Origin of the sequence: Ciceribacter azotifigens (genome assembly GCF_048159625.1) — a bacterium.
GTDB lineage: Bacteria > Pseudomonadota > Alphaproteobacteria > Rhizobiales > Rhizobiaceae > Allorhizobium > Allorhizobium azotifigens.
In genome coordinates, this window is the sequence record NZ_JBLQTA010000018.1 from 1 (window position 1) to 55,574 (window position 55,574).

56 protein-coding genes (1 of these 56 running past the window's edge) are annotated in these 55,574 nt (G+C 62.6%); 13 read left to right on the plus strand and 43 right to left on the minus strand.

Annotated features, from left to right (window positions below; genetic code table 11):
• Positions 1–6: 6 nt before the first annotated feature.
• The 12 genes from ACM6UT_RS19795 to ACM6UT_RS19850 all read right to left on the minus strand — a co-directional run bounded on the left by ACM6UT_RS19795 (position 7) and on the right by ACM6UT_RS19850 (position 11,763).
• Complete coding sequence (locus ACM6UT_RS19795) at positions 7–342, minus strand: hypothetical protein (RefSeq protein WP_416799069.1); 336 nt, start codon at positions 340–342, stop codon at positions 7–9.
• Between the two features lie 503 nt (positions 343–845).
• Complete coding sequence (locus tag ACM6UT_RS19800; protein ID WP_416799070.1) at positions 846–2,264, minus strand: 4Fe-4S binding protein; 1,419 nt, start codon at positions 2,262–2,264, stop codon at positions 846–848.
• A complete protein-coding gene (locus tag ACM6UT_RS19805; RefSeq protein WP_416799071.1) occupies positions 2,261–3,097 on the minus strand; it encodes an FTR1 family iron permease in 837 nt (278 codons plus the stop codon). The genes ACM6UT_RS19800 and ACM6UT_RS19805 overlap by 4 nt, the downstream gene beginning before the upstream one ends.
• Positions 3,098–3,167: 70 nt before the next feature.
• A complete protein-coding gene (locus tag ACM6UT_RS19810) occupies positions 3,168–3,512 on the minus strand; it encodes a cupredoxin domain-containing protein (protein ID WP_416799072.1) in 345 nt (114 codons plus the stop codon).
• 57 nt (positions 3,513–3,569) lie between these two features.
• Positions 3,570–4,127 (minus strand): iron transporter, encoded by a 558-nt coding sequence (locus ACM6UT_RS19815; protein ID WP_416799073.1) that lies wholly within the window; start codon positions 4,125–4,127, stop codon positions 3,570–3,572.
• A 167-nt stretch (positions 4,128–4,294) separates the two neighbouring features.
• Complete coding sequence (locus tag ACM6UT_RS19820; RefSeq protein ID WP_416799074.1) at positions 4,295–4,570, minus strand: hypothetical protein; 276 nt, start codon at positions 4,568–4,570, stop codon at positions 4,295–4,297.
• 290 nt (positions 4,571–4,860) lie between these two features.
• Positions 4,861–5,949, minus strand: a complete 1,089-nt coding sequence (locus tag ACM6UT_RS19825) for a glycoside hydrolase family 88/105 protein (RefSeq protein ID WP_416799075.1) — start codon at positions 5,947–5,949, stop codon at positions 4,861–4,863.
• Entirely contained in the window at positions 5,946–7,511 is a 1,566-nt protein-coding gene (gene pglA / locus ACM6UT_RS19830; RefSeq protein WP_416799076.1) for a polygalacturonase PglA, read from the minus strand. Before pglA ends, ACM6UT_RS19825 begins: the two co-directional genes overlap by 4 nt.
• A 58-nt stretch (positions 7,512–7,569) precedes the next feature.
• Positions 7,570–8,835, minus strand: coding sequence for an ABC transporter substrate-binding protein (locus ACM6UT_RS19835; protein WP_416799077.1), 1,266 nt, complete (start codon positions 8,833–8,835; stop codon positions 7,570–7,572).
• The gene (locus ACM6UT_RS19840; RefSeq protein ID WP_416799078.1) at positions 8,832–9,971 is read right to left on the minus strand and encodes an ABC transporter ATP-binding protein; all 1,140 of its coding nucleotides are present in this window, start codon (positions 9,969–9,971) and stop codon (positions 8,832–8,834) included. The genes ACM6UT_RS19835 and ACM6UT_RS19840 overlap by 4 nt, the downstream gene beginning before the upstream one ends.
• 1 nt (position 9,972) lies before the next feature.
• On the minus strand, positions 9,973–10,881 hold the full coding sequence (locus tag ACM6UT_RS19845; protein WP_465245565.1) for a carbohydrate ABC transporter permease: 909 nt from the start codon (positions 10,879–10,881) through the stop codon (positions 9,973–9,975).
• Entirely contained in the window at positions 10,882–11,763 is an 882-nt protein-coding gene (locus tag ACM6UT_RS19850; protein WP_416799079.1) for a carbohydrate ABC transporter permease, read from the minus strand. It abuts the gene before it with no gap.
• Positions 11,764–11,991: 228 nt separating this feature from the next.
• Between ACM6UT_RS19850 and ACM6UT_RS19855 the strand changes: the two genes are divergently transcribed.
• Entirely contained in the window at positions 11,992–12,936 is a 945-nt protein-coding gene (locus ACM6UT_RS19855) for a helix-turn-helix domain-containing protein (protein WP_416799080.1), read from the plus strand.
• A 285-nt stretch (positions 12,937–13,221) separates the two neighbouring features.
• On the opposite strand, the gene ACM6UT_RS19860 is transcribed toward ACM6UT_RS19855, so the two are convergent.
• The 10 genes from ACM6UT_RS19860 to ACM6UT_RS19905 form a co-directional block, all read right to left on the minus strand.
• On the minus strand, positions 13,222–13,800 hold the full coding sequence (locus ACM6UT_RS19860) for a cysteine hydrolase family protein (protein WP_416799081.1): 579 nt from the start codon (positions 13,798–13,800) through the stop codon (positions 13,222–13,224).
• Positions 13,801–13,884: 84 nt separating this feature from the next.
• Positions 13,885–15,174, minus strand: a complete 1,290-nt coding sequence (locus ACM6UT_RS19865) for an amidohydrolase family protein (protein WP_416799082.1) — start codon at positions 15,172–15,174, stop codon at positions 13,885–13,887.
• Between the two features lie 145 nt (positions 15,175–15,319).
• The gene (locus tag ACM6UT_RS19870; protein WP_416799083.1) at positions 15,320–16,147 is read right to left on the minus strand and encodes a carbohydrate ABC transporter permease; all 828 of its coding nucleotides are present in this window, start codon (positions 16,145–16,147) and stop codon (positions 15,320–15,322) included.
• Positions 16,144–17,028 (minus strand): carbohydrate ABC transporter permease, encoded by an 885-nt coding sequence (locus tag ACM6UT_RS19875; protein ID WP_416799084.1) that lies wholly within the window; start codon positions 17,026–17,028, stop codon positions 16,144–16,146. The genes ACM6UT_RS19870 and ACM6UT_RS19875 overlap by 4 nt, the downstream gene beginning before the upstream one ends.
• Before the next feature lie 70 nt (positions 17,029–17,098).
• Positions 17,099–18,373 (minus strand): type 2 periplasmic-binding domain-containing protein, encoded by a 1,275-nt coding sequence (locus ACM6UT_RS19880; RefSeq protein ID WP_416799085.1) that lies wholly within the window; start codon positions 18,371–18,373, stop codon positions 17,099–17,101.
• Between the two features lie 79 nt (positions 18,374–18,452).
• Complete coding sequence (locus tag ACM6UT_RS19885; protein WP_416799086.1) at positions 18,453–19,523, minus strand: ABC transporter ATP-binding protein; 1,071 nt, start codon at positions 19,521–19,523, stop codon at positions 18,453–18,455.
• Positions 19,524–19,530: 7 nt separating this feature from the next.
• Entirely contained in the window at positions 19,531–21,042 is a 1,512-nt protein-coding gene (arfA, locus tag ACM6UT_RS19890; RefSeq protein WP_416799087.1) for an arabinosylfuranosidase ArfA, read from the minus strand.
• A gap of 127 nt (positions 21,043–21,169) precedes the next feature.
• A complete protein-coding gene (locus tag ACM6UT_RS19895) occupies positions 21,170–22,099 on the minus strand; it encodes an ArsR/SmtB family transcription factor (RefSeq protein ID WP_416799088.1) in 930 nt (309 codons plus the stop codon).
• A gap of 153 nt (positions 22,100–22,252) precedes the next feature.
• Positions 22,253–23,077, minus strand: a complete 825-nt coding sequence (locus ACM6UT_RS19900) for a transporter substrate-binding domain-containing protein (protein ID WP_416799089.1) — start codon at positions 23,075–23,077, stop codon at positions 22,253–22,255.
• A 160-nt stretch (positions 23,078–23,237) separates the two neighbouring features.
• Positions 23,238–24,164 (minus strand): LysR family transcriptional regulator, encoded by a 927-nt coding sequence (locus ACM6UT_RS19905; protein WP_416799090.1) that lies wholly within the window; start codon positions 24,162–24,164, stop codon positions 23,238–23,240.
• Between the two features lie 157 nt (positions 24,165–24,321).
• On the opposite strand from ACM6UT_RS19905, the gene ACM6UT_RS19910 reads away from it, so the two are divergent.
• From ACM6UT_RS19910 to ACM6UT_RS19950, 9 genes are all read left to right on the plus strand, one after another.
• Positions 24,322–25,494, plus strand: coding sequence for an NAD(P)/FAD-dependent oxidoreductase (locus ACM6UT_RS19910; protein ID WP_416799091.1), 1,173 nt, complete (start codon positions 24,322–24,324; stop codon positions 25,492–25,494).
• Positions 25,491–25,745, plus strand: coding sequence for a 2Fe-2S iron-sulfur cluster-binding protein (locus ACM6UT_RS19915; protein ID WP_416799092.1), 255 nt, complete (start codon positions 25,491–25,493; stop codon positions 25,743–25,745). The genes ACM6UT_RS19910 and ACM6UT_RS19915 overlap by 4 nt, the downstream gene beginning before the upstream one ends.
• Entirely contained in the window at positions 25,738–27,084 is a 1,347-nt protein-coding gene (locus tag ACM6UT_RS19920) for an FAD-dependent oxidoreductase (protein WP_416799093.1), read from the plus strand. Before ACM6UT_RS19915 ends, ACM6UT_RS19920 begins: the two co-directional genes overlap by 8 nt.
• A gap of 13 nt (positions 27,085–27,097) precedes the next feature.
• Positions 27,098–28,492 carry an aldehyde dehydrogenase family protein gene (locus tag ACM6UT_RS19925; protein ID WP_416799094.1) on the plus strand — a complete coding sequence of 465 codons (1,395 nt, stop codon included), beginning with the start codon at positions 27,098–27,100 and terminating at the stop codon, positions 28,490–28,492.
• An 11-nt stretch (positions 28,493–28,503) separates the two neighbouring features.
• Positions 28,504–29,247 (plus strand): 4-hydroxy-tetrahydrodipicolinate reductase, encoded by a 744-nt coding sequence (locus ACM6UT_RS19930; protein ID WP_416799095.1) that lies wholly within the window; start codon positions 28,504–28,506, stop codon positions 29,245–29,247.
• 26 nt (positions 29,248–29,273) lie between these two features.
• Positions 29,274–30,191: a 4-hydroxy-tetrahydrodipicolinate synthase gene (gene dapA, locus ACM6UT_RS19935; RefSeq protein WP_416799096.1), complete on the plus strand. Its 918-nt coding sequence runs from the start codon at positions 29,274–29,276 to the stop codon at positions 30,189–30,191.
• A 172-nt stretch (positions 30,192–30,363) separates the two neighbouring features.
• The gene (locus tag ACM6UT_RS19940) at positions 30,364–31,029 is read left to right on the plus strand and encodes an amino acid ABC transporter permease (protein WP_416799097.1); all 666 of its coding nucleotides are present in this window, start codon (positions 30,364–30,366) and stop codon (positions 31,027–31,029) included.
• A gap of 15 nt (positions 31,030–31,044) precedes the next feature.
• Positions 31,045–31,818: an amino acid ABC transporter ATP-binding protein gene (locus ACM6UT_RS19945; protein WP_416799098.1), complete on the plus strand. Its 774-nt coding sequence runs from the start codon at positions 31,045–31,047 to the stop codon at positions 31,816–31,818.
• 4 nt (positions 31,819–31,822) lie between these two features.
• On the plus strand, positions 31,823–32,899 hold the full coding sequence (locus ACM6UT_RS19950) for a saccharopine dehydrogenase family protein (protein ID WP_416799099.1): 1,077 nt from the start codon (positions 31,823–31,825) through the stop codon (positions 32,897–32,899).
• Between the two features lie 414 nt (positions 32,900–33,313).
• Here the strand turns inward: ACM6UT_RS19950 and ACM6UT_RS19955 are convergent, their stop codons facing one another.
• The 5 genes from ACM6UT_RS19955 to ACM6UT_RS19975 all read right to left on the minus strand — a co-directional run bounded on the left by ACM6UT_RS19955 (position 33,314) and on the right by ACM6UT_RS19975 (position 35,954).
• A complete protein-coding gene (locus tag ACM6UT_RS19955) occupies positions 33,314–33,601 on the minus strand; it encodes a hypothetical protein (RefSeq protein ID WP_416799100.1) in 288 nt (95 codons plus the stop codon).
• Between the two features lie 60 nt (positions 33,602–33,661).
• On the minus strand, positions 33,662–34,696 hold the full coding sequence (locus ACM6UT_RS19960) for a fatty acid desaturase (RefSeq protein WP_416799101.1): 1,035 nt from the start codon (positions 34,694–34,696) through the stop codon (positions 33,662–33,664).
• A gap of 88 nt (positions 34,697–34,784) precedes the next feature.
• Positions 34,785–35,132, minus strand: coding sequence for a DUF6481 family protein (locus ACM6UT_RS19965; protein WP_416799102.1), 348 nt, complete (start codon positions 35,130–35,132; stop codon positions 34,785–34,787).
• A gap of 176 nt (positions 35,133–35,308) precedes the next feature.
• Complete coding sequence (locus tag ACM6UT_RS19970) at positions 35,309–35,518, minus strand: cold-shock protein (RefSeq protein WP_416799103.1); 210 nt, start codon at positions 35,516–35,518, stop codon at positions 35,309–35,311.
• Between the two features lie 265 nt (positions 35,519–35,783).
• Positions 35,784–35,954: a hypothetical protein gene (locus tag ACM6UT_RS19975; protein WP_416799104.1), complete on the minus strand. Its 171-nt coding sequence runs from the start codon at positions 35,952–35,954 to the stop codon at positions 35,784–35,786.
• A 1,159-nt stretch (positions 35,955–37,113) separates the two neighbouring features.
• On the opposite strand from ACM6UT_RS19975, the gene ACM6UT_RS19980 reads away from it, so the two are divergent.
• Together ACM6UT_RS19980 and ACM6UT_RS19985 are read left to right on the plus strand one after the other, a co-directional pair.
• Entirely contained in the window at positions 37,114–37,323 is a 210-nt protein-coding gene (locus tag ACM6UT_RS19980) for a cold-shock protein (RefSeq protein ID WP_416799150.1), read from the plus strand.
• Between the two features lie 111 nt (positions 37,324–37,434).
• On the plus strand, positions 37,435–37,605 hold the full coding sequence (locus ACM6UT_RS19985) for a hypothetical protein (RefSeq protein ID WP_416799105.1): 171 nt from the start codon (positions 37,435–37,437) through the stop codon (positions 37,603–37,605).
• A gap of 570 nt (positions 37,606–38,175) precedes the next feature.
• Here ACM6UT_RS19985 and ACM6UT_RS19990 read toward each other — a convergent pair.
• From ACM6UT_RS19990 to ACM6UT_RS20050, 13 genes are all read right to left on the minus strand, one after another.
• Positions 38,176–38,838 carry a TetR/AcrR family transcriptional regulator gene (locus ACM6UT_RS19990; RefSeq protein ID WP_416799106.1) on the minus strand — a complete coding sequence of 221 codons (663 nt, stop codon included), beginning with the start codon at positions 38,836–38,838 and terminating at the stop codon, positions 38,176–38,178.
• Entirely contained in the window at positions 38,831–40,378 is a 1,548-nt protein-coding gene (locus ACM6UT_RS19995) for an AMP-binding protein (RefSeq protein WP_416799107.1), read from the minus strand. The genes ACM6UT_RS19990 and ACM6UT_RS19995 overlap by 8 nt, the downstream gene beginning before the upstream one ends.
• Positions 40,379–40,396: 18 nt before the next feature.
• The gene (locus tag ACM6UT_RS20000) at positions 40,397–41,569 is read right to left on the minus strand and encodes an acyl-CoA dehydrogenase family protein (RefSeq protein WP_416799108.1); all 1,173 of its coding nucleotides are present in this window, start codon (positions 41,567–41,569) and stop codon (positions 40,397–40,399) included.
• 16 nt (positions 41,570–41,585) lie between these two features.
• Complete coding sequence (locus ACM6UT_RS20005) at positions 41,586–42,821, minus strand: dihydrolipoamide acetyltransferase family protein (RefSeq protein ID WP_416799109.1); 1,236 nt, start codon at positions 42,819–42,821, stop codon at positions 41,586–41,588.
• 1 nt (position 42,822) lies between these two features.
• Positions 42,823–43,617: an enoyl-CoA hydratase/isomerase family protein gene (locus ACM6UT_RS20010; protein ID WP_064334655.1), complete on the minus strand. Its 795-nt coding sequence runs from the start codon at positions 43,615–43,617 to the stop codon at positions 42,823–42,825.
• A gap of 12 nt (positions 43,618–43,629) precedes the next feature.
• Positions 43,630–44,604 carry an alpha-ketoacid dehydrogenase subunit beta gene (locus ACM6UT_RS20015; protein WP_064334654.1) on the minus strand — a complete coding sequence of 325 codons (975 nt, stop codon included), beginning with the start codon at positions 44,602–44,604 and terminating at the stop codon, positions 43,630–43,632.
• On the minus strand, positions 44,597–45,589 hold the full coding sequence (locus tag ACM6UT_RS20020; RefSeq protein ID WP_064334653.1) for a thiamine pyrophosphate-dependent dehydrogenase E1 component subunit alpha: 993 nt from the start codon (positions 45,587–45,589) through the stop codon (positions 44,597–44,599). The genes ACM6UT_RS20015 and ACM6UT_RS20020 overlap by 8 nt, the downstream gene beginning before the upstream one ends.
• A gap of 42 nt (positions 45,590–45,631) precedes the next feature.
• The gene (locus tag ACM6UT_RS20025; protein WP_064334652.1) at positions 45,632–46,345 is read right to left on the minus strand and encodes an ABC transporter ATP-binding protein; all 714 of its coding nucleotides are present in this window, start codon (positions 46,343–46,345) and stop codon (positions 45,632–45,634) included.
• A complete protein-coding gene (locus ACM6UT_RS20030; protein WP_416799110.1) occupies positions 46,342–47,097 on the minus strand; it encodes an ABC transporter ATP-binding protein in 756 nt (251 codons plus the stop codon). The genes ACM6UT_RS20025 and ACM6UT_RS20030 overlap by 4 nt, the downstream gene beginning before the upstream one ends.
• Positions 47,084–48,097, minus strand: coding sequence for a branched-chain amino acid ABC transporter permease (locus tag ACM6UT_RS20035; RefSeq protein WP_416799111.1), 1,014 nt, complete (start codon positions 48,095–48,097; stop codon positions 47,084–47,086). The genes ACM6UT_RS20030 and ACM6UT_RS20035 overlap by 14 nt, the downstream gene beginning before the upstream one ends.
• Positions 48,094–49,002, minus strand: coding sequence for a branched-chain amino acid ABC transporter permease (locus ACM6UT_RS20040; protein WP_416799112.1), 909 nt, complete (start codon positions 49,000–49,002; stop codon positions 48,094–48,096). Before ACM6UT_RS20040 ends, ACM6UT_RS20035 begins: the two co-directional genes overlap by 4 nt.
• A 61-nt stretch (positions 49,003–49,063) precedes the next feature.
• Positions 49,064–50,323, minus strand: coding sequence for an ABC transporter substrate-binding protein (locus ACM6UT_RS20045; protein WP_416799113.1), 1,260 nt, complete (start codon positions 50,321–50,323; stop codon positions 49,064–49,066).
• A 63-nt stretch (positions 50,324–50,386) separates the two neighbouring features.
• Positions 50,387–51,271: an SDR family NAD(P)-dependent oxidoreductase gene (locus ACM6UT_RS20050; RefSeq protein ID WP_416799114.1), complete on the minus strand. Its 885-nt coding sequence runs from the start codon at positions 51,269–51,271 to the stop codon at positions 50,387–50,389.
• 23 nt (positions 51,272–51,294) lie between these two features.
• On the opposite strand from ACM6UT_RS20050, the gene ACM6UT_RS20055 reads away from it, so the two are divergent.
• Positions 51,295–52,647: an MmgE/PrpD family protein gene (locus ACM6UT_RS20055; protein ID WP_416799115.1), complete on the plus strand. Its 1,353-nt coding sequence runs from the start codon at positions 51,295–51,297 to the stop codon at positions 52,645–52,647.
• Between the two features lie 79 nt (positions 52,648–52,726).
• Here ACM6UT_RS20055 and ACM6UT_RS20060 read toward each other — a convergent pair whose 3' ends face one another.
• The 3 genes in view from ACM6UT_RS20060 to ACM6UT_RS20070 are tightly spaced (each overlapping or abutting the next) and all read right to left on the minus strand, a layout consistent with a single transcriptional unit that may run on beyond the window.
• Positions 52,727–54,220 (minus strand): sugar ABC transporter ATP-binding protein, encoded by a 1,494-nt coding sequence (locus ACM6UT_RS20060; protein WP_416799116.1) that lies wholly within the window; start codon positions 54,218–54,220, stop codon positions 52,727–52,729.
• Positions 54,217–55,308 carry a hypothetical protein gene (locus tag ACM6UT_RS20065; protein WP_416799117.1) on the minus strand — a complete coding sequence of 364 codons (1,092 nt, stop codon included), beginning with the start codon at positions 55,306–55,308 and terminating at the stop codon, positions 54,217–54,219. Before ACM6UT_RS20065 ends, ACM6UT_RS20060 begins: the two co-directional genes overlap by 4 nt.
• Positions 55,301–55,574, minus strand: the end of a protein-coding gene (locus ACM6UT_RS20070) for an ABC transporter permease (protein ID WP_416799118.1). It continues 1,832 nt past the right edge of the window; 274 of the gene's 2,106 nt are visible here — the last part of the coding sequence; its start codon lies beyond the right edge, outside the window; the stop codon is at positions 55,301–55,303. The genes ACM6UT_RS20065 and ACM6UT_RS20070 overlap by 8 nt, the downstream gene beginning before the upstream one ends.

Consider the following 55,574-nt stretch of genomic DNA (forward strand, 5'->3'; position numbering starts at 1 on the left):
CTCATCCTAATTGACGCTGCGTCTCACCTTGTTTGCCGCGCTGCAGTTCGCATCGGCGCCATATAGGTGAAGCAGGTCGACCAGCCCGAAGGCCATCGGTTTCCCGCATCCGGTGTTGTCGATCGCGAGAAACATCGCCTTGCCGTCGTAGAGCCAATCGGAGACGGCGGCGTCCGGCTTGTCGCGTCCGTGAAGCCTTCTCAGCGCTCCGACGACATTGCCTGTACACACGGCCTCCGGCAGATTGCCCGCATACTCCCACGGCTTGGTGAAATAGCCGAAAGCGGCAATCGTCAGGGCCGCCGCGAGCAAAAACCCTCGTGACAGGACCCACCACATCATCGATGCACCCACATCAGGACGTCAAGTCAGGCGGGTCTCGCCTGACCCCGATGACAATGCGTTCGGGCTCATTGGTGTCGTCGGTCCGAATACTCACCCTCGTCTCGCCGCCTGGAACCGGAGCCTCCAGAAGAACCGTGCCGAGCACAGTCCTGACAACCAGTCTGAGGCTGCCCGTCTGCAACATACCGTCGAATACAAGTCCCATACTCGGGGCCGCACGGTCACAATCGTCGATGACGATCTCGGTCTCGCCATCGTCTTCCGCCCTGCAGCCGATCGCGATGCAGGACCCCGTCGACGCGACGAGGGAACCGTTCAGGGAGAAGGGAATATCACCAGCGCCCAAGTCTTCGACGAGACGACCGAATTCGGCGGAGCAGTCCGCACCGATATCACTGTTCCCCACACGCCACCGCGATGACCGACGCACACGCCATGGTAGCAGCACCGAGACTGACCTGTATAGCCCCAACCGGCTTGTGCAGTTATGAAGTCAGCTTCTACCATACCCAGAACAGCAGTACCCACGGCAGCAAGCCGGCCGCGACGGCAACGCTGCTCACTGCGGTGGCGACCGCGCGGCGAGGACCCGCTCTGTAGCGCCCCGTAATCCTCCAGACCAGAAGCAGGCTCCAGGCACCGGCGAATGCAAGGGCCACCATTCTGACGTCGTTTGCCCAGGCAAGCCGGAAGCCGTCGGTCCTCAGCAGCGTGACCGTCTGCGCCGAGAGGCCGAGGATCACGCCGCAGGCGGCGAGCGGCAGGAGGCCATGCACCAGATGATGGAAGCGCTGCGCGCTCCAGGGGCCGACAAGCCGGGCAGCAAGCGCAAGCGGCAGCAGGATCGCAAGGCTCGCGACGACGGCGGTCGCGGCGATATAGAGAAGCAGCATGGCGCCGTCGAGCACGCTCAGCACGTCGTTATGGGCCGGATAGTTGGTGAGCAGCCACCACGGCAGGCTCTGTTCGAGCGGCCAGGTTTCTCCGTTTCCGACCAGCCAGACGGCCGCCTTTTGCTTCAACGCCACAAACCACGGCGAGGACGCCCAGTGGAAGGCGCCGACCGCGACACCCATGAGGCCCGGCACGATCAGCAGCGTGTCCCAGAGGTTCGCGGTCTTGCCGCTCACCTCGACGATCTCGGAGCCCGGAGGACGTGCGGCAAGCTCGATCGCGTTGCGAAAACCGGCGCAGCGCCCGCACATATGACAGGACGAGGCGCTCTCCATCGTTCTGAGCGGCACCATGGGGGCGCAGGAGACACTGAGCGTGCGGCCGAGCTGCGGCGGGCACTGATCCCACTCGCTGTGGTCAACGCGATAATGGACAGGTGCGAGCTTCGCGAGCAGGCCGAAGACGCCGCTCACCGGGCAGAGATAGCGGCACCAGACGCGATGGCCGCGCCCGTAGAGATAACCGACCGCGATCGCGGCGGCCGTCGATCCGCCGAGGATCAGCAGTGCGGGTAGCGGGTACTGGTAGACGCTGACCAGCTGGCCGTAGACCGTCGTCAGCACGAAGGCGGCGAAGGGCCACCCCTGCCAGCGGATCCACCGCGGGATCGCCCGGCCGCGGCCGCGCTTGCTCGCCATTTCCGTCAGTGCCCCTTCCGGACAGAAGATGCCGCACCAGAGCCGCCCGAAGAGCAGCATGCTGATGAGCACGCCTGGCCACCAGATGCCCCAGAAGACAAAGCGGGCGAAGAGCGAGACGTCGTTCCAGATATGCGCGGCATTATCCGGCAGCGGCATCACCGCCGGCACGATCAGCAATACGGCGTAGACGAGGACGACGCCCCATTGCAACCGAAGCACCGGCTTCTGGTGCAGGCGAAGCCAGTCTCCGACGGCCGCCAGCCTCGCGCTTGCCCCTGCGCGTGATGCCCGTGGCGGCGCGGTGTAGATCGTGATCGGTGTCATGCGGACGCCTGCACCACGGGTCTCGCCTGCCGCGCCTGCATCCGGAACGCGAGCACGATCCCGCTCCAGTAAAGAACCCAGGTCGCGACTGTGACCGCGTCGGGCATTGCCCGATAGCCGGTAAGGCCGGCGACGATCCCGCCGAAGCGCGTCATGTCGTCGAGCAGGAAGGAGGTGTCCCAGAGCGGTTCGGAATAGGGTAGCAGACCAAGGGAAACGAGATAGCCGGTCCCGGTCACCAGCAGTGCAGACGCAAGCAGCAGCAACATCGCTTCGGTGAGGCGGAAGAACAGGCGCCAGGAGAGATAGCGTCCGCCAAGCTGCAGCAGCCCGTAGGTCGCGCCCGCCGCAAGCACCGCAGAAACAATGCCGACAGCGATCTGACCTCCAGCTCCGGCGGCGGAGACGATCACGCCCTGCAGGAAGATCACGGTCTCGGCGCCCTCCCGCATGACGGCAATCGCCGCCACCGCGAAGATGCCCCAGAGGTTGCCCCGGCGCAGGCTATCCGACAGTCCCTGTTCCAGGTCCCGCTTCAGGGTACGGCCGTGGCGGCGCATCCAGAATACCATCTGCACGATGAGCGCACAGGCGGCGAGGATGAGCGCGGCCTGGAACCAGTCCTGCCCTTCCGGCGGCAAGGCCGCGCCGAAGCGCATCAGCACCACCGAGAGCAGGCCCGCACCGAAGATACCGGCTGCGACACCGCCCCAGAGATAGGCGGTCGCGCCGCGCCCGTTTCCGTTGTGGCGGAGCCAGGCATGCAGGATGCCGACCACGAGCAGGGCCTCGATGCTTTCGCGCCAGACGATGAAGAAGGTTTGTACGAACATGATCGGCCGTCTGTTCCGGTGGGAGGAAGATGTCGGGCGGCGGAGCCCCGCCGCCCGCGTCTGATGCGTCTCAGTCCTGGCGCGCCACGATGACGCCCTGGCCCTTGTCCATGTGGAATTCGTCATAGAAGGGGTACTCGCCCGGCGAGGCCTTGCGGATGACGACGAAAGATTCTGCACCCGGCGCCAGAACCTTCTCCTTGCGCAGGCGCAGGCTCTCGAACTCGGCGGGTGTCGTCCCGGTGTTGCGCAGGATGATCTTGACTTCGGTCCCTGCCGGGATCTCGATCCGGGCAGGGTTGAGGACACCGTCCTTCATTTCAAGGACGAAGCTCGCCGGATCTTCGGCGTGCGCCACGGCAGGCGCCGCGAGAAGCACGGCCAGCAGCATCCGGGTCAGTGTGTTCGAGCGCATGTTGTCTCCTTGCGCAGCGAAGCGGGGAACAGGTGGCTCCCCGACGGCGCCGTTTCGTCAGTAGGAACCCTTCTTGCCGGTGCCGGCGAAGGTAAAGGTGTATTCAGTGGTGACGGGAGCGAACCAGGCAGCGACGCCGGTCTCCTTGTCGGTGTGGCGTCCGAAATGGCCCATCGGATCCTTATCCGGCGGCGAGACGGTCAGCTTCAGCCGGTAATTGCCCATGCCGGCGATCTTCAGATTGTCGCCGTAGTGTGGGCCGTCGCTCGCGACCATCGGCATCATCCGTCCGGAGACTACCTCGCCGGTGTCGACCTTGGTCAGTTCGTAGTCGACCACGAGATACGGCACCCACTCACCCTCGGCAAAACCGTTCGGATTGTCCGCAAGCGCGTGGATATCCGCTTCCAGATGGATGTCGGAGTCGGTTGCGGCACGCATCATCCCCGGCGGATCCATCTCGATCGGCTGCAGATAGACCGCGGCAATCTCAAGCCCGCCGCCGGATTGCGGCTCCCCGATCGGGTATTCCGCGGCGGCGAGCGCCGATGCGGAGAGAAGGAGAAAGCCGGCGACTGCGCCGGAGATCCCGGATCGGCGAAGATGTCTCATCATTGTCCCTTGTGTTCAATCAACACTGTTGCGAATGAGTTGCATTCGCCATGACAATGAATACCATACTCAAATAGTCATCTTTGATCCAGCGCAAATCGTCGGAAAAAGTGGAGCCGCACCGGCCGACGCCCGCGACGTGTTGCCGCTCCTGGTCCCGAAAGCCCTTTTCAAGACGATGACAGCCGCTTCGAGCGCAATATTTCCAATGCACTGTAGCGGTCCAGCCCCGTCGCTTCTTCTTCCGCAAGAAAAAGGTCCTGCAAATCTCCATTCAGCGGGTCAGTCTCGTCATCGCAGGTAAGCTGCAACTCGCAGTCCAAGCCTTCGATTGAATTCACTCCGTCAAGGACGCCAAGGATGTTCGCCGTCGTGTCGATGGCGACTTGCCGCATCACCTCCAGGAACACCTCTTTCTGATCTGATGTCAGCGAATTGAACAACATCAGCGTCCTTCGCCAATACGGATCAGAGGCATCCGCAAGGGACGTATTCGTAAGGAGATCGCGATAAGTCGCGAGGTTCTCGTCGAGGATGCCCGCACGAAGCTGAATTACAAGGTCCCTGGCTCTCATATAATGACTCGGTCCCAGAAGGGGCCATGTACACGCCGCGTCTCCAGACGCCCTGACAAGCCCGCAGCCTTTCTGTTTGGTCTAGGACATTTCAACCGGGTTCGGAAGCTTGGTCAACTTCTCCTTGCCGCCACTCTTGCCTTGTACACTCCGCCAGCTTTCTATCTAGCGGACTGCAGGCCCTCCGCAAATGCCATCATCAGTGGCCCGACACCCTTCGCGTCGTCGGAAACTACTGGCTCGGACAGGTAATAGCCGGGCGTGCCGTCCCGGTCATCGCCCTCGAAGCCTCCCAGGCCGGCGACGCGAACGATGGTGGTAAAGCGGGTGACACCCTGCCCGTCGGCAGCGAGACGGCTCGACAGAAGCGCTTCGAGTGCCCCTCGTCCGGCGGTCTTCGTCCGTTCCGGCTCTATCAATCCGAACCGTGCGGCACGCAGGAGCGCATAGGCGAACATGGCCGATGCCGAGCTTTCCTCATAGTTGCCGGCAAGGTCCGGCGCATCGAGAACCTGCATCCACAAAGCGGACGGTCTCTGACGCGCAATGATCTCCTGCAGCAGAAGGCGCGTTGCACGCCTGAGCGAAGCCGTCGCCTCGTCAGGTGGCAGGAGGCTCAGGGCATCGACCAGCGCCATGGCAAGCCAGCCGACAGCGCGCGCCCATACGGCCGGCGACTTGCCAGTGACAGGATCGGCCCAGTTTTGTTCGCGGCTCTCATCATAGCCGTGCACGTAGAGCCCGCCGGGTGTCGCCGTCAGCGCCAGTGCAGTGGAAAACTGCTGCAAGGCATCGGCGACCAGTCCGGATCTGCCCGTTACAAGCCCGTATTCGATCTGAAACGGCAGGCCCATATAGAGCCCATCGAGCCAGACCTGATGGGGATAGCGTTTCTTGTGCCAGTAGTTGCCGGCGTGCAGACGCGGATGGCGTTCGAGCTGGCCCATAAGACGGCTGGCGCCGGCGAGGTAACGCGGCTCGCCGGTGACGGCAGCAAGATGAATAAGCGCGCGGCCCGGCAGTATATTGTCGATGTTGAACTCGTCAGCATCATAGCCAGCAAGCGATCCGTCCGAGCGGACCTGCGGCCCGATGAGACGTAAGAGATGATCGCGCCAACGGGCCTCGCCGGTCGCTTCGAACAGCAGGACGAGCCCGCGATAGATGCAGCCGTCCTCATAGCACCAGGCGCCGCCCTTGTAAGGTTGATAGCGTCGGCAATAGTCGTCGAAATAGTCGCGCGGATTCATGGAGCGTCCCTGAGCGAGGGAATAGAAATGGAAGCGGAAGACAGAAGCGCAGGATCGTCGCAGCGAATGTCGGCATGCTCCGCGACGATCCGCTCGTGCCGCATCGGGCGGACATGATCGGCCATGACCGGCGGCGTGGCGACCGCCTCAGGTGTCAGTGAATGCAGGCGGAGACGGCGGATCCGCACACCGCGGATCGGCTCCTCGGGGAGCCCGAGAAAGGCGCCGGCCGCATGGGCGAGATGATGGATGTCGATGTCTTCGACGGTGAGATCGTCAATAGCCGGGGTGCCCATGCCAACCGGCAGAGGCTCGCGCGATTGCACCCAGGGCTCATGGCCGTCGGCATCACAATAATAGTGCGCATTGGCAGTGATTGCCGTCAGCACATGCTCCATCCTGACCCGCCGCATTGTGATGGCTGAGATCGACCCTCCCCTTCCGCGCCTCGTTTTCAGCCTCAGCCCCCGATCTGTACCGAACATCTCGCAGTCCTCTATGGTGACGTCGTGCACACCACCCGACATTTCCGAGCCGATGACGAGCCCGCCATGGCCGCGCTCCATGCGGCAATGGCGCACCGTGACACCGCGCGTCTCCGACAGGTGCTCGGCCTCACCGTTCGGACCGCGCCTGCCGGCCTTGATGGCGATACAGTCGTCACCGACCGAAAAGCGTACGCCCTCAATGGTCACATCACGGCAACACTCCGGGTTGAGGCCGTCGGTATTGGGGCTGTCAGGCGGCGCCTCGATCGAAAGCCCTGCCGCGACCAGCCGGTTACAACCCTGCGGGTGCACGGTCCAGGAGGCGGCATTGCAAATGGTAAAGCCGAGAAGGGTGACATCGTGGCAGCGGACCAGGTACAGACCCCGCGGCCGCCGCGCACCATCACGGCGTTCCTTGGGCCAGGTCCACCAGTCACCGGCATCACCCGAGCCGTCGATCAGGCCGGCGCCCTCTATGGTGAGCCGCTCGGCGCCGACGGCATACAGGGGCGCGGCGAAACAGGCGTCCGGCAGACCTTCCCAGCTCCCGAGCATGTGCCCTGCCCCGTCGCGTGGCGGCAGGATCGGCCAGCCGGTGCGGAGCGACGGCGCGCGCAGCACCGCGCCTTCGGCCAGGTGCAGCGTGACGCCAGATGCAAGCCGGAGCGGCAGTGCCGTCCAGAGGCCGGCACCGAGCTTCAAGGTGCCGCCCTCCGGGACGGCCCCAAGCGCCTCAGCCAGCGCATCGGCATTGCGCCGGGCACTGTCGATGTCAGTCAGATCGGTTCCCTCGACCAGGCCGAAGTCCGTCGCGTCGACAAGTCCGCTGCAAGGCTTCGTTCGGAACTCGAAAGACTTGAGCCCGTCCGCCTGGAACCGATACTCTGTCTCAGGTGAAAGGCCGTCCAGGAGGGTGACGGCACGATCGGTCAGACCGTCGAGCACCTCCTCCGGACGCGCGATCGAGGTCAGGCGGAAGGCCAACGGTCGCGGCAGGTGGTAGAATGCGCCAGGCACAGGCAGTCTTATGGCCGCGATCCGGGCGGAGATCGCAACTGCGAAAGGTCGGGTCATGATTTCCGTCTCGTGGGTGATCCGCCGCCCCTGCGGGGGCGGCGACCTTCATCGGTTGTCAGTCGAACTTGGCGAGTACGTCGTTGGTGCCGTCGACGATCTGTTCTGCGGCGGCTTTGGCATCCAGCTGGCCATAGGCGTATTCCTCGAGCGTATCGAGGAAGACCGACCGGATCTCGGGATTCTCGTTGAAGGGAGAGACGGACGGACCTGACGCTGCCATTACCATGGCGTTCGCCTCGCGCACCTCCGGCTCGCCGGTCTGGCCAAGCCTTGCGGTGGCGGCTTTGGATGCCGGAATGCCCCGTGTCGTGCCGAGCGCATCGATGCCCTCCGGCTCGTTCAGCAGGCAATTTACGATCTGGGCGGCTGCCTCCTGGTTCTTCGAATGCTTCGAGATTGAAAACACCATGGAAGGCTTGCGGTAGACGCCATCGGTCACGGCGCCCTCGATTTTCAGGATGCCGGCAGGCTTCAGCACCTGGCCCTCTTTCAGCGGATCGGCGTACTTACCGAAGGTCGAGTCCCACTCATAGGAACCGGCGATCTTGCCCTCCGCCCATTCCGGCTTTTCAAACAGGTTTACATTGCCGTCGGCCGCCTCCTCCTTCTGCGACCGCATCACACCGTCCTCGACCAGCTTGCCGAGGAAGGTGATGCCGTCGGCCAGTTCGTCGGCCGTCCAGGCCACGCGGTTGGTCTTCGGATCGACCATGTCCTTGCCGGTTTTCTGCGCGACGACCAGGGTAGTGACGAGTTGAGCCGTCTCCTTCACCGCGTTGAAGGTGTAGTAGTCCTTGCCGAGCTTTTCCTTGATCGTCTTGGTCGCGGCGAACAGCTCGTCCCAGGTCTTCGGCACCGCGACACCGGCCTTTTCGAAAGTCGTCGTGTTGAAAAAGAACACGCGGCCCGTTGTTGATACCGACAGGCCCTGCAGCACGCCGTTCATCGAGCCGGAGGCGAGATCGGCCTCGCTCCAGTTCGACAGATCGATCGCCTTCAGGGTCCTCAGGTCGGCGAACCCGTCACCATCCTTGGAAAACAGCGGCAGCCACGGCCAGTTGACCTGGACGATGTCGGCCTCGGTCTGGCCGGCCATCTGCGTCGTCAGCTTTTCAAGATAGCCATCGAAACCGGTGAACTCGCCCTTTACGGTATGACCATGCTTGGCGCCGCAGGCCTCCAGCGCCTTCTGTGTAGCGACATGGCGGCTTTCGCCGCCCCACCACGACATACGCAGCTCGGCAGCCGGCGCAGCGGATGCGAAACCGATGACGCCGAGCGCGGTGCCGGCGAGAATGTTGGATATCCTTCTTTTGGTCATGCTTCTCCTCCTGTTGGTGCCCGGGCCTGGACGCTGCCTCCTCGCAGCGAAATGTTGCGCCCGTCGGTCTTGTCAAAAATGTGCAGGGACGAAAGGTCCGGCTGAAGCGCAATCCGGTCGCCGCATCGCAGCGCCTCAAACTCCGCTGCGCCGACCACCGCGACGATGCGACGCCCCTCGAGCTCGGCGTGCAGATTGACCTCATGTCCCATGAACTCGGTGCTTGTCAGCCGCGCCTCAATCCTGGGACCGGTGCCGGAGAACGCCAGCTGTTGTGGCCGCACACCCAGCACGACCGCGTCTGGCCGTACCGCCAGCCGGCCTGTCAGTTCCGCGCCGAGAGGAAGACGCTGGCCGCCGATGACAAAATCGGTGCCGTCGAGCGCGCCATCGATGAGATTCATTTCCGGGCTGCCGATGAAGCCCGCGACAAACAGGTTGGCCGGCGCATTGTAGAGCTCCTTCGGCGTCGCCACCTGCATGATGCGACCGGCCTGCATGACGCAGATCCGGTCACCCATGGTCATCGCCTCGGTCTGGTCATGGGTGACATAGACCACAGTGGACGACAGGCCCTCGGCTTTAAGCTGCCGGTGGAGATCGGTGATGCGCACCCGCATCGAGGCGCGCAGCTTGGCGTCGAGATTGGAGAGCGGCTCGTCGAAGAGAAAGACGCCCGGCTTCTTGATCAGCGCGCGGCCGAGTGCCACGCGCTGCGCCTGGCCGCCCGAAAGCTGCTTCGGCAGCCTGTCGAGCAGCGGCTCGATTTCGAGGATGCGCGCGACATTGTCGATCGCAGCGGCGATCTCGGCCTTCGGCGTGCCGGCGATCCTGAGTCCGAAGGCCAGGTTGCCGCGCACCTTCATGTGCGGATAGAGCGCGTAGTTCTGGAACACCATGGCAATCGACCGCCGGCTCGGCGGGAGATCGTTGACGCGTTGTTCGCCGATGACGATCTCGCCGCCGCTGATTTCCTCAAGGCCCGCGATCATGCGCAGGGTCGTCGACTTGGCGCAGCCGGAGGGCCCGACCAGCACCATGAATTCGCCGTCGGCGATGTCGAGATCGATGCCGTGCACCACTTTCACCGTGCCGCCATAGATCTTCTCGAGATTCCTCAAATGAACGCGTGCCATGTCAGCCTTTCCTGCTCCCGGCGGATATACCCTCGATGAAATACCGCTGGGCGACGAAGAACACGACGAGTGCCGGCGTGATGGTGAGCACCGACATCGCGAGGATCCGGTTCCACTCGAAGGCCTCGGTGGTGTCGATGGAGAGTTTGAGCGCCAGGCTCACCGGGTACTTGTCGACCGAGGAGATGTAGATGAGCGGCCCGAGAAAGTCGTTCATCGTCCACATGAACTGGAAAAGGCAAACCGAGATCAGCGCTGGAGCCAGCATTGGGACGACAATGTAGAGCAACGTCTGCAGGCTGTTGGCACCATCGACCCTTGCTGCTTCTTCCATGTCGCGCGGCAGCGAGCGCAGGAACTGCACCAGCATGAAGACGAAGAAGGCGTCGCCGGCAAGCGCCGATGGCACCCAGAGCGGAAGAAAGCTGTCGAGCCATCCAAGGTCGCGAAACAGAATATACTGCGGTATGCGCGTCACCACATTGGGCAGAAGGAGGATGGCGATTACCGTCGAGAACAGGAGCTTCTTCAGCGGGAAATCGAAACGCGCGAACGCATAGGCCGCAAAGGTGCAGGAGATTGCCGTGCCGATCACCTTGGGCAGGATGATGAGAAAGGAATTCCAGAAGAACCGGCCGAAGGTGTAGGGCGTCGAGGTCTGCCAGCCCCTGATATAGCCGTCGAGCGTCGGGTTTTCGGGAATGAACCCGGCGCCTGCGAAGATTTCAGAATTGGTCTTGAAGCTCGCCCCGATCAGCCAGATGAGTGGATAGAGCATGACGAAGCCGACCGCGACGAGCAGGCCATAGCGGATCACGGCCGAAATCGTCTCCATGCGGGCACGTCGCGCCGTCGCCTTCGCGTTGAGGGCGCCAAGATCGGTGCTGGTGGCGTGGATCTCGGTCATCATTCAGTTCCTCTTGTCGCCGGCGTAGTAGACCCACTTCTTCGACGACCAGAAGGCGAGAATCGTGAGCGCCATGATGATGAGGAACAGGACCCAGGCTATGGCAGAGGCATAGCCCATATTGAATTTCTTGAAGGCCTCTTCGTAGATGTAGAGCGGCAGGAGATAGGTCGACTTGAGCGGCCCGCCCTGGGTGATGATGTACGGGCCGTTGAACTCCTGGAAGGCCTGGACCATCTGCATGATCAGGTTGAAGAAGATCACAGGCGTTAAGAGCGGCAGGGTGATGAAGACAAAGCTCGTCACCTTGCCTGCACCATCAATCGCTGCCGCCTCGTAGAGCGACTTGTCGATCGATTGCAGCGCGGCAAGAAAGATCACCATGGCCGAGCCGAACTGCCAGCAGCGCAGAAGCGTTATGGTGAACAGCGCGTTGGTTGGATCGCCGAACCAGTCGACCGGTGCCAGACCGACCGTCGCCAGCGCCATGTTGACCAGTCCCTCGGTCGAGAACAGGTAGCGCCACAGGACGGCGATCGCAACCGAGCCGCCAAGAATGGACGGCACATAAAAGGCTGTTCGGAACAGGTTGATGGCCTTCAACCTGTAGTTCAGGATCGCCGCTATGAAGAGTGCGAAGGCAAGCTTCAGCGGCACCGTGATGAAGACGTAGAGCAGCGTGACGTTCAGCGACTTGAGGAAGGTCCGGTCGCGGGTAAACAGCCGCTCATAATTGGCGAGCGCGGTCCATTTCGGGCTGTTCATCAGATCGTAGCTGGTGAAACTCAGGTAGAGTGACGACAGGAACGGGATAGCCGTGAAGACCAGAAGACCGAGGACGTAGGGCGTCAGATAGGCGAGGCCGAGAAGGCGCTGGTTCTTCACGCGCGCGCCCCTTTGCAACTGGAGCTCACCCGACGAGCCGTGACGGCGCGTATAGATGCGGTTTCGTACAAATCAAGCTCCCGGATCGTCGTGGACGAGGCTGCGCAACGCACCGCCTCGAGCCCGTTTCCGATCTCCTCCCGAGACAATTCGGTTTGCCTCTTGCGTGTATGGGGTGACATAATCGCATTTCCCTCACTGAATGAATAAACAAAGGCGGGAAAAAAGATGGACGAAATCGAAGGCGGTATCCTTTCCAGTATTCCGCCCTCGGCGCTGACCCTCAACCTGACGCGGGCGACGATCCGCATGGAGCATTCTCAGACTTGGCGCATCGACAAGACAAATTCGGTCGATGACCTGGTGATCGGGCTTGCCGGACGCGGCCACTATCTCATCGATGGCGAACCGCGCACAATCGAGCCGGGCGAAGCCATGTTGATTCGTCGCGGCCAGCGTTTCCAGGGCTGGAACGAGGATGCTGCGACCTATCTCGGTGTCGCACAGCATTTCACGCTCGACATCTACGGGCGCCACGACTTGCTGGCCCAGATGGAACTCCGGCCGAAAGTGCCGCTCAGCCGATGGAACCTGCTTGAGCCGCTGGTGCGCCAATACCGCCAGACGGCGCCGCCGTCCTCGATCACACTCGGACAGCACCATCTGTTCATGTATATCCTGATCTCCTTCATCGAGGATGCCTTCGTGGGCTGGCGTGACCGAGCCGCCTACCAGCCAGAGGGGGCTGACGCACTCGATCTCGCCGTCATGAAGGCTGCGACGATGATTGCCGCCAATCCGCTCGACCCGGGTGTCGCCGACAAGGCTGTCGCCGGATCGGCCTTCAACCGCGACTATTTCCTGCGCGAATTCAGAAGGCGCGTCGGCCAGACGCCGCGCAAATACCAGGAAGTGCAGCGTATGGAGCACGCCATGCATTTTCTAGAGGCCGGTCTGCCCGTGGCAAGGGCCGCAGCCGAAGTGGGCTATGCCGATCCTTACTATTTCTCGCGCATGTTCCGCCGCATTACCGGACTCAGTCCCCGGGATCATGTACGCCGCGTCCGCCAGAGCCGCCATGGTGGATTGATGCGGCTGGACGAGCCGGAGCAGGCTCAGGCGCTGGCGCAAGTGCTTTCAAACAAGGCTAGCGACACCGGCCCGGGACTTTGAATAAAGCTTGCACGGCGATCGAACGTCCGGACCAACACGCAGCGCCGGTGCCGAATGGAAACCTTTTCTCATTCGACTTCTCTTGATCGCCTTCACGCGAACAACCTGCATCTCGCTTCGGTCGGGAACCAGCGATCGAAGACGCACGCCATGAGCGTCTAGCGTTCATTCCGCGGGAGGACGTCCATGTTTTCAACTGAAGCGGTTTCAGACGGGCCCGGGCGCGTGGCAAAGTTCAGCCTCCAGCCGCTCTTGCCTCATACAAATTCCGGAAAAAACCAGGGCTCACAGCGAAGACAAGAACGCCTCGGTCCGGCAGATTTCCACCTGCACGGAGAAGCGCTCGCTGAGCACTTCGAGCGATGCGTCGTGCGTATCGTCCGCGCCGCTGCAGACGGCGTCCGAGAGGACCACGACATGGTATCCGAGGTCGACTGCGCCGAGGACGGCCGCCAGCACGCAGACATCCGTTTCACCGCCGGTTATGACGAGGCTCGTGACCCGCTCTCCTTTCAGCATCCGGTCGAGGCTTCCGTCGAACCACGGCGAGTAGGTCGCCTTGTCGAACACCCGCGCGGGTGGCACGAGCCGGCGCAACTCCGGCACGAGATCGAGGAGCTCCGGGGGGAGATGCTCACGCGTCATCATCGGCCACTTCTCGTAGTAGCGCCGCCACATGCCCCACATGTTGTCGGGCTGCCGTGGCGGGATGAACCGGGTGAAGATCGTTCTCCCGCCGAACCGCTCGGCCACCTCGACGACCGTATCGGCAACCCGCGCCATCCACGGCACGTGCCAGGGCGTCGGCTGCTTGAACATTTCCTGCATGTCGATGCAAAGGTGGACGAAGGTTCCGTCACGCATCAGGCAATCCTCTCTGGTGCCTGTCGGAACCGGTTCGTGGCCCGTCCGGTTCCCTCCACGGCAAGCGGGCGGGAAACCGCCTGCTCAGGAGTGCGGAACGTAGTCCCGGCCAGGGTCGATGCTGGCGGGGCGACCTTCGAGAAAGAGCTCGCCGATACGCGGGCCCGAACGCGAAATGATCTTGCCGCCCTTCACCACCAGGAGCCGGGTCGGCTTGAGCCGCAAGGCTTCCAGGACATCCGCGGCCTGCAGCACGACGAGATCGGCCTTGCAGCCGACCGAAAGCCCGTAGCCTTCGAGACCCATCGTCTTCGCCGAGTTGACGGTCAGCGCCTCGTAGATCCGCTTCTTGTCGTCGATGCCAGCCATCTGCGCCACATGGATCGCCATGTGGCCGACCTCCAGCATGTCGGCCGAGCCCATCGCATACCAGGGGTCCATCATGCAGTCCTGCCCGAAGGAAACGTTGAGGCCTGCCGCCATCAGTTCGCGCACGCGCGTCATGCCCCGCCGCTTCGGATAGGTGTCGTGGCGGCCCTGCAGCATGATGTTGATCAGCGGATTGGGGATGACGTTGATCTCGGCCTCCGCCATCAGCGGGATGAGCTTGGAAACGTAGTAGTTGTCCATCGAGTGCATGGAGGTGAGATGCGAGCCTGCGACCCGTCCCTGAAGGCCATGACGAACCGTCTCTGAGGCCAGCGTCTCGATATGGCGGGACATCGGATCATCCGTCTCGTCGCAATGGATGTCGACAGGAAGGCCACGCTCGGCGGCGATCCGGCAGAGGGCCTCAAGCGAACGTCGGCCGTCCTCCATGGTCCGCTCGAAATGCGGGATGCCGCCGACGATGTCGAGACCCATGTCGAGCGCGCGTTCGAGCGACTTCGCCCCCTCGGCCGCGCGATAGTATCCATCCTGCGGAAAGGCGACGAGCTGCAGCTCGATATAGGGTTTCACCCGCTCCCTCACCTCGATGAGGGCCTCGGCCGTTATGAGCCGCGGGTCGGAGGTGTCGACGTGGCTGCGGATGAAGAGGAGGCCCTGGGTAACGGCGAGATCGCAGTAGCGCAACGCCCGTTCGACCAGCGCCTCCTTGGTCAGCAGCGGCCGCAGCTCACCCCAGAGAGAGATGCCTTCGAGAAGCGTGCCGGAGACGTTCATGCGCGGCAGGCCGAGCGAGAGCGTCGCATCCATGTGGAAATGCGGATCGCAGAACGGCGGGCTCACGAGGCGTCCCGTCGCGTCGAACGTCTCGCCGGCGGTCGCGTCGATGCGTTTTTCGATCGTAACGATCCTGCCGCCGGCAAGCCCGATGTCGAAGCCGGCGCGGCCGTCGGGCAGGTTGGCATTGCGGATGATCAGATCGAACATGGCGAGCCTCATCGTCGGGGGAACACCGGAGAGTCGGCGTCGGTTCCCCGGGAGAGACTATACTGATTCCTCCTGAAATTCTGGCGAAGACGGATACGCACGGTCTTTTGGAAAGCGCGGTCTTGAATCGACCGCGCCGCGGGGTTCACCCCTTGACCCCCGAGGAGATCATGATCGCCTCGGTCACCCGGCGCTGGAAGAGCACGTAGGCGAGAATGACGGGAAGTGCGGCGAGCATCGCGACTGCCATCAGCCGGGCATAGGCGACACCGAAGGCGTCGTTCACCTGGGTGATGCCGACCGGGATCGTCATCATGTCTTCCGACGTCACGACGAGGAAAGGCCAGAGGAAGGCATTCCACACCGTGATGAAGGTGACGATCGCCATCGCGGTGGTGATGCCCCAATTGAGCGGCAGGTAGACCCGGAAGAGGATGGTGAATTCGCCGCCGCCGTCGAGCACCACCGCCTCGCGCATCTCTTTCGGCACGCTGTCGAAGAACTGCTTGTAGACGATGATGACGACGGGCGTGATGAGCTGCGGCAGGATGATCCCGGCCCAGGTGTTGATGAGGTTGAGGTTCTTCATCAGGATGAACTGGTTGACGAGGAGTGCCTGCGTCGGAACCATGAAGCTCGCGAGCACCACGCCGTAGAGCAGGCGGCGTCCGGGAAACCGGATCTGCGAGAGCGCGTAGGCGCAGAGCATGGATATGACGAGAACGGTGATCGTGACGATCACGGCCGTTCCAACCGAGTTGAAATACCAGCCCATCAGGCGGGTGTTGAAGATGGCATCGACATAGGCCGACAGGCGGAATTCGTCCGGCCAGAGGGACGCGTTGCCGACGACGTTTTCCTCCGAACGGATCGACGTCACGAAGCTCCAGTAGAGCGGGAAGATCCAGACGAGTGCCGCCGAGAAGGTGAAGACCGTCAGGACGAGGTTTTCGAAACGTCTGGTCGCGCTCATGCTCCCCTCCGGATGCTGAGAAGCTGGAATTGCAGGACGGAGACGACGGCGATCAGCATGAAGAGCACGGTTGCGACCGCCGAGGCATAGCCCCCATGGTTCATCTGGAACGCTTCACGGTAGACTTTCAGCAGGAGGACATAGGACGAGTTGAACGGCCCGCCGCCGCTCAGGAGGTAGATCTGGTCGAAGATCTTGAGCTGAAGGATGAGCTGGAGTGTGAGCACGAGCGCCGTGACCGGCCAGAGCAGCGGCCATGTCACGCGCCGGAACCGCTGAAAGCGCGTCGCGCCGTCAAGTGCGGCCGCCTCATAGAGTTCCTGGGGGATGTTGCGCAGTCCCGCGATGAAGAGGAGTACGTTGAAACCGTTGGTCCACCAGATCGTGACGACGGCGACCATCGGCATCACCCAGTAGGGGTTCTTGAAGACCGCGACGGGCTTTCCGGAGGCGAGCGCGATCAGCGGCTGCAGGATGCCGAACTGGAGGTCCAGCATCCAGGCCCAGATTTCCGTCACCACCGAGACCGGCAGGACATAAGGCAGGAAGAAGAGGCTGAGCGCCAGCGTCTGCGCCACCCCCTTGAGGCGGCTGACCGCAAGCGCGATCAGGAGCGCAATCGCCGTCGTCGGAACGACCGTCAGAAGCACGAAATAGCCGTTGTTCTTCAGGGACGTGATGAAGAGGCGGTCGCCGAGAAGGCGGACGTAGTTGTCCACGCCGACCCAGTTCCCCTCACCGACGAGCGGCGCATCGGTGAAGCTCATGCGGATCATCTCGATCATCGGGTAGAGAAAGAAGGTCGAGAAGACCACGATGAACGGCGCCACCATCGTCAGTGCGATCAGCGACTTATTCTTGCGGTTCTCGATCATCGCCATGGCTGAACCTCCGGCATATGCGGGGAACAAGCCGCCCTCCGGCGAGGGGAACTCCGGAGGGCGGCCGCGGTCACTGCAACTTGTCCTGCAGTTCCGCCTTGATCTGCTCCACGGCGTCGGCCCCATTCATATAGCCCTGGATCGCCGGGGCGATAATGTTGAGCGCCGCGTCATAGGCCGGCGATGCGACGCCGGTAATGGTCGTCTTGGGATCGAAGACCGCCGCCTCCGCCAGCGAGGCATAGGTGGCGTTCGGCTCCATCGCCTTGTACTCGTCGCTTGTCGTCACCGCCTTGTAGGCGGGGATGTGGCCGGCATCGGCCCAGCCGATCGCATGCTTTTCCATCCAGCCGATCACCGTCATCACGGCCGCGCGCTTCTCGCCTGAGATCGTCTTGTCGCCCTCGTTCGGGATCGCGAACGCATGGGAGTCGGCCCAGGTCGCACGCTTGCCCATCAGGGCCGGCACTTCGACGGCACCCCACTTGAAGCCGAGCTTGCCGCTCTTTTCGAGATCCTTGAAGGTCGGAACTTCCCAGACGCCGTTCAGCTGGAAGGCAGACTTGCCGGCGGAAAACAGCGCGACCGAGGCCTCGTATTCCGCCTGTTCCGGCGCCCAGCCGTTCTCCCGCCACTTCGACATGATGTCGATCGCCTTGGCCGCCTTTGCGGCATTGTCGCCGGCAAGCACTTCGCCGTTCGTCACGAACTCGCCGCCCTGCTGCGAAAGAAGCGTGTAGAACACGCGCCAGACCCCGCCTTCGCCGCCGGTCTGGTAGGTGACGGGCGTTTCGACGCCCTTCTCCTTCGCCCATGCAAGCGCAGCATCGAAGTCCTCGATCGAGTTGATGCCCGTCAGCTTGCCGTTCGCGTCGAGATAGGGCGAGCCTTTGAGCAGATCGGCATTGTAGTAGAGGATCAGCGCGTGGATATCGAATGGAACGGCGTAAAGCTTGCCGTCCTTCGTCGCCGCGTCGATCGGCGCCTCGAAGAAGTCACTCCTCTTAATCTCGGCTGTCGCGAGGTCCTCGTCGGTGATTTCGCTCAGCACATTTTCCTCGAGGCCGAGCGGCGCGCGCGAGAGATGATAGGTCATGACGTCGGGGCCCTCGCCGACGGCGGAGGCGGTTCTGACCTTGGTATAGAAGGGCACGCCCCATTCGAGCGTCGTGCCCTGGATCTCTATGTCCGGATGTTCCTTGTTGAAGCCGTCGATCAGCGACTTCATGCGGACACCGTCGCCACCCGACAGGAAGTCCCACCAGATGACGGTTTCCTTTGCGAGCGCGGGCATCGCGCCCAGCGTCAGTGCGGTACCCAGCAGCAATGTCTTGAACAGTCGCATCGTCATTCCTCCCGGTTTTGGTCGTCGGCATCCCGCGCTCGGGATGACCTCATGAAATGCGAAAGACGCCTCCCTGCGCCTAGCGCAATCTTTTCCCTTCCTCGTCGAAGACCAGTACGTTCCGTGGTGCCGCCGAAACGGCGACCGCCCTGCCGTCGAGGCGCTCGCGCGATCCCTGCCGCTGGACGATGAGCTCCCGCCCGCTCGCCGTGCGCGTGTAGAGATACGAAACGTCGCCGAGTTCCTCGGCGACCTCGACGGTGACGGGCAGCCCGCCCTCCCCGAGCGTCAGATGCTCCGGCCGTATGCCGATCTCGATCGCACGGCCCGTCGGCAACGGCCCCTCTATCCGCGTAACGAGCCGGTGTTCGCCGCCCTCGACGGCAACCACCACCCCGTCTTCCGTTCGGCCGACCACGGTCGCGGGCAGGAAGTTCATCGAGGGCGAACCGATGAAGCCCGCGACGAAGCGGTTCTCCGGCTCGTCGTAGAGTTCGAGCGGTGCGCCGGCCTGCTGCAGCACGCCCGCCTTCAGCACGAAGATCCGGTCGGCGAGCGTCATCGCCTCGACCTGATCATGGGTGACGTAGATCATCGTCGCGCCGAGCTTGCGGTGGAGGCGCGTGAGTTCGAGGCGCATCTGCACGCGCAGTTCCGCGTCGAGATTGGAGAGCGGCTCGTCGAACAGGAAGACCTTCGGCTGCCGCACGATGGCGCGGCCGATCGCGACCCGCTGCCTTTGCCCGCCGGAAAGCTGCGAGGGCTTCTTTTCGAGGTGTTCCTCGAGCTGCAGGACGCGTGCGGCCTCGCCGACACGCTCGCCCACCTCCGCCTTCGGCCGGCGCGCGAGCCTGAGACTGAAGGCCATATTCTCAAAGACGGTCAGATGCGGATAGAGCGCGTAGTTCTGGAACACCATGGCGACGCCGCGATCGGCCGGCTCGACGGCCGTCACCTCGCGGCCGTCGATAAAGATCTGCCCGCCGCTCGTCTCCTCCAGCCCGGCGATCATGCGCAGCAGCGTCGACTTTCCGCAGCCGGACGGACCGACGAAGACCGCGAAGCTTCCCGTCGGGATGTCCATCGAGACGTCCCGAATGGCATGAAAGGAGCCGAAGGATTTGGCGACGTTTGCGAGACGGACACCCATGGCGCCCTCACCGGACCTTCAGGCGGAGCACGTGATAGGAAAGCGCCGGCAGCGAGCCCTTCAGCGCCCTGTCCTCGACGCCAACGCCAGAGCCTGGAACCGGCGCGACGCGATCCGGGTGGTGCGGCCCGTTACCGTCACGCAGGTCGTGCCCCGCCATGGTCAGGTGCAGGAGAAGCTCCGGCGCGGCGAAGCCAATGAGGCCGACGTCGAGCTCCGCGGCCTCCGTCAGGTGCCTGTTCACGATGAAGAGGGTAATGATCCCCTCCTCCTCGTCGTGGACGCCCGCAACGTCGAGATAGTTCACGTCGTCGGCGGTACCGCAGTCGTAGGTCGGGCCGTCGACCGCCACGTTGAGCGCCGTGCCGCGGCCGTAGAGCGAGGCGAACTGGTAGGGATAGTAGATCGTCTGGCGCCAGGCGGGCCCGTTCTTCTCGGCGCGGATCGGCGCGATCACGTTGACGAGCTGGGCGATGCAGGCGATCCGGACACGGTCGGACCGGCGGATGAACTCGTTCAAGAGCCCGGCGACGAAGAGTGCGTCCTCGAAATTGTAGGTCTCTTCGAGCAGCGCCGGCGCCTCCGGCCAGTCCCAGCTCTTGATCCGCCGGCCGTCCTCCTCGCGGATGTGGTACCAGACGTTCCATTCGTCGAAGCAGATCCGCACATCGTTCTTCGCGCGCTTCTTCGCCTTCACATAGTCGATGACGCCGCCGATCGTGCCGATGTAGCGCCCTGTCTCCTCGATCTTGCCGAAGTAGTTCAGCGTGTCGCCGCTGTTGTTGCCGAAATATTTGTGCAGCGAGATGTATTCCACGTTCTCGTAGCACTCCTCCAGCACCTCGCGCTCCCATTCGGGATAGGTCGGCATGCGGTCGTTGGAACTGCCGCAGACCACCGTCTCGATCGTCGCATCGAAGGCCTTGAAGGCCTTGGCGGTCTCGTTGGCGAGCCGGCCGTATTCGACGGCGGTCTTGTGGCCGATCTGCCAGGGTCCGTCCATCTCGTTGCCGAGGCACCACATCCTGACGCCGTGCGGCTCGGTCGCCCCGTGGCTACGGCGAAGATCGCTCAGCGTCGTCCCGCCGGGGAAGTTCACGTATTCGAGGAAGTTGCGCGCATCGTCGAGACCGCGGGAACCGAGATTGACGGCGAGCATCATCTCGATGCCGGCCATCTTCGCCCATTCGGCGAATTCGTTGATGCCGACCTGGTTCGTTTCCTTCGAGCGCCAGGCGAGGTCGAGCCGCACCGGCCGCTGCTCGCGCGGCCCGATGCCGTCTTCCCAGCGATAGGCGGAGACGAAGTTGCCGCCCGGATAGCGGATGGCGGGGATCTTGAGATCCTGCACGAATTTCAGCACGTCCTTGCGGAAGCCGTTTGCGTCCGCCTGCGGATGCCCCGGCTCGTAGATGCCACCGTAGATGGCGCGGCCCATATGCTCGATGAAGGCGGAATAGAGACGGTCGTCGATGGGACCGATCCGGAAGTCACGATGGACGGAAACGCGCACTCTCATAGGCTTCCTCCCGCATGATTATCTATATCATGTTTTTTGATATAGACCGTATTTGTCAATATTCATGCAGGGGGAGACTAAAGCTGTCAACCGGAAAAATCACACTTTTGCCCGACGGGCCTTCGCCTCAGTCGGCGACGCGCAGCCTGAGAACGATGTCCTGGTCGTAATTGCCGAAGCCGCGGCCGAAGATGTTGAGGCCGCCCGGATGCTTGGCATCCGCCTTCACCTCGATCCTCAGACGGATCGAGCGATGCGCCGAAAGATCAAGATCTTTCAATGTGATGGGTGAAATCTTCGTACCGTCGACGAAGGTGCCGTCATTGGTGATCCGCCAGGTCTTCAGCATGCCGTACTGGGAGCCGGAAAGCTTCCACCAGTCGGGCGTGTAGGTGCCTCGCTTGTCGCCGAAATCGCCGGGCGAGGTCCAGACGCCGATCTCCATGCCGTTGACGCTGAGCGTGATGTCGGAGGGCCAGTTGCTGTGCGTGCCGGGAACCTCAGAGCTGACCTCCATGGAAAAGGACATCTCGCGGACGGTCCGGCCCTGGATCTTGGCGTTGTTGGGAAACTGGTATTCCACGTAGCCGGAGGTGAACCAGAGGAGCGCCGCCTTCATGCGGTCGGGGTCCATGAAGGTCTCCGGCACGTCGAGAAGCCCGATGATGCCTTCCGGCGAGCAAATGCCGCACGGGCCCGTGACCGAACTCTGGGTATAGAGACCGAGTGGCATCGCGACGGTTATATCGTTGCTTTCACTCGTCTTCTCAGCCTTGTGGAAGGAGATGATGAGCTCGTCGCAAGTGGCGAAGCACACCTTCTGACTGCCCTTGCGTCCCTTGCGTGCTTCGGTCCGCAACAGGCCCGCCTCCTGGAGCATCGCCACGCTTGTCGACACGGTCGATTGCGGAAGCTCCAGCCTCTCGGCGATCTCGTTGACGTTGAGGCCGTTTGCCTCGTGCAGGAGCTTCAGGATCTGGACCCGCACGAGCGAAGCCGCCGCCTTCAGCACGTCGAATTCCTTCTCCGCATCGATCACGAGGAAATTGGGTGTCATGCGCCTGTCCAGACAAACCGGGTCTATATCACGTTCTCCGATGTAGAAGATCGCACCCGGAAAGTCCATGTCGAACGAAAACCGGCGAGCACTTTCATGCTCGCCGGCAGGTACTGGTCGCTTGACCGCGAAGGGATCGGATGGGGCGGAGCCTCAGCCGCCGAAGCCGAAGCCCGGAGGCATGTCGGTCAGCTCGACACCAAAGGGCTTCAGGCTGTTCAGGATCCAGGTCTGGTTCGTACCGATGCGGCGATTGTATTCCGCCCAGGCCGATACGAAACTCTTGAACGTCTCGTCGGCGCCGTAGTTGAGCGCGATGACGGAAGGGGTGGAAAGGACCGGGGTCGGAACCTTGACGCTGCCCACCGCAGGCGCCTTCTTGGCGATGACGAGCCCGTTCAGCATCGTGTTCACAAGGCCATCGGCCTTGCCGGTCGTCACGGCGACGATCGCCTCATCGCGCGTCTTGAAGCGCAGCATGTTCGCCTTCGGAAGATACTGGGTCGCCATCAAATCCTGGGCGGAGCCGAGGTCGACGGCGAAGGTGTATTTCGGATCATTCAGTTCGTTCCACGACTTGCCGGCGAGCTCGTCCTTGGCCGAGACGAGGACAAAGCTGTTATAGTAGGTCGGATCGGAGAAGGAGACCGACATGGCGCGCACCGGCGTCGCGGTCACGGCGAACGCCATGTCCACCTTGCCGCTCTGCACGTCCAGGATGGCGTTCGACCAGCTCGACTCCACGACTTCGAGCTTTACGTCCAGGGTCTTTGCGATGTCGTTCGCCATGTCGATGACGAAGCCCTGCCACTCGCCAGTGCGTGGGTCCTTGTTGAAGTAGGGCACCTCGTTGAGGATCGCCGGTATCCTGAGCACGCCGCGCGAACGGATATCGTCGATCGTGCCGGCCGAGGCGGATGCTGCAAACAGCGATGCCGCGACGGCGGCCATGCTACAAAGCTTGGCGAAAAGTTTCATTGTAAGGTTCTCCCTTGTTCCCCGAGATCGATTGTCTACCCGCCTTGCATCCGTCCGTTTGCGTCGGAGCAATCGCGGCCATGGACAGCGTATCGCCGAACGGAAGTGGCACAATGCTAGAGAACCGGAGTCACTTATCGGCATTTTTGTATGTTGCGGCTCAAAGGCTTCGGACAAGGTCGCCGCCCTGCGGCGGATCGAGCACGGGCCCGACGAGCTCGCGCTGACAGTCTTCGAAAAGCTTCAGGACCATCGGATGTTTCTGCAGGAAGCTGGCACTTCCGAAATAGACCCGCACTTCCGGCAGTGTATCCAGCCTGACCGACGCGATGGTGTGGTCTTCGGGACCGATGCACCAGGACGGAATGATGGAAAAGCCGAGTCCCTCCTCAACACAGCGCTTGACGCTCGAACTGCCGGACGTCGAGATGATCGGCTGAACGGCGACGCCGTCGCGTGCGAGGAAATCGACCGACAGGTTTCTGAGCGTCTGTCCCGGCTCGTAGGTGACGAAGGGCCGCCCTTCCGTCCAGGCGGGAATGTCTGCAGCAGCCGGCGGCTCACCCCAGGCGCAGGGATAGACGAGGCTCAGCCGATAGCTGCCGAGAAGCCGTTGCGGCACCACCGGGTCCCCGAAATAGCGCTCCGAGATGCAGACGTCGAGACTGCCGTTCTTGACGAGCTCGGCCAGGACGGTGTCGCGCTCATAGACGGCAAACTCCATCTCCGGGAAGCTCTCGCGAAAGCGCGCCAGAACCTTGGGAAAGAGGTAGAAGAAGATGGCCTGCGGCATGCCCACGCGAAGTGACGATCGCTGGTTCTCGATCAGCTTGGTGAGCCGTTCGAGCATGATGTCCAGCTCCGGATGGAGGAGATTGTAAAGGGCACGCCCCCGCGGCGTCAGCGAAATCCGCTTCGCCCCCTGTTCGCTGTCGATGAGCTTGCCCTTGAGGATCTGCTCGAGCCGCCGGACGTGGTTTGCAGCCGACTGGTAGCTGAGATTCAGTTCGCGCGCCGCCCCCGAAAAGGAGCCGTGGCGTGCGACCTGATAGAAGGTCTGGATGAGAGTAAGGCTGATCTTCGCCATCACTGGCCCCCTTTTATACCCGATCGGCATAAGGGGACTTTTCTTTCCAGCGGATACAAATTTCGTGAACTGGTAAGGCCGTCATCTTGTATCGACGGGAGAGGCCGCACTTCGCCAATATCAGATGTATCGAACGCAAAAATCTCGGTCAAATGATATGAAGTCCCGCCCACCAAGATCAGCCATCGTCATCGGATCGGGGATATCCGGCGCGGCCGCCGCCTATTTCCTGGCGCGGCGCGGCGTGGATGTCGAGGTCATCGAGGCGAGCGCTCCCGCCGCCGCGGCAACCGGGGCAGCCGACGGTGCGGTCTCGGTCGCCAGCAAGCGGCCGGGTCCGATGATGGAGGCCGCACTCAGAGGCATCCGGCTCTATCGCGAGTTGGCCGGCGAAGGCGTTTTTGCCGATCTCTTCAAGATGCGTTCAACCTTCATCGTCGCGTCGTCGGAGCAGGAGGCGGAGGTGCTGCACGCCCATGCCGATGCTCTTGCGAGCACTGGCGTGCGTATCGAGAGGCTTTCGCGTGCCGAGACGGCAAAGCGCTTTCCGGTGCTCTCGCCCAATGCCGAAATGGCGGTCGAGGTTCATGACGAGGGCCACGCAATCGGCTACCGGATCGTCCATCGGCTGCTGACGGCTGGCGGCGTGACCGTCCGGCGCGACGAGCCCGTGCGCAGGCTTCTTGTCTCCGGCGGGTGTGCCGAGGGCGTGGAAACCGACAGGGGCGTGTTGAAGGCCGACGCAGTGATCCTCGCGGCCGGAAGCGGTTCGGCGCATCTGCTCGGACTGCGCGAGACGTTCGCGCCGCGCAAGGGGCAGCTCCTGGTCACCGAGCGCGCGCCGCAGCTCAATGCGGCCATGCCGGGTGCGATCATGTCCGGGCGTTATCTTCTGAGCAAGGGCAGCCAGAAGACGGCCGACGCCGGCAAACCCGCTCGCGGTATCGGTCTGGTGATCGATCCACTGACCACAGGCCAGTTTCTCATTGGCGGCACACGCGAGGATACCGACGACCATCGCACGAACGACCTCGATGCGGTGTCGCGCATTCTCGCCGATGCGGTTGCGCTGGTTCCCGGCCTCGCCGAGATCCGGCTGCTGCGAAGCTTTGCCGGTGTGCGCACCGCGGTCGTCGACGGACTGCCGCTCATCGGTCGCCTGCCGGGTCTCGAGAATGCATACGTCACCACCGGCTTCGAAGGCGACGGCATCTGTCTTGGTCCGGTCGCCGCCAAGGCGGTTGTCGAACTCGCCTGCGACGAAGAGCCGTCCGTCGATCTCGCCCCGTTCGATCCCGCCCGGTTTGCCGGTATCGAGGTGGCGGCATGAGCGGGCATCTCTTCGATTTCATGGGCCGGGAAATTCCGTTCCGTCCGGGCGAAAGCGTGGCTGCGGCGCTGGATGCCGCAGGCATCACGATCCTCGGCCGTGACGCACTTGATGTCGAGGCACGCTACTTCTGCGGGATCGGCGCCTGCCAGTGCTGTCTTGCAGTGATCGACGGCGTCACGCGCGAAGCCTGCCTGACACCCGCACGCGCAGGAATGAAAGTTGAAAGCATAGGGGCGCATCATGACTGACGTCGATGTCCTGATCGTCGGCGCCGGCCCGGCCGGGCTGTCCGCGGCTGTCGAACTCCGCCGTGCCGGCCTCTCGGTCGAAATCGTCGAGCAGCGCGAGACCATAGGGGGCGCGATCTATCGCCAGCCGATCGCAGGGGTCAGCCCCGTACGGCAGACGGCAGGCGCCGAGCGCCGCTGGCGCGCGCTTGCCGATGACTTTGCCGCAAGTGGCGTTGCGGTCCGGCATCGCTCGGTCTTCGTTGGTATCGACGGGACCGGTCTCGTCCTCATTGAAGATCGCCATGCCGGAAAGGTCAGGCAAACCGCGGCCCGGGCCGTCATTCTCGCGGTCGGTGCGGTGGAGAAGGTCTTGCCCCGTCCCGGCTGGCAGCTTGCCGGCGTATCGACGGCGGGCGGCCTGCAGGTGATGATGAAGGAAACCGGTCGGGCGCCGGCCGGGCGCGTTCTGCTCGCCGGCAACGGCCCGCTCCTCATCGCGGTCGCGGCGCAGATGGCGAAGCTCGGCAATCCGCCCGCCGCCATCGTCGAGGCCGGCGATCCCGTCCGCCGGTTTGCGGCAGGTGTCGGGCTTTGCGCATATCCGGAACTCGTCACCGAGGCACTCGCCTATCTGCGGACGGTCCATCTCCACCGTATTCCCTGGATGCGCGCGGCGTCGGTCGCCAGCATCGAGCGGCGAAAAGATCGGCTGCGCGCCCTCGTGCGCGACGGCCGCGGCCGCGAGCGTGTCTTCGACGTCGATCGCATCGGTCTTCACGACGGGATCCGGCCCAACGAATTCGGGCTCCCCCTCGAAACCGAAACGGACGCGTCGCTTCCCGTCATCCTGCGCGCCGGCGATTGCCGGGAAGCGCTAGGGGCGAAGGCGGCGATCGCGGACGGAAGGCGGGCGGCAGGAGAGATCGTCAGGCGACTCTCCGGCGGTAGCAGCCGGCCGGAGAACGAGATCAAAAGACTGCGACAGGCCCAGGATGTTCTCACGCGTCTCTTCCAGCCGGTCGATCGCGCTGATCCTCTGATGCATCTGCCGGACGAAACGATCCTCTGCCGCTGCGAGAGCCGGACTGCCGGTGACCTGAGGCGGCTGTGTGCCGGACCGGACGCTCCGAGCGGCCGCGAGGTGAAGCACAATGGTCGTTTTGCCATGGGCTCCTGCCAGGGACGGTTCTGCGCCGACAACACTGCCGCGCTGATGGCCGCCCTCGGGCCCGACCAGCCGCCCCCCTCCCCCGAGGATCTGACCGGCCGCCGCTGGCCGATACGACCCGTGCCGATCGGCGCGCTCGTCGCTGCGCGCGGCGAAGAGACGATCCCCCAAGACGAACAGCAAGATTAGAAGAGGCCCATAGATGACCCAAGTCGCGACCCTCAGCGCCGGTTCGACAATCACCGTCCGGAACCCGTTCAACGGCAATGTCGTCGGTAACATCAGCGAAAGCACGCCCTCGGAAATCGCCGCGGCCGTGTCTCGGGCGAAGATCGCCCAGCAGGACTTCCGGCGCTCGACGCCTGCGCTTCGGCGCAGCCTGCTGAATGCCCTTGCCGCCGAAATCGCAGCAGATGCCGAAAACCTGGCGCGGATCATCTCGGCGGAGATGGGAAAGACCATCCGCGAGGCGCGCAATGAAGTCCGCCGTGCCCAGAATACCCTGAAGCTCTCGGGTGACGCGGCGACCTTCCTCGACGGCGAGGCGCTGCACTGCGCGATCGTCGAGGGCGGGGCCGACCGACTGGCGACGATCACCTACGAACCCGTCGGCGTCGTCGCCGCCATAACCCCCTTCAACTATCCGCTCAACCTCCTCTGCCACAAGCTCGGCCCGGCGATTGCGGCCGGCAATGCCGTCGTCGCCAAGCCCTCGCCGAAGGCGCCGCTCACGGCCGAAAAGCTCTGCTCGCTGGCAGAGAAGGCCGGCTGGCCGCGCAATCTCTTCCAGGTCGTCCACGGGGGCGCCGACGCAGCCCTCTCGCTCGCCCGCTCGCCGATCAATCTTCTTTCCTTCACCGGTGGACCGACGGCGGGCCTGGCGCTGAAGAACGCGAGCGGTCTCATCCGCTGCCTGATGGAACTCGGCGGCAATGATCCCCTCTTCGTCATGCCGGACGCGGACCTCGACAAGGCCGTCGCCACGACGATCGGCCACCGTTTCGAAATCGCCGGCCAGAGCTGCGCGGCCGTGAAGAAACTCTACCTGCACCGCGACATCGAACGGGCATTCACGGACAGGCTGCTGGCGGCCGTCGACTCGGTCGAATTCGGCGACCCCTCCCTCGACGACACGGACATGGGACCGCTCATCGATGCGGCCGCAGCAAGGAACGTCCAGGAACGGATCGATGCGACCATCACCGGCAGCGGTGGCAAGTTGCTGACCGGTGGCAATCATGCCGGAGCGCTCTTCGCACCGACCGTCATATCGGAGATCGCCGCCGGCGCACCGGTAATCGCCGACGAGACCTTTGGCCCCGTCATCGCTATCCGCACCTTCAGCGACGCGGCGGAAGCGATCGCGGAAGTCAATGCAGGGGACTATGGACTGCAGGCGGGCGTCTTTACCAACGACCACGCCGTGATCAAGCAGTTCTCCCGCGATCTCGTGGTAGGCGGCGTGATGATCAACGAAGGACCGGATTTCCGGGCCGAACACGTGCCGTTCGGCGGCGTCAAGCGTTCGGGCCTCGGCCGCGAGGGTGTCCGGATTGCGCTCAGGGAAATGTCCGAGCCCAAGGTGGTGATCGATTGAGGGCCGGGACGATGAGAATAGGAATTCTCGGGGCGTCCGGCCGCGTCGGCACAAGGCTCGTCGAGCTCGTCCTTGCCAATCCGGGCCTGCAACTGGCAGCAGCCTTCGTCTCCCCGGGGTCCCGGCTCTGCGGAACGGCGGTGGCCGGCGGCAGTATCGAATACCGGCCCGCCGAGAGTGCGATGAACAGCCACTGCGACGTCGTCATCGACTTTTCGACTCCTGCGGCAAGCCTCGCCTTCCAGGAGCAGGTCGGCGAAAAGCCGATCCCGATGGTCATCGGTACAACGGGGTTTTCCATCGAGGAAAGCGAGAGGCTCACGGGCTATGCCGCCCATCGGCCGATGCTCATCAGCGCCAATTTCGCGCGCGGGTTCGAAGCCTTTCGCCTCGGCGCCGTCGATTTCATGCGCCGCATGGCTGCGGCGGAGCCTTCGGTCGCCGAGATCTATCATGCGCGCAAGAAGAGCGAGCCGTCCGGCACGTCGCGACTTCTGGCAGGCGAGCTGCACGCGACGCGCAGTGAGGTCATGGGATTTGCCGCCCCCGAGCCGCCGATCTCCGTTCATCGGGAGGGCGATACCGTCGGCGTCAACGAGGTCCGCTTCGATCTCGGCTCGGCGAACGTCACCTTCACCTACCGCGTCCACACGCTTGCGGCTTACGCCGAAGGTGCACTTGCAGCAGCCGAGTGGCTGATTTCGGAACCACGCGCCAACGGGCGCTACACGCTGGCCGACAGCCTGGCCAGGTAACAGGAAACAGGAAAGGATCGACGCATATGCAGGATTTGGCTCAGCGCTTCAAAGGCGTCTTCACCGCACTCGTCACGCCCTTCAAGAACGGCAGCGTCGACATAGCCGCCTTCGACGCGCTCGTCGAACGGCAGCTTTCGGCCGGCGTTACGGGGCTCGTCCCCGTCGGCACGACCGGTGAGGCTGCGACCTTGTCGGACGAGGAGGCCGTCGAGCTCATCGCCCGCACCGCAGCACTCGCAAAGGGCCGCGCACTCATCGTTGCCGGCGCGGGCGCCAACAACACGCGAAAGGCCGTCGAGAAGGCGAAGGCGGCGGAAGCAGCCGGAGCCGACGCGCTGCTGGTCGTCACGCCCTACTACAACAAACCGACCCAGACCGGATTGATCGCTCATTACGGCGCGGTGGCCGAGGCGACAAGCTTGCCCATCATGCTCTATTCGGTTCCCGGCCGCTGCGGCGTCGAGATTGCTCCGGAAACCTGTGCGGCGCTGGCGGAACGCTACGCCAATATCGTCGCGATCAAGGAGGCTGGCGGCAATCCGGGCCGCGTGACTGCACTGCGCCGCGCCTGCGGCAATAACCTGATCATCCATTCCGGTGACGACGGCCTTACCCTGCCCTTCCTCTCTCTGGGCGCCTGCGGCGTCACGAGCGTCGTCGCGAACGTCGCCCCCCGCGAAATGGTCGCGATGGTGAAGGCATGGGAGAGCGGCGACACCAGCCTCGCGCTGGCGCTCAACGATATTGTCGCCGAACTCACGGAAGGGATGTTCATCGAATCCAATCCGGGACCGGTCAAGGCGGCACTCGCCCTGTCGAACCTCGCCGGTCCGGAACTCCGTCTGCCGATGGTGCCGGTTTCGGACGCAAACCGGGAACGGCTCACCGGCATCCTCGGACGCTACAGCGCGGCTGCGGCGGCCTTCCAAGAAATGCGGTAAGCGCCTGCCGCAGCTTTGCATTGCCGCACGCTGCGGAAGATAGGACCATGAAACCATGGCTGGACCACGCCAGTCCCGGATCACGAAGAAGATGGGGAACGACCATGACCGCCAGTAACACCCGCCGCCGCATCGGCCGGAGGTGGAAACGCTTGCAGGAGATAAGACCAAGATGACCTACAAATGGGATTTCCACTCGGTCTGGCTCTATTACGATCTCTTTCTCGAAGGGCTGTCGATCACCGTCCTCTACACCTTCGGGTCGATCTTCTTCGGTGTGATCATCGGTTTCGCCACCTGCGGGGCGCGCCTGTCACGCTTCAGGGTTCTCCAGGCAGTGGCACGGGTCTACCAGGAGATATTCCGCTGCACGCCGCTCCTGGTCCAGCTGCTCTGGTTCTACTATGCCTTCCCGCTGCTGGTCGGTGGGTCCATCGACAACCGCGTGGCGGCAATGCTGACGCTCTCGCTCTATGTCGGCGCCTTCTACGCCGAGATTTTCCGGGGCGGAATCGTCTCGATCGACCGGGGTCAGCGCGAAGCGGCGGCCGCCATCGGCATGAGCCCGTGGCAGTCGATGACACGGATCATCCTGCCCCAGGCGATCAAGCGCATGCTGCCCTCCTTCATCAACCAGTCGGTTATCCAGTTCAAGAACACCTCGCTGGTTTCGGTGATCTCCGTCGCCGACCTCGCCTACATGGCGGCGGTCGTCAACGGCCAGACCTACCGGCCATTGGAGTCCTACACGATCATGGCGGGGCTCTACATCGTCATGCTCCTGCCGCTGACGCAGGCTGCCGACTGGATCGAACGACGCCTCCGGGCAAGCGACTAAGGGAACGGTGCGATCATGAACATGAACAAAGAAGCAAGCGCACCGGTCATCGAAGCGGTCTCGCTTCGCAAGAGCTACGGCTCGCTCGAGGTCTTGAAGGGACTGGACCTCGCCCTTGCCCGCGGCGAAGTTGTCGCGTTGATCGGCCCGTCAGGCTCCGGCAAATCGACCTTCATCCGCTGTCTCAACATGATGGAGACCCCGAGCGATGGCACGATCCTTTTCCGAGGCAAGAAGGTCGGCGACCGGTTCCGCGACAGGGATGGCGACGTCGGTATCGGCACGCTCCGTCGCCATGTCGGCATGGTCTTCCAGCACTTCAATCTCTTTCCGCACAAGACCGTTCTCCAGAACGTCACGGAAGGGCCGATAGTGGTCTGTAAGACGCCCCGCAGGGAGGCCGAGGAGCGCGCCATGGACCTGCTTGCGAAGGTCGGGCTCGCGGAGAAACACGCCGCCTATCCGAGCCATCTCTCCGGCGGGCAGAAGCAGCGCGTGGCGATCGCGCGAGCCCTTGCCATGGATCCCGAGGTCCTCTTGCTCGATGAGGTGACCAGCGCGCTCGATCCGGAACTGGTCGGCGAAGTCTTGACGGTCATCCGCCAGCTAGCGGATGCCGGCATGACGATGGCGATCGTCACACACGAAATGGCGTTTGCCGCCGAGGTTTCCAATCGGGTCCTGTTCCTCGACCAAGGTGTGATCGCAGAATCCGGATCGGCCAACGACGTAATCCTCAACCCGCTGAACCCGCGTCTGCAGGCGTTCGTCTCGCGCTTCAGGGGCTGATCCGATGGGCGACTTCCGCATAACGATCGTGGGTGCCGGCAATATCGGCTCGGCGCTTGCGGCCTGCCTCGCAAGGAGCGCGGCCTTCGACGTCCATGTCATCGATCCTTCAGAGCAGGCGCTCGACCGGCTGCAGGAGCTGGGCCTTCCCGTCTGCCTGCACCACCTCGGGCCACACGAACCGTTGGCAAACCGGCTGAAGCAGAGCGACGTGACCGTCGCAGCGGTGCCCGAGCGGGCGATTCCGGCGGTTGCCCGAGCGGCCGCATCCGCGAAAACGCATTTCCTCGATTTCTCGCCGCCGCATGCAGATACCCGGCAGTCGCTCGAGCCGCTGGCCCGCGAAAGGGTCGTGCTCAACGGCTGCGGCGTGTCGCCCGGCCTCGTGGAGAATATCGCAAGCGGCCTGCTTGCCCGATATGCGCCCGTTTGCGAACTGACGATCCGCGTCGGCTCGGTTCCGCGCTTTCCGACCAACCGTCTGGGTTACGGGCAGATCTGGGATATCGACGGCCTGATCGACGAATACACGGCACCCTGCGAGGCGCTTCGCGACGGCGAGCACGTCCTTCTCGCGCCGCTCGAAGGCAAGGAACATGTTGTTCTCGACGGTATCACCTATGAAGGCTTCACGACGTCGCGGGGCCTGAAGGATCTCGGGATGTTCCGGGCGGCGGGCGTCGGTGACGTCACTTTCAAGACACTGCGCTACCCCGGCCACCTTGATTACATGCAGTTTCTTCTTGACGACCTCGGCCTCAGGAGCCGCCGCGACATGCTGCGCTCGCTCCTGTTGAACGGCCTGCCGATCGTCGAGGAGGACGAGCTGGTAATGTTCCTGACGGCGCGCTCCGCGAGAGGTGCGCGCAAGCTTGAAGCCTCGTCGTCCTACCGGTTCCGGCCGAGCGCGACCCTCGGTCCCTTCAATGCAATCACGTCGGTTGCGGCAGGCTATGCAGCCGGGTTGCTGTCCCTCTTGCGGGACGGTGATCTCGCAGAAATGGGCTTCGTGGCTCACCACACCGTTTCCGGCGCTGGGGTCTTGGAAAATCCGTATCTCCTGCCCCTGCTCTCGACGTAAGGACGAGAAGGAGGACGCGTGGAGGTCGCCTGCTGCCGCTCCGCAAACCGGCGGCAAACGTGATCCGCAACAGGAGTGAAGCCACGTCGAGTTTGCGCCCTGGTCTACACTTCTTGCCCCGAGCTCAGAGGCGGCGAAACATTTCCTGCAATCGTTCCCCGAGCCAAACGGCACAGAAGACAACCGCGCCGGGGCAAGCCGCGCATCGATAATGTCGAGATCGCCCGTTGATCACATAGGTCGAAGCGACCGGGCGCCGCAATCACGCGAACACGTAGTCTATCCCATTGGCGAGCGACGGCTTTTCTGCATCGCTTCGACAGGTTCCGGCTTGAGGGGGATGCCGGCGCACGGACGTCGTCGGAGTGAGCCTGCAACAAATCTGGCAGAGCGGCCATGCCTCGGCAGGCCGCGTCACTTGTTCTTGAGAAGCCACATCTTTCCCGCCATCGTGATGGCGTGGGCGGATTCTTCTGTCTGCGCTTCGGGATTGAGCCTCTTCAGAAGACCGAATTCGGTAAGTTCATTCAGCGTGCTGGTCTTCATGAACTTGACCTTCTGCGGTCGCTCCTTGAACCGGTCCGTCTTTGCATAGGTCACGGTGGCGCCGTGATGCGTCCATTTCTCGCCGTCCTGGAGAAACAAATCGCCGTCCTTTGCCAGTTTCAAACCTCGTATCTGTATCGGTGTCAGTTCGATCATCGTCGTCTTTCGTTGTCGTGGCGAGTAAGCGCGGTCGGCAGGCAGCCGGCGGCAACGCATTCACGCGGCGGTTGTAACCTGGGCGGCATCCCGGAAAGAGAGGAGTTTTCTGCTTCTCTCGTCCCAGAGAACGAGTCTCACGCACTTGAGGCTCTCCCATAACGTGATGCGTCCGATGGAAGCGAGCTCCGGGTGATGACGCAGCACCTCCGGGAGCCGATAATAGGGGATACGGCTCGACAGGTGATGCACGTGGTGAATGCCTATGTTGCCGGTGATCCATCGCAAAACCAGCGGCAAGTCGTAGTGGGACGCTCCGTGAAGCGCCGCCTCCGGAAAATGCCAGTCGTCGCCCTTGGCCCAGTGCGTCGTCTCGAACTGGTGCTGTACGTAGAAAAGCCAGACGCCGGCCGCACCCGCCAGGAGCACTATCGGCAGGTGAATGGAAACCAAGGGTCCGATGCCGATGAACCATGCCACCACGCCTGCCAATACGACAATGGCCGCGTTGGTGGCTATCGTTGAAACCCACGGCAAGGCGCCGGATCGCATCATTCCGAACGGCAGGCGTTGTTTGAAGAGGAAGAGCCACGCGGGACCGATGCCGAACATCACCAGCGGGTGCCGATAGAGGACATAGCCGACCCGTCCCATGCGCGAGCGCGAACGATATTCGGCGACTGTAAGCGTGGTGATGTCGCCGACGCCCCGTTCGTCCAGATTTCCGGCCGAGGCGTGGTGGGCGGCATGAGCGCGACGCCAGTAGTCGTATGGCGTCAAGGTAAGGACACCGAGCAGACGCCCGACCCAATCATCGAGACCACGCCGAGCGAAAAACGAACCGTGCCCGCAATCATGCTGAATCATGAACAGGCGTAAGAGAAACGCGGCTGCCGGTAGGACGAATATCAGTCCAAGCCACAGACCGCGCGCGAGAGAGAGATATGCGAGGAACCAGAAAACCGCGAACGGAACGATCGTAACCAGGAGTTCAAAGATGCTGCGCCCGACCCGCGGATGGCGATATCGCGACAAGGCCTTCAGCCATGCCGCGGCATCGACGGCCGGCGCAGATGCTTGGATCATCGTGTTCATCGGGAAACCATCCGTTCACGCGCCTTGCCGCATGACGGCAGGCGGCGGTGTCGTTGCTCGCGCCCGATTGCGGGCGCATCTCGAATCGTCAGGACCGGCGCGCCTTTCGGGCCGCATAGCGACGATCCCGTTCCGCCTTGCGGGCAGCCTCGTCGTCCTGTCCTGTCTTGGCGGCATCAGCCTCCTCGGCTGCTGCTGCAGCCGCGCGAGCCTGCGCATCCGCGAGCATTCGCTCGTGCTCCGCGACCTTCATCGCTTGCCGCTCGGCCCGGCGCAAGTCTCTGGCGATAGCCACCGCTTCACGAGCGGCCAATCGTTCCCGCATCTGCGGATCGATGACCTTGGGTGCGGATGCGAATTTTTCGAGTAGTGTACGTTTCGCCTCGGCTGCGGCCGTACGGCGCGCCTGAAAACCGTTGTCGTTCGGGTGTCTCAATCTGTCATCCTTCGGAGCTCGTCACTTCGAGAGCTCCCCACGTCTCGCCTTGAGCGGAACCGAGTCCAGAATTTGCAGCGGTGTGCAACTTAAGAAAAAAGGCCAGGCGCATGCCCGGCCTTTCGAAACCATACGCCGCGATGCCAGTACATCCGTGGTCATCTGCGGCTGAAGCTTCAGGCGGCGCTAAGCATGCCGGCCGACATTTTTCCGGATTTGCGGTCACGTTCGAGTTCGAAGCCAACCTTTTGGCCTTCAACAATCGTGTTCATACCGGCTCGCTCGACAGCAGAAACATGGACGAAAACGTCCGCGCTGCCATCGTCAGGCTGAATGAAGCCGAAACCTTTGGTGGAGTTGAACCATTTGACTGTGCCAGTGGCCATAACGAACCCTTTCTTAGCAACGTTAAGTACCGCCGGGCGACGCACGGCGGTGTTTTCGACTTTTGAAAGGGGAAGTTCGTCACGAAGCGCGAGGCGCAGCCAAAACAAATATCAGCAAACAAAGTATCGATGGGGGTTCAATATACGGTCACCGAACCTTCGTCAACCTTTTGTTTTGCCTTTCCCCTTTTTCTACCTAGGATGGTGAATATAGCAAAAGACGCACCTGCGCAGATCGATCGCCGAGCGAACTGCACGCCACGCCTCACCGGCGGTGACGGACCGCGGGACCGCGCCGCGTAAGCGGGTAGCCGTCGGCATCGTAGAGTTTCTGCATCTGCATTCCATCGAAGCGGTCCTCGTCGACCTCGAGGACGCAGCCTCGGAGCATCGAGCTGGGCATTTCCTCGATTGCAAAGCGGAGAGCTTGCGCCACGGTTTCAAACCTCTTGTATAGAAGCCTGCTCGCGCGGCGCACGGTCTTGCAAGGATAAAGTCCCGCGGATGCAGTGTAATCAACGTTCGTCATTGGTCCAATTCCTCTCTCTTGGAGCTGAACACGCGGGGAAACCACTGCAGCGGCCCCCACCTGCCAGCGCAACGTGAGGACCGGAAGAAACTCTCGGCCAAACGGCAGGCTCTATCTGTCATGGACTGTCTCCTCGCGTGTTTCCGGCCAATCCCTCGTCGTTCTGGCAGAGGTCAGAGGTCGTTAGGCTCCTTGCAAGCGCGGTCCCACCTAGAGCCGGCCGATCCGGTCAATCGGGAAATGGGAAGCGCTTGTAATCCAAACCGCCCGCGAGGGCCCCTCTTGCCTTGATCACGGCCGCTATCGCTGCTTCTTGCCGAGGCTCAATCCGCTGTTCGCGAGCTTGCCTTGAATGCCCGAAACGACGGGCGGGGCTGATGTGACCTTCTCCTTCTTTGGTTTCCGCGCTTCGCGGTTACTTCGCATTTGGCCCTTTGCCATGGCAATTTCTCCAAGGTTGGCTGTCTGGTGAAAGGAAGCGAACCGCCGGACCGCTTTGACCGATCTCTGGCCCGAAGCAGAACGGCGGCCGCCGGATCGAACTCAGCTTTGAGGAACTGCAGTATCCGTGCGCCCGCCCAGCAAGGCCGACGTGGAGCAGAGGGATAACGAACACGGCAGGACATCACCCGATGCCGAAAGAACTGTCCGGGTCCGCCGTATAATTCGTGCAGCAGCGCTCGATCGACCGGTCTCACGCTGTTGGATGTTCTCGCGGTATCCAGGCCCGCTTACGCTGAGGAGATTTCGGTGTAGCTGAAGGTCGGAAGACACACGCGTCCTCCTTTCGTTGGGGCCGAGGCATGGCCGCCTCGAAGCAGCAGCGCCCTAAACATGGCTGCCGACTAGTTATAATGTACTCCACCGACGAAAGATGCAACAAAATAAAAACCAAAACAGCCTTGTGGCCGACACAATCGACTGATAGCTGCTACAAATCGAATTTTATCATTTAGTTTCATTTTTCTGCCGACTTTGCGGACGTGATCTTTATCTTCAAAATCGATGACTGCGTATTCCTCATATTTCCGACCAAATATTCCTAAAATGGCGACAGGAAATCGTTATTAACAATGGCATCGTGGAGTTCTTCAACACGGCAAAAGGCTTTGGCCTTTTCGAGCCCACAGATGGCGCAAGAGACGTTTTCGTCCACAACTCGGCGGTCGAATGGTCCGGCATGACGCACCTCTTTGAAGGTCAGAAGGTCAGCCATGCCATCTTCACCGACCACCGCTCAGGCAGAACGGCAGCCGAAAATCTTCAGACAGCATAAGCCTGACCGGGTTCGGGTCTCTGGCCATCGTAGGGGCCACAACCCGCACAACCATATGGCAAGGTCGGGCTCGCCCGACCATTCTCTTATTCTCAACCAGGAAAGACTCTCATGAAAAAGACGGATGCAGGACAACAGATCCTCAGGGCGCAGCGGCAGGTGGCAAACACCAGTCCCGGCGGGCACCTTGGCGGCACGAACCACGGTCAAGCCTATGATGCAAAGACATCATCGGCAAAGGGCAAACTCGACAAGACCCGACGCGTTGGTGGCAAGAAGTGAAATAGAAGGACGGGGCCAGGTCCGGCCAATCCGGATTCGTTCTGGCGAAACGAGTTGGGCGAGGTCCATCAGAGACGCCGAGGCCGCATCCATCGATATGGTGGATGTGGCCACGTCGATTAGGACACCAAGACCCCTGCTTCTCCGGTCGCCCGCTTCTTCGAAGTCGAGGCCGGGTGGCCGTGGAGACCTCCCTTTAGGCGTTTGCCCTTGTAACAAGTGTCGTCCGATTGAGGGTTCCTGATCGCAGCCCGGTCGTTGTCGAAGCAGCCTGTTGCACCGCCTGCGGAGATCAGCCTTCTTTAAGAAAGAGCATCGGGGGGCGGAAGCCGCGCTCCATGCGCTGCGACGCACCAATCGGCCGGCCTTCCTCATCGCGGCCGACTTCGCCAGCGGGGGCCTACGGCGATGCCCATGCACATTCACGGGTTGTCTTCTATGCGTCTATCACGGTGATCCTGTGCATTTTCTGCCTGGTGCCGCGCTCGGCCGCCGTTATCGGGACGGCGAGCCGGCGCGCAACCTCGCCGCCAACATGCATTGGGGACTGAGCGGGCCCGCCAGGGGAGCTCAGTCAGCATCCTCACTCTCGAGCAGACCCCGGCCAATCAGAAGTCGATAGGTTTCCCCGGCTGCGTCGCGAATAGCGCGCTTCTCGGACGTTTCGTCAGCAAGGTGAATCTGCATGGCCGCATATGCTCGCATGCCCAGTATTTGGTAGATCAGGCATTCCACATGCCGTGAACTGAGCCGGTGCATCCGCTTTTCGTCCATCGCGCGATGGAATGTGCGCTTGTAGCCGTTGACGATGTTGTCCATGTGCTCTCGGTGCGCTTCTGGGGCGAATATTTCGGCCTCGTAAAGCACCCGGTAAAACCCCTCGTTCTCTATCACGTAATCCAGGAATGCTTCGAAACGGACGAACTCACGCTGCATACCCGGGGGCGCATCACGGGCAATCTTTTCGATCCGGTCCCGCATCCTCAGGCCTTCATAGGGCAAAAGCTCATCGAACAGCGCCTGACGGTCTTCGAAATAGTTATAGAATGTGCCGTGGGCGACCCCGGCCAGGTCGGCGATCTTGGCGATCGAGGCAGAGGCATAGCCCTCGGCCGCGACAACCGCACAGCCGGCGTTCAGAAGGCCGTCGCGGGTGACACGCGCCTTCTCCTCCCGGCTCATGCGCTGACGTCGCGGTTTACGGACCGATCCCAGAGAATAGGCTTCAGGCACTCTGGTTCATCCTCTCATGCACGTCCAAAGAACCAGCGGCGTCGCGCTCTCGCAGGGTCCGCTTGAGCACCTTCCCCGACGGATTACGCGGCAGTTGCGCCAAGACGACCATGTCCTTCGGACATTTGAAACCGGCAAGGCGAGCACGACAATGATCGAGCAATTCCTGATAGGTGACTGCCTGCCCTTCCGCAAGCACGACCGCAGCAACTGCAACTTCTCCCCACCGCGGGTGCGCACGTGCGTAGACGGCGACCTCTTTGACCCCGGGATGCTCGTAGATCACCCGCTCGACCTCGGACGAGGCGATGTTCTCTCCGCCGGAAATGATCATGTCCTTTTGTCGATCCGTGATGAACAGGAAACCGTCGGCATCCATGTAACCCACATCGCCCGAGCGCATAAAACCGTCGGGAAAGAAGGCTTCTGCAGTCTTCTCTGGATCGCGCCAATACCCCCGCATGACCTTCGGTCCGCGCATGCAGATCTCGCCCTCTTCGCCTGGAAGCAGGCGTTCTCCATCCTCACCCCGGACCTCAATCTCGACGAAGCGCAGGGGGCGCCCGACAGAGCCAATCTTGTCGAATTCTCGCCCGGGCTCCATGAGGGTGTCGCCAGAGACCGTTTCGGTCATTCCGTAAGCATCGATGTAGCGGGCTTGCGGAAAGCGGTCGAAAAAGGCGCGGATCCGCGATTCGGGGGTGCGTTCGCCACCTGCGATGCACCAGCGCAGCGAGGAGACATCGGGCAGGCCTTCGGCGGGCAGGTTGAGAATGTCGTTCGCCATCACCGGAGCGAGCCAGATGCCGTCTATCCTCTCCCGCTCGATCGTTTCGAGCACGCTACGCGGCTCATAATCACGCAGCAATACGATCGTGCCACCTGCCAGGTGTACGCCGAGGCCGGGGAGGTCACTTCCGCCTACGTGGTAGAGGGGACCGACGACCAGAAGCCGCGTCCGCTCGTTCAGCCCGAGCGAAAGCGTGTGGTCAAAGCATTTCCAGTAGAAATTGTCGTAGCTGTGCACCACGCCCTTTGGCCGCGAGGTGGTGCCGGACGTGTACATCAGCCGGAATATATCATCTCGCCCGCGCGGCGCGGCCTCCATCCCCTGTCGGCCCCCCGAAACATCGAGAAGCGTCGCTCCGATATCGATCTGGCCCGCCTCATCCAGCACGATGAGCGGCAGCCCGGGCCCCGCTGCCTGCACCTGGAAAACGTCATCGGCAATGATCATGACCGCCCCGGCATGGTTGGCGATGTAGCCGACTTCTTCCGACGAAAGACGGAAGTTCAGCGGCAGAATAACCGCGCCCAAATGGCTGATTGCGTAGATGAGCTCGATGAAGGCTGGACTGTTCTTCATCATGAGGGCGACGATATCGCCCTTGCCGATACCGCGCCCGGCAAGGGCAGCGGCCAGATGCTGGACCCGAGCCTCCAGAGTTAGCCAATCCAGTCGCAGTTCCCCATACACCAGCGCCTCCCCGGCCGGCCTCTGGCCGGCATTGACCGCCAGGCAACGGGACAGATTGTACATTTGCACTCCTCCTCTAGCTCAGTACGATCTTGGCAGACCCAGATTTACTGTCGAGATGTAATTGAGGATCATTTCTTCGGAAACCGGGGCAAAACGGAAGAGGCGCGCGTCGCGCCACAGTCTTTCGGCGTGGAACTCCTTAGAATATCCCATGCCACCCATGACTTGCATCGACTGTTCCGCCGCCGCCGAGGCCGCTTGAGAGGCGATCAGCTTCGCGGCATTGCTTTCCGAACCGAACGGCAGGTTTCTGTCGAAATTCGAAGCCGCCTTGAGGTTCAAAAGGCGTGCCGCCTCCAATTCCGCCCATTGTTGGGCCAGCGGGAATTGCAAGCCCTGATAACTGCCAATCGGACGCCCGTTGAAGACCTTGCGCTCCCGCGCGTAATCTACAGCTAATTTAAGGGCGAGCGCTCCGGTACCCACAAGCCCAGCGGTGGTGACGATCCGCTCGCAATTGAGGATGTCGAGAAGTTCGGGCCAGCCGCCATCGACGGTCCCGATCACCTCGTTGTCGGAGGCGAAGACCTTGTCGAGATAAACGATCGAGGACGGCAGGGTATTCGTGCCGAGCTTGTCAATCTCGGTATGGCTGATGCCTTCCCGATCGGTATCGACCATGAACAGGGTGATGCCGTGGGTCTTCTTGAGACCGTCCTGCGGCTGGGTGGTGCGCGCAACGACCAGCATCTTCTTCGAGGCCGCGACACCGGTGATCCAGATCTTCTGGCCCGTAATCGCCCAGCCGCCATCAACGCGCTCCGCCCGTGTCTTCATGCCCAGCGAATTCGTTCCGGCATCGGGTTCTGTGAGAGCCATGCTGAAGGTCACGCTGCCGTCGCAGAGGCCTGGCAGCAGTTCGCGCTTCATGGCCTCGTTGCCATAAAGGACGAGCGACACCCCGCCGAATACCGGATTAAGCATGAACATCTGGGAGAGGGTTGATCCCGCACCGCCTTTGCAGAGCTCCTCGATGCAGAATGCAAGTTCGACCAGTCCGAGGCCGAGACCACCATAGCTATCAGGTACCATCATACCGGCGATCCCCGCCTCGCAGATCGCCTGCCAGACTTCATGGGGGTATTCCTTGGCCGCGTCCTTCTGCCGCCAGTAATCGAGCCCGAAACGCTCGCCGATCTGGCGTGCGGTCTCGATCATCATCGTCTGTTCCTCGGTGAGGTCAAAGTTCATCTATATTTCCTCGGTATCATTGGCCCGAACGGACGCACGAGCGCAGAAGCGTAAGCGGTTCTTCGAGAAGGTGGACAAGGGTGGCGAGAAAGCGGGCTGCATCCGCGCCGTCGATCAAGCGGTGATCGGCGGCAAGGGTGAGCACAAGTTCCTGCACCAGTTCGGGCCGGCCTTCGGCATCAGGACGGAAAAGGCGCTGTTCGGCCCCCACGCCGAGGATCATGGCCTGCGGAGGGCTGATGATCGGGGTCAACGTGTCCGCCCCGAACATGCCGACATTGGAGATCGAGATTGCACCGCCCGAGACATCGGCAGACGTCAGAGTTCCGGCCCTGGCGCGGCCGAAAAGGCCCGCGCAGATTTCAGCGAGATCATCGAGCGGTACGCTGTCCACTCGATCGGCAATCGGAATGCGCAGGCCCTGCGGCGTCTCGGTGACAATGCCGACGCCTATACTCTCCAGCGATAGGATGCCATCCGGGAGCCAGACCCGGTTGAGAGCGGGATGGCCGGCAAGAGCCAGGCCCGCGGCCTTCACCAGAAAATGCGTCACCGACAGCTTCAAGCGTCCGACAGTGTCTGCATTCAGATCGGCGCGCAGTCGGTTCAGCGCACGCATGTCCACATGCCGCGTCAGGTAGAAATGCGGGATATCGCGCTTGGCCGCCTGCACACGGCGGGCCGTGGCGGCGCGTATGGGATCGGGTTGCACAGGGCCGTTGGCGGAGGACGAAAGAGCTGGCGCTATCCGCTTCGCGGTCTCGACGTCCGCTGCCTTGATCCGGCCTTGCGGCCCAGAGCCCGACACGCCCGCCAGGTCGATACCCTCCTGACGGGCAATGCGGCGCGCCAGCGGCGTGGCGACGACACGAAGCACGTCCGCCTTCATGACGCGCCCGCCACGCCCGGTTCCTTCCACGCTATCGCGGTCGATACCGTGCTCGGCCATGAGTTTGCGGGCGGACGGGGCATCCCTCCCCGCTGCCGCGGGAATGGACGCAGATACCGTCCCCGACGCTCCGTCCGACAGCCGTGCGATCGGAAGCCCGACCGCGACTACCGAACCTTCAGCGAAGAGAATTTCCTCCAGAACGCCATCGACGGAGGCTTCGACCTCGTTCGTGACCTTTTCCGTCTCCACCTCGAAAAGCAGATCCCCGGCCTTCACCGTATCGCCTGGTTTGCGGTGCCAGGCGGTAATCAGGCCCTCTGTCATCGTCAGCCCGAATTTGGGCATCACGATCTCGGACATCTCATTCTCCCCGGAAATCGGCCGGACGCTTCTCGATGAAGGCTGCACAGCCCTCATGTGCATCGTGGCTGTCGAGGACGAGGCCGATCATCGCCTGCTCGTGGCGCAGCGCCGCTGAGAGCGGCATGTCACCTCCATCGATCAATGTGCGCTTGAGGAGCTTCAGGATCAGCGGCGACTTGGTGGCAAGTTGCGCGGCCATCGTCCGCGCCGCCTCCATCAGGCTGTCATGCGGAACGACCCGGTTGGCAAGGCCGATCCGCACGGCCTCGTCGGGCGTTATCATCTCGCCCAGATACATGATCTCCCGCGCCCTGCATGAAGGCACCTGCCGCAGGATGCGCTGCGTACCGCCCGCACCGGGAAAGAGGCCGAGATTGATCTCCGGGAGGCCAAGCTTGGCCTTGTCGGACAGGAGCCTGATATCGAAGGTCAGGAGGAGCTCCGTTCCCCCACCAAGCGCAAAGCCGTTGATCGCGCCGATCGTCGGCTTGTCCAGGACCTCGATACGACGCAGCGTCCGGTGGATCGCCTCCGCGAACTCGTTATAATGCGCCAGGGCGCCACGCGAACCGAGATCGGCAATGTCGCCCCCGGCCACGAAGGCGCGTCCCACACCGGTGAAGATAACGGCGCGAAGGGCGGGATCACGCTCGATCCGGTCAAGGATCGCATCAAGTTCGGCGAGAACGCCCATATCCAGCGCGTTAAGCTTTTCCGGCCGGTCAAATGTCACGACCGCCACTGCGTCTTCAATTTCCAGCCGCACGCAGCCTGCTTTGTGTTCGGTGTTCATCGAATACTCCTCTCAGGCCATCAGACGGCGCAGCGCCGCAAGGATATTGGTTTCGTTGACTCGCCATTCGCCCTCCAGCGCGGGGCTGAACGGGACGGGAGAAAAGGGCCCGGCGACCCGGAGAATCGGCGCATCGAGTTCGTCGAAGCCGATATCGGCCATGCGTGCAGCAATCTCGGCACCGACCCCGAATGCCTCGACAGCCTCATGGGCGACAAGGAGACGGTGTGTCCTGGAAAGGCTTGCCAGAACAGCCGCCTCGTCCCAGGGCTGGATAGAACGCAGGTCGACGACCTCGACGGAAATACCCTCCGAGATTGCCGTTTCCGCCGCCCGCAGCGCGGTCCAAAGCGTCGCGCCATAGGTGACCAGGGTCACATCCGTGCCCTCCCGACGCACTGCCGCCTCGCCGATACGGGCCGGCGCTGGCGTATCCGGTAGATCTCCCTTCAGGGCGTAGAGCGCCTTGTTCTCCACCACGATCACCGGATCGGGATCGTCTATGGCTGCACGCAGAAGGCTGTAGGCATCCTCGACCGTGGCGGGCACCACCACCTTCAAGCCCGGAATGTGTGCAAACCATGCCTCCAGGCATTGCGAATGCTGCGGTCCGGCCGAAAGTCCGCCTCCATGCGGCGTGCGCAGCACCATGGGCACCGAGCACTGCCCGCCAAACATGTAGCGCGCCTTGGCCGCCTGGTTCACCAGCATGTCCATCGACAGTGTCACGAAATCCATGAACATGATTTCGGCAACCGGGCGCAATCCAGAGAGCGCAGCCCCTACGGCAATGCCCGTTATCGCCGCTTCGGCGATGGGCGCATCATAGACCCGGGTAGGCCCGAATGACTCCAGCAGTCCACGGGTCGCCTTGAATGAACCACCCGCGGCAGCGATATCCTCACCGATCAGGATGACGGAGGGGTCGGCTGCCATGGCATCCGTGAGGGCACGGGCGACGGCCTTGACGTAACGGCTCTCACCCATGGCGGGCCTCCCCTGCAGTGTAGACATCGGCGACAAGACCGGCGACATCCGGCAGCGGCGCAGCGAGCGCAGCCTCGAGCGCGGCGGCATTGGCTGCCTTCACCTCGGCCTCGGCACTTTCCATCCATCCTTGGGTGACGCCGAATTCTGCAAGGCGGCGGCGAGCAATTACAAGCGGGTCGCGAGCCGACATCTCGTCGGCCTCCCCGTCAGGGCGATAATCCTGCTTGTCCCCCTCGTAGTGACCACGCACGCGGGTGGTACGGCATTCGAGGATTTGGGGGGTGCCTTCGCCGCGCATGCGGCCGATGACATCGCGAGCGGCCTCATGCATTGCCAGCACATCGTTGCCGTCCGCCTCGGTGTAGGCGATGCCGAACGCACCGGCGAGGTCCTTCAGCTTTACGGCGAGCTGCCTTTCCGTTGGGCTGAACTCGGACCAGCCATTGTTCTCACAGCAGAAGAGAACCGGTAACGACCAGAGCTTCGCGATGTTCAGGCACTCGTGCACCAATCCCTCCGCCAATGCCCCGTCGCCGAAATAGACAACGGCAATCTCACCCTTGCCGCGCGTCTTCAGAGCGAGAGCCGAACCGGTCGTGATCGGCAGCCCTGCGCCAACGATGCCGTTCGCCCCAAGCATGCCCAGCCTCAGGTCGGCCACATGCATGGACCCGCCCCGTCCGCCGCAAATGCCGGTGGCGCGGCCGAGGATTTCGGCAAAGAAGCCGGTGAGGTCGACGCCCTTGGCCAAGGTGTGGCCATGGCCGCGATGGTTCGAGGAGACCGTGTCGCCCGGCGTCAGGAATTCGGAAACAGCCGAGGCGACCGCCTCCTGCCCGATCGAAAGATGCAGGAAGCCCGGCACCTTGCCGTCGACGAACAGCTGTTGCAGCGTCTTTTCCGCCTCGCGGATGATCATGGCACGGCGGTAGATGCTTTTCAGCGCCTCTGCCGGATTGTTGGGGGCGGCCTCGCGGCTCATGGCGTAACCTTTTTGGTCTTGGTTCTGTTCATGGCTGTTCCGTCAGATGGCCAGGTATCGGCTCGTGATGTCCTTGTCCGTCTTCAGCGCCTCTATGGTGCCTCGATAGACAATCTGGCCCTTGTCGATGATGACGGCGTCCTCCGAGATTCCGAGGCAGAAATGCATGTTCTGCTCAGCAAGGACGATCGTTACGCCAGTGTTGCGCAGGCGCCGGATAAGGCGGCCGATCTCCTGCACGATGATCGGCGCGAGCCCTTCGGAGGGCTCATCCAGCAGGATCAGATCGGGATTGCCCATCAGGCACCGCGCCATCGAGAGAAGCTGTTGCTCCCCGCCTGACATCATGCCGGCCATGCGGCTGCGCATCTTCGCGAGGATGGGAAACGCATCGTAGATGTTATCCATCGTCCAGTTGCTTTGCCCGCTGGCGCCAGGCTTCGCCGCGATACGCAGGTTGTCGTCGACCGAATGGCGCGGAAAGATCTGCCTGTCTTCAGGCACGAGACCGATGCCGCGGCGTGCGATGGCATGTGGCACCTGCCCATCGATGCGGCTTCCCGCATAGCGGACTTCGCCCGAACGGATCGGCGCCACGCCCATGATCGCCTTCATGGTCGTGGACTTTCCAGCGCCGTTGCGGCCGAGAACCGCAAGCGTGCGTCCCTTTCTCACCTCCAGCGCCATGTCGAAGAGGATGTGGGAAGCGCCGTAGAAGACGTTGACACCCTTCATGTCGAGAATGACATCGCTCATGCCGGCTCCTCCTCAGTTTCACGGCCGAGATACGCCTCGATCACATCGGGATGGCCGCGAATCTCGTCGGGCGTACCCGAGGCGAGCACCGCGCCGTAGCGCAGGACGTGGATGACCTCCGCCGTGCGGAACACCAGCTCTATGTCGTGCTCGATGAAAATCAGCGTCATGTTTGCGCTTTTCCAGAGGCGCTGGACGGTGGCCATCATCTGCCAGCGCTCCTCCGGCCCCATGCCGGCAGCCGGTTCGTCCAGAAGGAGAACCTTGGGCTCAAGTGCCAGCGCAAGGCCCACGTCCAGCAGCTTCTGGTCGCCATGCGAAATTTCACCCGAAATGCGATCGGCCACTTTGTCCATGCCGAGCAGATGCAGGAGCTCGTCCGCCCGATCCGCCACATCCCGGCGAGGAAAAGCGCTCGTCAGCCCGAAGGCGAATCGACGATGGGCCGTTACGGCGGCGGCAAGCGATTCACGAACCGTCATAGACGGAAAGATGCTGGCGATCTGGAAGGCCCTGCCGATGCCCCGGCCCACGATGGCTACCGGTTTGAGACCGGTGATATCCTCATCCCCAAGCCAGATCTTGCCGCTGGTGGGTACGAGATGGCCGGTGATCTGGTTGAACAGCGTGGTCTTGCCGGCACCGTTCGGACCGATGATTGCCGAGAGCGAACCAGCAGGGAAGTTCAGCGAAACGTCATTGGTCGCAACGATCCCGCCAAACCGCTTCACGAGATTTTCAAGGCGCAGCATGATCTTGCTCCTTCATGGAGAGGGTCGCACGGCGCGCCTTGCGCCAGTCGGTCAGCCAATCGAGGATGCCGCGTTTCAGAACAAGCACGACGAAAAGGATCGCAAGGCCCTTCGCCAGCTCGGTATGGGTGGTGTAGAGCAGCGTCACATCGTTGATGAGACGCATGACCACGACGCCGACGAGCGGCCCCCAGAAGCTGTGCAGCCCGCCGAGCATGATCATGAAGATCGCTTCGCCCGAAACCGACCAGCTGGCCCATTCCGGGTAGGCAGCGGAGGTGAAGACCGCAAGGACGACACCGCCGAGAGAGGCAATCGATCCGGCAGCGGTGAAGGCCAGAACTTTGACCGCGTAGGTGTTCACGCCGAGGAATGCCGCACGACGCTCGTTGTCCCGCACCATGCGCAAGCTCGCGCCGAACGAGGACAGGGTGATCAACCGCACCGCCAGCACACCGACGACGAAGAGGAAGGCGGAGAAAGCATAGCGATGCTGCGCCTGGACCAGATCGAGACCCAGGAAGGCGGGGCGCGGAATGCCGCCCGTCAGCCCCTGGTCGCCGCCGGTGTACTCCACCAGGCCCTGGATGATCGAAACGAAGAGCATCTGGAAGGCGAGCGTCAGGAAGGCGAAGTAGATCTCCGACAGCCGCGCGCAGATCGAACCGACGACGAGCGCGAAGAGACCGGTTCCGCAGAATGCAAGCAGCGTAGCGAGCGGCACCGACCAGGCTCCACAAGCCGCGATGAAGGCCGGCGTCTGCAGGACCATGCCGAAGATGTAGCCGCCGCTGGCGTAATAGGCCGCATGGCCGAAGGAGATCAGGCCGGTATAGCCGATCAGAAGATGGAGCGACATCACGAGAAGGCCTGCGGCGAACAACCCCGTTAGCGTGTCGAGCAACCACGTGCCGGGGCTGATGATGCCCACGAGCACGAAACCGCAAAGGGCAGCGAGCGCCAGAAGGCCCGCATGGGAAAAGGGATGCATTCGGCTCATCGCAGCGGCCTCTCTCCGAGCAGCCCCTGTGGGCGGAAGACGAGGATCGCGACCATCATGATGAACATCACGCCATCGACGAAAAGCGGAAAGCCGAGGCTGCCGAAGGAGCGCGTCACACCCAGCATGATCGCGGCGAGTAGCGCGCCCGGGATCGATCCCATGCCGCCGATGACGGTAACGATGAAACTGTCGATCAGGATCGAGAGCCCCATGCCCGGTGTCATGGAACGAACCGGCGCGGCAAGCGCTCCCGCCATGCCTGCGAGCGCGCAGCCAAGACCGAACAGCGCAGCGAAATAGACAGGCACGCGGATGCCCAGCACCGAGACCATGTTGGCGTTATGCGCTGCCGCCCGCACGATCTTGCCGAAGCGGCTGTAACGGATGAGCAGGAGACAGGCCACGGCCACCGCCAGCGAGGTGGCGACGAGGAAAACGTAGAAAGGCGGGACCACGCCACCGGCGAAACGGTATGGTGGCACGCGGAACTCGGCCGGAATACCCATCGCGAGGTATTCCGCACCCCAGATCATCTTCACCGCATCGTCAGCGATGAGCACGAAAGCGTAGCAGACCAGGAGCTGCATCAGCAGGTTCTCCTTGTACACCCTGCTGATTGCCAGACGCTCGAAGAAAACGCCGATGACCGCTGCGGAAGCCGCGCCTGCCAGCACAGCCAGATAGTAGCTGCCCGTCGCGTTGTACGCCGACCAGGCCGTGTAGGCGCCGATCATGTAGAAAGCGCCATGGGCGAAATTCACCACATGCAGCACGCCGAAGATGAGCGTCACACCAGACGCGACGAGAAAAAGCAGCATCCCGATGATGATGCCGGTGGAGGTCTGCGTGACCAGGCAGGAGGTCGCGCTGAAACAGTTCAGCAATGCGTCAAGATCGAGCATCGTCGGCGGCTTTCCTTCAAGATGGGACCGCGCGGCAAAGACGCCGCGCGGCAGGGGAGGATCAGATGAAGCCCTTGCGCTTCTTCCACTCCATCTCGTGCTCAAGGATCACATCCCAGGCCGTTGGCTTGAAATCGGTGAGGTACGGCGCCTCGGAGATCGTCTTGCCGTAGCCGATTGCGTAATCGACCAGCGTGTTGTCGCTCTCACGCATGGTGACGGTGCCGTTAACGCCGTGCGGGCTGTCGATGGTGCGGCCCTTGGTTGCTTCCGCAAGCTTGTCGCGATCGGTTCCACCGTTCGTCGCCTTCAGCGCCTCGATCACGAAGCGCGCTCCCGTATAGGCCTGCCAGCCCCAGTTCGTCGGCAGCTTGCCAGACTTGCGGTACTCGGCGTTCCAGGTCTCGTTAGCATCGCTGTCTGGAATATCCTTATGGTAGCGATTGCCGGAATGGATGCCGGCCGGCAGGTTCTTGATCGCCTCGAGAACCGGCGCATCACCCATGTTGACGGCCACCGTCTGGAACTGATCGAAAAGGCCGTAGAGGCTTGCCTGATCGAAGAACGCCACCAGATCGCCGCCCCAAAGGCAGGTATAGAGGGCCTCCGGCGCAAGGTTCAGCAGGTTGGTGATGTTCTCGGTGTAGTCGGGCTGGAATGCCTTGGGCCAGGTTTCGCCGACCAGTTTCACATCCGGCGCGAAGATCGCCAGGAACTCCATGAACTCCGTCGTCGTGTCGCGCCCATAGGCGTAATCGGGCGAACATGTGGCCCAGCGCTTCACGCCCGATTTCGCCAGCTCGGACGCATAGAGCCCTCCCGCAATGGCGTCATGGATACCCTGCCGGCCCGACCGGAAGATCCAGTGCGCCGTATTCGCGGGGTCCGCGGTCAGCGAAGAGGTTTCCGAAATCGAATGCACGCAATAGGTTCCGGTGTCACGCACCACCTCGTGAACGGCGAACGCCCCGCCCGAGGCCTCGGCATCAAGGATAACCTGGCAGCCATCCGTGCTGATCAGTTCACGGGTGACGCGTGCCGCCTCATCCGGCTTGCCCTTGGTGTCGCGAATGACCAGTTCGATCATGCGCCCGTCGATACCACCCGCGGCATTGACGGCGTCCACCGCCATCTTGGCGCCGACCGAGGCCGTTTCTCCCAGGATGGCAACTCGGCCCGACAGAATGGTGGGAACCCCGACCTTGATCGCGGCACCTTGCGCGCGAAGGATGGACGGGCAGGCAAGCGTCGCGGCGCCAATGGCACCCGCAGTCGACAAAAAGGCACGACGGGACATTCCGCCCCGATAGGATACGGTCATTCACTCCTCCTTTTATTGAGAGCCGCCCTCTCCCCGGGCGGCTGGTCCGGCTATTGCCGAATTTCAGTATTCCCGGACCCCACCATAGGGCGCCCACGAGCCCACCTGATAGAAACCCGCATCCACCGCCATCGACACACCGGTGACCGCCGAGGCGTCATCGGAGAGCAGAAAGGCAGCAACCGTGCCGATTTCCGACGGCTCGACCATGCGGCCAAGCGTGGAATTCGCATTCATGAGGGCAACGTCGCGGTGGCCGAGATCGATTTGGGCCTGAAGCGCCGGCGTACGGGTGTAACCCGGCTCGATGGCGTTCACGCGGATGCCGGCACGGCCCCACTCCCCTGAAAGCCCCTCGACCAGATTGGTGACGGCAGCCTTGCCCGGCCCGTAAGCATGAAGCGGCGTCGAGCGACGCGCGGTGATCGAACTCAGGGCGACCAGGCTGCCCGAGCGGCGCGGGATCATGTGGCGCGCCAACTCCCGTAGCGACAAGAACGTACCGCGGAAATTGACCTCGTAGATGCGATCAAACACCGCCATGTCCATTTCGGCCGGCGGCTTCGGAGTCTGGACAATGCCAGCCGAAGTAATTCCGCCCGCGATCGGCCCTACTTCGCGCTCGACCGCGGCGATGGCGTCGACGACGCTCTGCTCCTCGGTCACATCGATATGAAAAGCCTTGCCGCCGATGCGCTCGGCGACGACACGGGCCTGATCGAGGTTACGGTCAAGCACCGCGACCTTCGCGCCACGCGCGGCTGCAACTTCCGCACAGGCTGCGCCAATGCCGCTTGCGCCACCCGTAATGGCAATGACCCGACCTGCAAGCTGCGCCTGCTGCGACATGATTTCCTCCCTCGTTTCCGGGCAAAACGTAACATAAATGAATTCTGAGTCAACTATCATTTTATTGACATCATGGACCTTCCCGCCATAGCTTGTCACGAGGCTTTCAGAGGGAGGAAACCATGACAATCGCGCAGCATCTCGCGCATTTTACCTCGACGTTGACGCGCGAGACCATTCCGGAACCGGTGTGGGACAAGGCCCACGCCTGCTTGTTGAACGGTTACGGGATCGCCATGGCAGGCCTCGCAACGCCGTATGAACCGGTGGCCCGCGCGGCCGCGGTTGCGATGTATGGCGGTCCAGGCGAGGCAACCTTCCTCGGCAGCGGCGGAATGGGAAGCGTGACCGGCGCAGTCATGGCCAACGGCGCCCTCTTCCATGGCCGGGGGCAGGAAGATACCTGCGGGGCGGCACACCTAGGTGCGGTGATGATCCCGCTCTTGATGGCGCTCATCGAGAGCGGCCGAGCCAGCATGGCGGACCTGATCCCGGCGATGATTGCCGGTTATGAAGTGGGCGGGCTTTTCGAGGAATTGCTGGCCGGCGACACGACCCCGAGAGGTTTTCGCGCGACCACGCTTTTTGGCACGGGGGCCGCTGCCGCCGCCGTCGCGCGGCTTTACCGGATGGACGCGGAACGAACCTGCGCAGCCCTCGGCAATGCTGTCTCGTTTTCAGGTGGACTGTTGCAGACCTTCGCGGAGGGAACCGACGAATGGCGCTATCAGGTGGGCGCGACGGCCCAGGCCGGCTGGACAGCGGCGGAACTCGCCCGGTCCGGATCAGTCAGTCTGCGCGAAGCTTATGAGGGGGCCAAGGGCCTCGCGCGCGCTTTTGCGGGCCGATCCCTTGATGTGGAGGACACGGTTGCGAAGATCGGTCGGGACTGGCAGACGCTGCGCGTCGCCTTCAAGCCCTTCCCGGTCTGCGCCTTCAACCAAACCCCGGTGACAGCCACCCTTTCCTTGCGCGAGAAGCTCGGCGGGCGGACGATCGAACGCGTCGTGGTGCGGATGAACCCTTATGAATGCGGCTATGCCGGAATGGACAGCAAGGGGCCGTTCTCGACCATCGGCGGCACGCTGATGAGCATTCCCTTCTGTATCGCCCAGACACTTCTGCGCGGCGCACCGTCCATGGCCATGATGACCGACTATCACGATGCGGGGATCAATGCCCTGGTTGAAAGAGTGGATCTGGTGGCCGACGCGGGCGTGCCGGTCCTTTGTTGCCGGATCGAGCTGCAGCTCACCGGCGGCGAAATCCTGACCGAGATCTGCAACATGACCGCATCGGACTACGCCTGGAGTTTCGAGGAACTGCAGGAACGTCTGGTGCGGACCGCAGGACAGGAAGGGCTTCCGGCCGACTGCATCGCCGATCTCGGCGCCTTCTGCCGGGATCCCCAGGGCACGGGTGTGGCGGCGCTGAATGACGCTTTTGCCAAGGCCCGGCCGTTGATCCGCCGCTGATACCCGCCACGTCAAAAAGAAGGCCCGCGCCGGATGGCGCGGGCTTTCTTTTGCAGGCCTTCAAAGCCGAAAACCAGGTCTAGTGGACGGCCGCGTACATCAGGTTTTCCTCCGTCGCGTCGAGTGGCGAGAATTCCTCGACCACTCTGCCCTGCCGCGCGACCAGCAGCCGGTCGGAGAGCTGCATCACCTCGGGCAGGTAAGAGGAAATCACCACCACCGCCTTGCCCTCGTCCGCCAGGCGGTTGATCATCTGGTGGATTTCGGCAATCGCGCCCACATCGACGCCCCGCGTGGGCTCATCGAAGATGATGAGGTCGGGGTCCTGTATGAGCGACTTGGCGATCACCACCTTCTGCTGGTTGCCGCCGGACAGCTCGATCACCTTGGCGTCCTTGCTGACGGCGCGGATGTGCAGCGACTTGCCCCATTCGTCGCCGATCCGGTTCATCTCAGACCGGCGCAGCCAGAACTTCCGCCAACCAGCCTTTGCAAGTTTGCCCATGAAGATATTGGCCTTGATCGACATGGTTTCGAAGAAGCCCTCGACCTTACGATCCTCGGTGATGTAGGCGATCTTCTCGCGCAGGCTTTGCGCGGGAACGCGGTAGCGCACCCGCTTGCCGCGGATGAAGACCTCGCCGCCGTTGAGATAGTTGCGCTTGATCGCACCGGAAACCACCTTGAAGGTTTCGGTCCGGCCCGACCCGACGAGACCGAACACGCCCGTCACCTGCCCGGCAAAGACCGACAGCGAATTGTTGCGCACCATGTTGCCGACCCGCAGGTTGGAAACCTGCAGGATGCGTTCGCCCGGTGGACGCACGAAGTCCTTCCGCTTGCCATAGAGTTCTTCCGACAGGCCGCGGCCCACCATGGACTGCACGATGCGCGCCCGGTCGAAATTGGTGGTCGCGTCGGTCACTACATGCTGGCCGTCGCGCAGGATGGTGATACGGTCCGAGATCGCCAGCGCCTCTTCCAGAGCGTGGCTGATGAAAATGATGGCGACGCCCCGGCCTTTGAGCGTGCGCACCAGATCGAAGAAGTGCTTTTTTTCCTCAGGGGTCAGCGTTGCGGTCGGCTCATCGAAAACGATCACACGCGCATTCGAAAGCATCGCCCGGGCGATTTCGATCATCTGTTTCTTCGCGGCGCCAAGCGTCTGAACCATGGCCGTCGGATCGACCTGAAAATTCAGCGCCTGCATGAACTGCTGCGCGGCGATGTTGATTCCGCGCAGGCGGTTGAAGAACCGTTCGTTGCCCATGAAGAGGTTCTGCGCCACGGTCATCGAGGGAACGAGGCTCGTTTCCTGGAACACCATGGCGATGCCGGCTTCGAGCGCCTCCGCCGGAGTGCGAAGGTGAATGGGGGTTCCATTCAGCAGGATCTCCCCCGCCGTGGGCTCCACAACGCCAGCGATCATCTTGGTGAGGGTGGATTTCCCCGCTCCGTTCTCGCCCAGAAGGGCATGAACCTCACCGGGCATCAGGGTGAAATTGATGTTCTCCACAGCCGGGACACGGGCGTAGAGTTTGGTCAGGCCTCGCAGTTCCAGAATGGGGGTCATGCCACGCCTCCCGTGATGCCGTTCGTGATGCGGATCGCCTCAAGGTCCATGCGCAGGATTCGGCCTGCTCCCTTGGAGAGAGCCAGGACCTCGTTTCCGCGCTCCAGCGTCGTGACGATCCCGTGATTTGTGCCCCCGACGCGGCTGTGAACCGACATCAGGGGAATGCGGTTCGCATCGCACCGCACGGCAAGTCCGTAGGAACGCGGTGGGGCCCAGGGTTTCAGGATGCCCATGTGCTTGACGCCGCCGCTCTGCAATGGCTCCAGGAAATCCACGCCCGAGGAGAGGGCCGGCGAGATCCAGTATTTCGGGTCGATCGTCTCCATCATCTCGCGGCGGAAGGCATTCTCCTGCAGGACGAATTCAACGATTTGCGCCCGGCCCGAAAAGAGCGAGAGCCAGAACCCTCCGTCTGCCGTCGGCGTGATGCGGGCAGGATAACCCGGAAGCTCTGCGGTGGCATCGCCCTTGCCGGCAAACCGAAGGCGATGGCGCCAACTCTCCGAGACCAGCACACCACTTCTGCATTCCAGCGCGCCGCAAGCCCAGGCCAGATCGTTCTGCAATAGTTCAGCCCTGAGGCTGCTCGGCTCCAATGCCAAAAGGCGTCCGGACCGGCCCTTGGACATCAGATCATACTGCCATTGCTCGCCCTCATAACGGGCAGAGGCATCGCAGATAAGGATACGGCCGTCGGCCATGGCCGAAAGCGCGGTGATCGCCTTGAAGCGTCGCCCGCCCGCCTCGCTGACCGGGATCGCGCGGCCTTCGATCACGATCCGGTCACCCAGCGCCACCACGCGGCTGCCATCCCGAAGGATGGTCAATGCCGTGATCCTGTCAGCATGGCGCTCCACCGGCCGCGCTGCGCCACCCTCGATGGCGAGCACCTCCGCACCCGCTGCCACGAACAGCGTTCCGTCGGGCGCAAGTGCCATGTCCTCGAGGTCGTGCCTCTCGAGCAAAACCTCCGCTTCCTCGAGAAGATTGTTCGGCTTGAACGCCCCGTCGAGGATCGGCACGGAAAGGCTCGAACCTCCGCGCCCCAGCAGGCTACCGATTTTCTGTCCGACAAAATCAAGCATGGGTCACCTTCAGGTCGACAAAATCGGGAGCAGCGTTTTCCAGTTTCAGCCGGCCGATGCGGTTGTTGTGGATACCGCCGATATAGAGATGGCCGCGATGCTCCCGCATGGAGGTGATCATCGGATGGTTTTCCCCGCCGAGATCCCACATCACGTCGAGAACCTCGCCCTTCTCGCTGATCTTGACGATACAGCCGGTATTGAGGTTGGGTGCCAGCCATTCGTCGCCCGGCAGTTTCTTGGACATGCGGCGGCGGAATGCAGGG

What these genes read in the sequence shown, in the direction of transcription:
- ACM6UT_RS19905 (WP_416799090.1), bottom strand. Translation starts at nt 24,164, where the DNA reads ATGGCGAAGATCAGCCTTACTCTCATCCAGACCTTCTATCAGGTCGCA.
- ACM6UT_RS19855 (WP_416799080.1), top strand. Translation starts at nt 11,992, where the DNA reads ATGGACGAAATCGAAGGCGGTATCCTTTCCAGTATTCCGCCCTCGGCG.
- ACM6UT_RS19995 (WP_416799107.1), bottom strand. Translation starts at nt 40,378, where the DNA reads ATGTACAATCTGTCCCGTTGCCTGGCGGTCAATGCCGGCCAGAGGCCG.
- ACM6UT_RS20055 (WP_416799115.1), top strand. Translation starts at nt 51,295, where the DNA reads ATGACAATCGCGCAGCATCTCGCGCATTTTACCTCGACGTTGACGCGC.
- ACM6UT_RS20010 (WP_064334655.1), bottom strand. Translation starts at nt 43,617, where the DNA reads ATGAACACCGAACACAAAGCAGGCTGCGTGCGGCTGGAAATTGAAGAC.
- ACM6UT_RS20035 (WP_416799111.1), bottom strand. Translation starts at nt 48,097, where the DNA reads ATGAGCCGAATGCATCCCTTTTCCCATGCGGGCCTTCTGGCGCTCGCT.
- ACM6UT_RS19865 (WP_416799082.1), bottom strand. Translation starts at nt 15,174, where the DNA reads ATGTTCGATCTGATCATCCGCAATGCCAACCTGCCCGACGGCCGCGCC.
- ACM6UT_RS19800 (WP_416799070.1), bottom strand. Translation starts at nt 2,264, where the DNA reads ATGACACCGATCACGATCTACACCGCGCCGCCACGGGCATCACGCGCA.
- ACM6UT_RS19950 (WP_416799099.1), top strand. Translation starts at nt 31,823, where the DNA reads ATGGGCGACTTCCGCATAACGATCGTGGGTGCCGGCAATATCGGCTCG.
- ACM6UT_RS19810 (WP_416799072.1), bottom strand. Translation starts at nt 3,512, where the DNA reads ATGCGCTCGAACACACTGACCCGGATGCTGCTGGCCGTGCTTCTCGCG.
- dapA (WP_416799096.1), top strand. Translation starts at nt 29,274, where the DNA reads ATGCAGGATTTGGCTCAGCGCTTCAAAGGCGTCTTCACCGCACTCGTC.
- ACM6UT_RS19860 (WP_416799081.1), bottom strand. Translation starts at nt 13,800, where the DNA reads ATGCGTGACGGAACCTTCGTCCACCTTTGCATCGACATGCAGGAAATG.
- ACM6UT_RS19900 (WP_416799089.1), bottom strand. Translation starts at nt 23,077, where the DNA reads ATGAAACTTTTCGCCAAGCTTTGTAGCATGGCCGCCGTCGCGGCATCG.
- ACM6UT_RS19870 (WP_416799083.1), bottom strand. Translation starts at nt 16,147, where the DNA reads ATGAGCGCGACCAGACGTTTCGAAAACCTCGTCCTGACGGTCTTCACC.
- ACM6UT_RS19970 (WP_416799103.1), bottom strand. Translation starts at nt 35,518, where the DNA reads ATGGCCACTGGCACAGTCAAATGGTTCAACTCCACCAAAGGTTTCGGC.
- ACM6UT_RS20015 (WP_064334654.1), bottom strand. Translation starts at nt 44,604, where the DNA reads ATGGGTGAGAGCCGTTACGTCAAGGCCGTCGCCCGTGCCCTCACGGAT.
- ACM6UT_RS19985 (WP_416799105.1), top strand. Translation starts at nt 37,435, where the DNA reads ATGAAAAAGACGGATGCAGGACAACAGATCCTCAGGGCGCAGCGGCAG.
- ACM6UT_RS19795 (WP_416799069.1), bottom strand. Translation starts at nt 342, where the DNA reads ATGATGTGGTGGGTCCTGTCACGAGGGTTTTTGCTCGCGGCGGCCCTG.
- ACM6UT_RS19960 (WP_416799101.1), bottom strand. Translation starts at nt 34,696, where the DNA reads ATGAACACGATGATCCAAGCATCTGCGCCGGCCGTCGATGCCGCGGCA.
- ACM6UT_RS19895 (WP_416799088.1), bottom strand. Translation starts at nt 22,099, where the DNA reads ATGACACCCAATTTCCTCGTGATCGATGCGGAGAAGGAATTCGACGTG.
- ACM6UT_RS19880 (WP_416799085.1), bottom strand. Translation starts at nt 18,373, where the DNA reads ATGCGACTGTTCAAGACATTGCTGCTGGGTACCGCACTGACGCTGGGC.
- pglA (WP_416799076.1), bottom strand. Translation starts at nt 7,511, where the DNA reads ATGACCCGACCTTTCGCAGTTGCGATCTCCGCCCGGATCGCGGCCATA.
- ACM6UT_RS20045 (WP_416799113.1), bottom strand. Translation starts at nt 50,323, where the DNA reads ATGACCGTATCCTATCGGGGCGGAATGTCCCGTCGTGCCTTTTTGTCG.
- ACM6UT_RS19925 (WP_416799094.1), top strand. Translation starts at nt 27,098, where the DNA reads ATGACCCAAGTCGCGACCCTCAGCGCCGGTTCGACAATCACCGTCCGG.
- ACM6UT_RS19840 (WP_416799078.1), bottom strand. Translation starts at nt 9,971, where the DNA reads ATGGCACGCGTTCATTTGAGGAATCTCGAGAAGATCTATGGCGGCACG.
- ACM6UT_RS19875 (WP_416799084.1), bottom strand. Translation starts at nt 17,028, where the DNA reads ATGGCGATGATCGAGAACCGCAAGAATAAGTCGCTGATCGCACTGACG.
- ACM6UT_RS19820 (WP_416799074.1), bottom strand. Translation starts at nt 4,570, where the DNA reads ATGTTGTTCAATTCGCTGACATCAGATCAGAAAGAGGTGTTCCTGGAG.
- ACM6UT_RS19955 (WP_416799100.1), bottom strand. Translation starts at nt 33,601, where the DNA reads ATGATCGAACTGACACCGATACAGATACGAGGTTTGAAACTGGCAAAG.
- ACM6UT_RS20000 (WP_416799108.1), bottom strand. Translation starts at nt 41,569, where the DNA reads ATGAACTTTGACCTCACCGAGGAACAGACGATGATGATCGAGACCGCA.
- ACM6UT_RS20040 (WP_416799112.1), bottom strand. Translation starts at nt 49,002, where the DNA reads ATGCTCGATCTTGACGCATTGCTGAACTGTTTCAGCGCGACCTCCTGC.
- ACM6UT_RS19940 (WP_416799097.1), top strand. Translation starts at nt 30,364, where the DNA reads ATGACCTACAAATGGGATTTCCACTCGGTCTGGCTCTATTACGATCTC.
- ACM6UT_RS20005 (WP_416799109.1), bottom strand. Translation starts at nt 42,821, where the DNA reads ATGTCCGAGATCGTGATGCCCAAATTCGGGCTGACGATGACAGAGGGC.
- ACM6UT_RS20030 (WP_416799110.1), bottom strand. Translation starts at nt 47,097, where the DNA reads ATGCTGCGCCTTGAAAATCTCGTGAAGCGGTTTGGCGGGATCGTTGCG.
- ACM6UT_RS20060 (WP_416799116.1), bottom strand. Translation starts at nt 54,220, where the DNA reads ATGACCCCCATTCTGGAACTGCGAGGCCTGACCAAACTCTACGCCCGT.
- arfA (WP_416799087.1), bottom strand. Translation starts at nt 21,042, where the DNA reads ATGAGAGTGCGCGTTTCCGTCCATCGTGACTTCCGGATCGGTCCCATC.
- ACM6UT_RS19930 (WP_416799095.1), top strand. Translation starts at nt 28,504, where the DNA reads ATGAGAATAGGAATTCTCGGGGCGTCCGGCCGCGTCGGCACAAGGCTC.
- ACM6UT_RS20020 (WP_064334653.1), bottom strand. Translation starts at nt 45,589, where the DNA reads ATGAGCCGCGAGGCCGCCCCCAACAATCCGGCAGAGGCGCTGAAAAGC.
- ACM6UT_RS19910 (WP_416799091.1), top strand. Translation starts at nt 24,322, where the DNA reads ATGAAGTCCCGCCCACCAAGATCAGCCATCGTCATCGGATCGGGGATA.
- ACM6UT_RS19805 (WP_416799071.1), bottom strand. Translation starts at nt 3,097, where the DNA reads ATGTTCGTACAAACCTTCTTCATCGTCTGGCGCGAAAGCATCGAGGCC.
- ACM6UT_RS19920 (WP_416799093.1), top strand. Translation starts at nt 25,738, where the DNA reads ATGACTGACGTCGATGTCCTGATCGTCGGCGCCGGCCCGGCCGGGCTG.
- ACM6UT_RS19815 (WP_416799073.1), bottom strand. Translation starts at nt 4,127, where the DNA reads ATGATGAGACATCTTCGCCGATCCGGGATCTCCGGCGCAGTCGCCGGC.
- ACM6UT_RS19835 (WP_416799077.1), bottom strand. Translation starts at nt 8,835, where the DNA reads ATGACCAAAAGAAGGATATCCAACATTCTCGCCGGCACCGCGCTCGGC.
- ACM6UT_RS19885 (WP_416799086.1), bottom strand. Translation starts at nt 19,523, where the DNA reads ATGGGTGTCCGTCTCGCAAACGTCGCCAAATCCTTCGGCTCCTTTCAT.
- ACM6UT_RS20025 (WP_064334652.1), bottom strand. Translation starts at nt 46,345, where the DNA reads ATGAGCGATGTCATTCTCGACATGAAGGGTGTCAACGTCTTCTACGGC.
- ACM6UT_RS19915 (WP_416799092.1), top strand. Translation starts at nt 25,491, where the DNA reads ATGAGCGGGCATCTCTTCGATTTCATGGGCCGGGAAATTCCGTTCCGT.
- ACM6UT_RS20065 (WP_416799117.1), bottom strand. Translation starts at nt 55,308, where the DNA reads ATGCTTGATTTTGTCGGACAGAAAATCGGTAGCCTGCTGGGGCGCGGA.
- ACM6UT_RS19825 (WP_416799075.1), bottom strand. Translation starts at nt 5,949, where the DNA reads ATGAATCCGCGCGACTATTTCGACGACTATTGCCGACGCTATCAACCT.
- ACM6UT_RS19945 (WP_416799098.1), top strand. Translation starts at nt 31,045, where the DNA reads ATGAACATGAACAAAGAAGCAAGCGCACCGGTCATCGAAGCGGTCTCG.
- ACM6UT_RS19845 (WP_465245565.1), bottom strand. Translation starts at nt 10,881, where the DNA reads ATGATGACCGAGATCCACGCCACCAGCACCGATCTTGGCGCCCTCAAC.